Origin of the sequence: Klebsiella indica (assembly GCF_005860775.1) — a bacterium.
In the GTDB taxonomy this organism is placed as follows: domain Bacteria; phylum Pseudomonadota; class Gammaproteobacteria; order Enterobacterales; family Enterobacteriaceae; genus Klebsiella; species Klebsiella indica.
This window is the reverse complement of sequence record NZ_VCHQ01000037.1, coordinates 1-57,671: the sequence shown is the minus strand read 5'-3', so window position 1 is coordinate 57,671 and position 57,671 is coordinate 1. Positions and strand designations below refer to the sequence as shown.

Annotated in this window: 51 protein-coding genes, 5 tRNA genes and 5 pseudogenes (1 of these 61 running past the window's edge); 30 read left to right on the top strand and 31 right to left on the bottom strand. The window is 53.2% G+C overall.

The window, feature by feature from the left end; all coding sequences use genetic code 11:
* Positions 1-2,072 carry the 5' portion of a phosphoenolpyruvate--protein phosphotransferase gene (gene ptsP / locus FE839_RS23140; RefSeq protein WP_138363077.1) on the bottom strand. It extends 430 nt beyond the left edge of the window, so only the first 2,072 of its 2,502 coding nucleotides appear in the window; its start codon is at positions 2,070-2,072; its stop codon lies beyond the left edge, outside the window.
* 310 nt (positions 2,073-2,382) lie between these two features.
* Here ptsP and FE839_RS23135 point away from each other — a divergent pair, with 310 nt between their 5' ends.
* Genes FE839_RS23135 through FE839_RS23115 form a run of 5 tightly spaced genes read left to right on the top strand, consistent with a single transcriptional unit; the run spans position 2,383 to position 7,348 of the window.
* Positions 2,383-3,459: a PTS fructose transporter subunit EIIC gene (locus FE839_RS23135; protein WP_138363076.1), complete on the top strand. Its 1,077-nt coding sequence runs from the start codon at positions 2,383-2,385 to the stop codon at positions 3,457-3,459.
* Positions 3,460-3,479: 20 nt separating this feature from the next.
* Positions 3,480-3,800 (top strand): PTS fructose-like transporter subunit IIB, encoded by a 321-nt coding sequence (locus FE839_RS23130; protein ID WP_138363075.1) that lies wholly within the window; start codon positions 3,480-3,482, stop codon positions 3,798-3,800.
* Between the two features lie 52 nt (positions 3,801-3,852).
* The gene (locus tag FE839_RS23125; protein WP_138363074.1) at positions 3,853-6,150 is read left to right on the top strand and encodes a formate C-acetyltransferase; all 2,298 of its coding nucleotides are present in this window, start codon (positions 3,853-3,855) and stop codon (positions 6,148-6,150) included.
* A complete protein-coding gene (locus FE839_RS23120) occupies positions 6,116-6,991 on the top strand; it encodes a [formate-C-acetyltransferase]-activating enzyme (RefSeq protein ID WP_138363073.1) in 876 nt (291 codons plus the stop codon). Before FE839_RS23125 ends, FE839_RS23120 begins: the two co-directional genes overlap by 35 nt.
* 15 nt (positions 6,992-7,006) lie before the next feature.
* The gene (locus FE839_RS23115; RefSeq protein ID WP_138363072.1) at positions 7,007-7,348 is read left to right on the top strand and encodes a PTS fructose-like transporter subunit IIB; all 342 of its coding nucleotides are present in this window, start codon (positions 7,007-7,009) and stop codon (positions 7,346-7,348) included.
* 775 nt (positions 7,349-8,123) lie between these two features.
* Here the strand turns inward: FE839_RS23115 and FE839_RS23110 are convergent.
* Positions 8,124-8,891: a phytanoyl-CoA dioxygenase family protein gene (locus tag FE839_RS23110; protein ID WP_138363071.1), complete on the bottom strand. Its 768-nt coding sequence runs from the start codon at positions 8,889-8,891 to the stop codon at positions 8,124-8,126.
* A gap of 252 nt (positions 8,892-9,143) precedes the next feature.
* On the opposite strand from FE839_RS23110, the gene FE839_RS23105 reads away from it, so the two are divergent.
* Positions 9,144-9,977, top strand: a complete 834-nt coding sequence (locus tag FE839_RS23105; RefSeq protein ID WP_138363070.1) for an AraC family transcriptional regulator — start codon at positions 9,144-9,146, stop codon at positions 9,975-9,977.
* 11 nt (positions 9,978-9,988) lie between these two features.
* Here FE839_RS23105 and FE839_RS23100 read toward each other — a convergent pair whose 3' ends face one another.
* Positions 9,989-10,891, bottom strand: coding sequence for a GGDEF domain-containing protein (locus FE839_RS23100; RefSeq protein WP_138363069.1), 903 nt, complete (start codon positions 10,889-10,891; stop codon positions 9,989-9,991).
* Positions 10,892-11,686: 795 nt separating this feature from the next.
* Between FE839_RS23100 and FE839_RS23095 the strand changes: the two genes are divergently transcribed.
* Positions 11,687-13,435, top strand: a complete 1,749-nt coding sequence (locus FE839_RS23095; protein ID WP_138363068.1) for an alpha,alpha-trehalase — start codon at positions 11,687-11,689, stop codon at positions 13,433-13,435.
* A 335-nt stretch (positions 13,436-13,770) separates the two neighbouring features.
* Here the strand turns inward: FE839_RS23095 and FE839_RS23090 are convergent.
* From FE839_RS23090 to uvrY, 6 genes are all read right to left on the bottom strand, one after another.
* Positions 13,771-13,857, bottom strand: a tRNA-Leu gene (locus FE839_RS23090).
* Positions 13,858-13,870: 13 nt separating this feature from the next.
* Positions 13,871-13,944 (bottom strand) — tRNA-Cys (locus FE839_RS23085).
* Between the two features lie 38 nt (positions 13,945-13,982).
* Positions 13,983-14,058 (bottom strand) — tRNA-Gly (locus FE839_RS23080).
* A gap of 150 nt (positions 14,059-14,208) precedes the next feature.
* A complete protein-coding gene (pgsA, locus tag FE839_RS23075) occupies positions 14,209-14,757 on the bottom strand; it encodes a CDP-diacylglycerol--glycerol-3-phosphate 3-phosphatidyltransferase (protein ID WP_138363067.1) in 549 nt (182 codons plus the stop codon).
* A gap of 57 nt (positions 14,758-14,814) precedes the next feature.
* Positions 14,815-16,647 (bottom strand): excinuclease ABC subunit UvrC, encoded by a 1,833-nt coding sequence (uvrC, locus tag FE839_RS23070; RefSeq protein ID WP_138363066.1) that lies wholly within the window; start codon positions 16,645-16,647, stop codon positions 14,815-14,817.
* Entirely contained in the window at positions 16,644-17,300 is a 657-nt protein-coding gene (gene uvrY, locus FE839_RS23065) for a UvrY/SirA/GacA family response regulator transcription factor (protein ID WP_138363065.1), read from the bottom strand. The genes uvrC and uvrY overlap by 4 nt, the downstream gene beginning before the upstream one ends.
* A 458-nt stretch (positions 17,301-17,758) precedes the next feature.
* Here uvrY and FE839_RS23060 point away from each other — a divergent pair, with 458 nt between their 5' ends.
* The gene (locus tag FE839_RS23060) at positions 17,759-17,983 is read left to right on the top strand and encodes a DUF2594 family protein (protein ID WP_138363064.1); all 225 of its coding nucleotides are present in this window, start codon (positions 17,759-17,761) and stop codon (positions 17,981-17,983) included.
* A gap of 67 nt (positions 17,984-18,050) precedes the next feature.
* Here the strand turns inward: FE839_RS23060 and sdiA are convergent, their stop codons facing one another.
* The 5 genes from sdiA to tcyJ form a co-directional block, all read right to left on the bottom strand.
* A complete protein-coding gene (gene sdiA, locus FE839_RS23055) occupies positions 18,051-18,773 on the bottom strand; it encodes a quorum-sensing transcriptional regulator SdiA (protein ID WP_138363063.1) in 723 nt (240 codons plus the stop codon).
* 569 nt (positions 18,774-19,342) lie between these two features.
* Positions 19,343-20,095 (bottom strand): L-cystine ABC transporter ATP-binding protein TcyN, encoded by a 753-nt coding sequence (gene tcyN, locus FE839_RS23050; protein WP_138363062.1) that lies wholly within the window; start codon positions 20,093-20,095, stop codon positions 19,343-19,345.
* Entirely contained in the window at positions 20,092-20,760 is a 669-nt protein-coding gene (tcyL, locus tag FE839_RS23045) for a cystine ABC transporter permease (RefSeq protein ID WP_138363061.1), read from the bottom strand. Before tcyL ends, tcyN begins: the two co-directional genes overlap by 4 nt.
* Positions 20,761-20,775: 15 nt before the next feature.
* Positions 20,776-21,762 carry a D-cysteine desulfhydrase gene (gene dcyD / locus FE839_RS23040; protein WP_138363060.1) on the bottom strand — a complete coding sequence of 329 codons (987 nt, stop codon included), beginning with the start codon at positions 21,760-21,762 and terminating at the stop codon, positions 20,776-20,778.
* A 94-nt stretch (positions 21,763-21,856) separates the two neighbouring features.
* A complete protein-coding gene (gene tcyJ / locus FE839_RS23035) occupies positions 21,857-22,657 on the bottom strand; it encodes a cystine ABC transporter substrate-binding protein (RefSeq protein WP_138363059.1) in 801 nt (266 codons plus the stop codon).
* Positions 22,658-22,856: 199 nt separating this feature from the next.
* On the opposite strand from tcyJ, the gene amyA reads away from it, so the two are divergent.
* The gene (gene amyA, locus FE839_RS23030; RefSeq protein ID WP_138363058.1) at positions 22,857-24,344 is read left to right on the top strand and encodes an alpha-amylase; all 1,488 of its coding nucleotides are present in this window, start codon (positions 22,857-22,859) and stop codon (positions 24,342-24,344) included.
* A gap of 32 nt (positions 24,345-24,376) precedes the next feature.
* On the opposite strand, the gene yedD is transcribed toward amyA, so the two are convergent.
* Positions 24,377-24,802: a lipoprotein YedD gene (gene yedD / locus FE839_RS23025; protein ID WP_138363083.1), complete on the bottom strand. Its 426-nt coding sequence runs from the start codon at positions 24,800-24,802 to the stop codon at positions 24,377-24,379.
* A 459-nt stretch (positions 24,803-25,261) separates the two neighbouring features.
* On the opposite strand from yedD, the gene rcsA reads away from it, so the two are divergent.
* Positions 25,262-25,885 (top strand): transcriptional regulator RcsA, encoded by a 624-nt coding sequence (gene rcsA, locus FE839_RS23020; RefSeq protein WP_138363057.1) that lies wholly within the window; start codon positions 25,262-25,264, stop codon positions 25,883-25,885.
* 31 nt (positions 25,886-25,916) lie between these two features.
* Here the strand turns inward: rcsA and dsrB are convergent, their stop codons facing one another.
* Entirely contained in the window at positions 25,917-26,114 is a 198-nt protein-coding gene (gene dsrB / locus FE839_RS23015; RefSeq protein ID WP_138363056.1) for a protein DsrB, read from the bottom strand.
* A gap of 134 nt (positions 26,115-26,248) precedes the next feature.
* Between dsrB and FE839_RS23010 the strand changes: the two genes are divergently transcribed.
* Positions 26,249-26,452 (top strand): YodD family peroxide/acid resistance protein, encoded by a 204-nt coding sequence (locus tag FE839_RS23010; protein WP_138363055.1) that lies wholly within the window; start codon positions 26,249-26,251, stop codon positions 26,450-26,452.
* Between the two features lie 395 nt (positions 26,453-26,847).
* Here FE839_RS23010 and FE839_RS23005 read toward each other — a convergent pair whose 3' ends face one another.
* Positions 26,848-27,027: a YodC family protein gene (locus FE839_RS23005; RefSeq protein WP_138363054.1), complete on the bottom strand. Its 180-nt coding sequence runs from the start codon at positions 27,025-27,027 to the stop codon at positions 26,848-26,850.
* Positions 27,028-27,102: 75 nt separating this feature from the next.
* Positions 27,103-28,014 (bottom strand): DUF808 domain-containing protein, encoded by a 912-nt coding sequence (locus FE839_RS23000; protein ID WP_138363053.1) that lies wholly within the window; start codon positions 28,012-28,014, stop codon positions 27,103-27,105.
* 187 nt (positions 28,015-28,201) lie between these two features.
* On the opposite strand from FE839_RS23000, the gene yedA reads away from it, so the two are divergent.
* Complete coding sequence (gene yedA, locus FE839_RS22995) at positions 28,202-29,113, top strand: drug/metabolite exporter YedA (RefSeq protein WP_138363052.1); 912 nt, start codon at positions 28,202-28,204, stop codon at positions 29,111-29,113.
* Position 29,114: 1 nt separating this feature from the next.
* On the opposite strand, the pseudogene FE839_RS22990 reads toward yedA, so the two are convergent.
* The 4 genes and pseudogenes from FE839_RS22990 to drpB form a co-directional block, all read right to left on the bottom strand.
* A pseudogene (locus FE839_RS22990) lies at positions 29,115-29,582 on the bottom strand (very short patch repair endonuclease); the annotation flags it as partial.
* 7 nt (positions 29,583-29,589) lie between these two features.
* A pseudogene (locus FE839_RS22985) lies at positions 29,590-29,730 on the bottom strand (DNA (cytosine-5-)-methyltransferase); the annotation flags it as partial.
* Between the two features lie 31 nt (positions 29,731-29,761).
* Positions 29,762-30,457 (bottom strand): phosphohydrolase, encoded by a 696-nt coding sequence (locus FE839_RS22980; RefSeq protein ID WP_138363050.1) that lies wholly within the window; start codon positions 30,455-30,457, stop codon positions 29,762-29,764.
* Between the two features lie 42 nt (positions 30,458-30,499).
* Positions 30,500-30,781 carry a cell division protein DrpB gene (gene drpB / locus FE839_RS22975; protein WP_138363049.1) on the bottom strand — a complete coding sequence of 94 codons (282 nt, stop codon included), beginning with the start codon at positions 30,779-30,781 and terminating at the stop codon, positions 30,500-30,502.
* A 769-nt stretch (positions 30,782-31,550) separates the two neighbouring features.
* On the opposite strand from drpB, the gene FE839_RS22970 reads away from it, so the two are divergent.
* The 5 genes and pseudogenes from FE839_RS22970 to FE839_RS22950 all read left to right on the top strand — a co-directional run bounded on the left by FE839_RS22970 (position 31,551) and on the right by FE839_RS22950 (position 36,091).
* Entirely contained in the window at positions 31,551-32,606 is a 1,056-nt protein-coding gene (locus tag FE839_RS22970) for a porin (protein ID WP_138363048.1), read from the top strand.
* Positions 32,607-32,775: 169 nt separating this feature from the next.
* Positions 32,776-33,030, top strand: a pseudogene (locus tag FE839_RS22965) (IS30 family transposase); the annotation flags it as partial.
* Between the two features lie 193 nt (positions 33,031-33,223).
* A complete protein-coding gene (locus FE839_RS22960) occupies positions 33,224-34,204 on the top strand; it encodes a GlxA family transcriptional regulator (protein WP_138363047.1) in 981 nt (326 codons plus the stop codon).
* 78 nt (positions 34,205-34,282) lie between these two features.
* The gene (gene gap / locus FE839_RS22955; protein WP_138363046.1) at positions 34,283-35,293 is read left to right on the top strand and encodes a type I glyceraldehyde-3-phosphate dehydrogenase; all 1,011 of its coding nucleotides are present in this window, start codon (positions 34,283-34,285) and stop codon (positions 35,291-35,293) included.
* 351 nt (positions 35,294-35,644) lie between these two features.
* Complete coding sequence (locus FE839_RS22950; protein WP_179951939.1) at positions 35,645-36,091, top strand: Rossmann-fold NAD(P)-binding domain-containing protein; 447 nt, start codon at positions 35,645-35,647, stop codon at positions 36,089-36,091.
* Positions 36,092-36,270: 179 nt separating this feature from the next.
* Here the strand turns inward: FE839_RS22950 and FE839_RS22945 are convergent.
* Positions 36,271-36,360: transfer RNA gene (locus FE839_RS22945), tRNA-Ser, on the bottom strand.
* A gap of 90 nt (positions 36,361-36,450) precedes the next feature.
* Between FE839_RS22945 and mtfA the strand changes: the two genes are divergently transcribed.
* The 3 genes and pseudogenes from mtfA to FE839_RS22930 form a co-directional block, all read left to right on the top strand.
* Complete coding sequence (gene mtfA, locus FE839_RS22940; RefSeq protein WP_171034950.1) at positions 36,451-37,251, top strand: DgsA anti-repressor MtfA; 801 nt, start codon at positions 36,451-36,453, stop codon at positions 37,249-37,251.
* A gap of 100 nt (positions 37,252-37,351) precedes the next feature.
* Positions 37,352-37,427: transfer RNA gene (locus FE839_RS22935), tRNA-Asn, on the top strand.
* A 161-nt stretch (positions 37,428-37,588) separates the two neighbouring features.
* Positions 37,589-37,879: pseudogene (locus FE839_RS22930) on the top strand (Arm DNA-binding domain-containing protein); the annotation flags it as partial.
* A gap of 208 nt (positions 37,880-38,087) precedes the next feature.
* Here FE839_RS22930 and tnpC read toward each other — a convergent pair.
* The 4 genes from tnpC to FE839_RS22910 all read right to left on the bottom strand — a co-directional run bounded on the left by tnpC (position 38,088) and on the right by FE839_RS22910 (position 40,892).
* A complete protein-coding gene (gene tnpC, locus FE839_RS22925) occupies positions 38,088-39,626 on the bottom strand; it encodes an IS66 family transposase (protein ID WP_138363045.1) in 1,539 nt (512 codons plus the stop codon).
* Between the two features lie 50 nt (positions 39,627-39,676).
* Positions 39,677-40,024 (bottom strand): IS66 family insertion sequence element accessory protein TnpB, encoded by a 348-nt coding sequence (tnpB, locus tag FE839_RS22920; protein ID WP_000609174.1) that lies wholly within the window; start codon positions 40,022-40,024, stop codon positions 39,677-39,679.
* Positions 40,021-40,353 carry a transposase gene (locus tag FE839_RS25165; protein ID WP_421808956.1) on the bottom strand — a complete coding sequence of 111 codons (333 nt, stop codon included), beginning with the start codon at positions 40,351-40,353 and terminating at the stop codon, positions 40,021-40,023. The genes tnpB and FE839_RS25165 overlap by 4 nt, the downstream gene beginning before the upstream one ends.
* A gap of 245 nt (positions 40,354-40,598) precedes the next feature.
* Positions 40,599-40,892, bottom strand: coding sequence for a helix-turn-helix transcriptional regulator (locus FE839_RS22910; RefSeq protein ID WP_138363081.1), 294 nt, complete (start codon positions 40,890-40,892; stop codon positions 40,599-40,601).
* A 591-nt stretch (positions 40,893-41,483) separates the two neighbouring features.
* Here FE839_RS22910 and FE839_RS25160 point away from each other — a divergent pair.
* Positions 41,484-41,573, top strand: a pseudogene (locus tag FE839_RS25160) (hypothetical protein); the annotation flags it as partial.
* A gap of 215 nt (positions 41,574-41,788) precedes the next feature.
* On the opposite strand, the gene FE839_RS22900 reads toward FE839_RS25160, so the two are convergent.
* From FE839_RS22900 to FE839_RS22895, 3 genes are all read right to left on the bottom strand, one after another.
* Positions 41,789-42,220, bottom strand: a complete 432-nt coding sequence (locus FE839_RS22900) for a DUF6515 family protein (RefSeq protein ID WP_308565059.1) — start codon at positions 42,218-42,220, stop codon at positions 41,789-41,791.
* A 285-nt stretch (positions 42,221-42,505) separates the two neighbouring features.
* Positions 42,506-42,670, bottom strand: a complete 165-nt coding sequence (locus tag FE839_RS24730) for a hypothetical protein (RefSeq protein ID WP_171034949.1) — start codon at positions 42,668-42,670, stop codon at positions 42,506-42,508.
* A 223-nt stretch (positions 42,671-42,893) separates the two neighbouring features.
* Entirely contained in the window at positions 42,894-43,817 is a 924-nt protein-coding gene (locus tag FE839_RS22895) for a LysR family transcriptional regulator (protein WP_138363043.1), read from the bottom strand.
* A gap of 165 nt (positions 43,818-43,982) precedes the next feature.
* Between FE839_RS22895 and FE839_RS22890 the strand changes: the two genes are divergently transcribed.
* From FE839_RS22890 to FE839_RS22850, 9 genes are all read left to right on the top strand, one after another.
* A complete protein-coding gene (locus FE839_RS22890) occupies positions 43,983-45,407 on the top strand; it encodes a M20 family metallopeptidase (protein WP_138363042.1) in 1,425 nt (474 codons plus the stop codon).
* Positions 45,404-46,678, top strand: a complete 1,275-nt coding sequence (locus FE839_RS22885) for an MFS transporter (RefSeq protein ID WP_138363041.1) — start codon at positions 45,404-45,406, stop codon at positions 46,676-46,678. The genes FE839_RS22890 and FE839_RS22885 overlap by 4 nt, the downstream gene beginning before the upstream one ends.
* Positions 46,679-46,979: 301 nt before the next feature.
* Positions 46,980-47,675 carry an oligogalacturonate-specific porin KdgM family protein gene (locus tag FE839_RS22880; protein ID WP_138363040.1) on the top strand — a complete coding sequence of 232 codons (696 nt, stop codon included), beginning with the start codon at positions 46,980-46,982 and terminating at the stop codon, positions 47,673-47,675.
* Between the two features lie 18 nt (positions 47,676-47,693).
* On the top strand, positions 47,694-48,998 hold the full coding sequence (locus tag FE839_RS22875) for a histidine-type phosphatase (RefSeq protein WP_138363039.1): 1,305 nt from the start codon (positions 47,694-47,696) through the stop codon (positions 48,996-48,998).
* A gap of 211 nt (positions 48,999-49,209) precedes the next feature.
* The gene (locus tag FE839_RS22870) at positions 49,210-51,030 is read left to right on the top strand and encodes an ABC transporter permease (protein ID WP_138363038.1); all 1,821 of its coding nucleotides are present in this window, start codon (positions 49,210-49,212) and stop codon (positions 51,028-51,030) included.
* A gap of 1 nt (position 51,031) precedes the next feature.
* The gene (locus tag FE839_RS22865; RefSeq protein ID WP_138363037.1) at positions 51,032-52,111 is read left to right on the top strand and encodes an ABC transporter ATP-binding protein; all 1,080 of its coding nucleotides are present in this window, start codon (positions 51,032-51,034) and stop codon (positions 52,109-52,111) included.
* Positions 52,112-52,138: 27 nt separating this feature from the next.
* Positions 52,139-53,242 carry an ABC transporter substrate-binding protein gene (locus tag FE839_RS22860; protein ID WP_138363036.1) on the top strand — a complete coding sequence of 368 codons (1,104 nt, stop codon included), beginning with the start codon at positions 52,139-52,141 and terminating at the stop codon, positions 53,240-53,242.
* A gap of 57 nt (positions 53,243-53,299) precedes the next feature.
* The gene (locus tag FE839_RS22855) at positions 53,300-54,745 is read left to right on the top strand and encodes an inositol monophosphatase family protein (RefSeq protein WP_138363035.1); all 1,446 of its coding nucleotides are present in this window, start codon (positions 53,300-53,302) and stop codon (positions 54,743-54,745) included.
* Positions 54,735-55,775 carry a LacI family DNA-binding transcriptional regulator gene (locus FE839_RS22850; RefSeq protein WP_138363034.1) on the top strand — a complete coding sequence of 347 codons (1,041 nt, stop codon included), beginning with the start codon at positions 54,735-54,737 and terminating at the stop codon, positions 55,773-55,775. The genes FE839_RS22855 and FE839_RS22850 overlap by 11 nt, the downstream gene beginning before the upstream one ends.
* 91 nt (positions 55,776-55,866) lie before the next feature.
* Here the strand turns inward: FE839_RS22850 and FE839_RS22845 are convergent, their stop codons facing one another.
* On the bottom strand, positions 55,867-56,319 hold the full coding sequence (locus tag FE839_RS22845) for a hypothetical protein (RefSeq protein ID WP_138363033.1): 453 nt from the start codon (positions 56,317-56,319) through the stop codon (positions 55,867-55,869).
* Between the last annotated feature and the right edge of the window lie 1,352 nt (positions 56,320-57,671).

Genomic DNA, 57,671 nt, shown 5'->3' with positions numbered 1-57,671 from the left:
GTAATCAGCGGCGCATCCTGCTGCGCCATGCGGAACTGGGCCAGCAGATGCTCCACCTCCAGCGAAGTACGGCACTGCATCGCCTGGTTAAGCAACTGACGACAGGCGCGGCTATCAAGCTGCGCCAGACGCGCTTTTGTCGCCGGAATCGATGGCGCGCTCATGCTCAATTCATCCAGCCCCAGCCCCACCAGCAGCGGCAACACCGACCCTTTCGCCCCCAGTTCGCCGCACAAACCGATCCACTTCCCCTGACGATGCGCCGCCTGAACCGCATAATCCAGCGCCCGCAAAAATGCCGGATTGAGGCTGTTATAGTGACGCGTTACCTTGGCATTATCGCGATCCACCGCCAGCAGATACTGGGTCAGGTCATTGCTGCCGATGCTAAAGAAATCAATCTCTTCGCAGCACTGGTCGATAATAAACATCACCGACGGCACTTCGAGCATAATACCGAGCGGGATTTTCTCATCAAACGGAATATGCTCGCTGCGCAGCGACTGTTTGGCATCCGCCAGTTGCTCTTTTACCCACAGAATCTCTTCCATTGCTGAAATCATCGGGATCATGATTTTCAGCGCACCGTGCGCCGACGCGCGCAAAATCGCCCGTAGCTGGGTGCGGAACAGCGCCTGGTACTCCTCATAAATACGCACCGCGCGGTAACCAAGAAACGGATTGTTTTCCGCCGGAATATTGAGATATGCCACCGGCTTGTCACCGCCGATATCCATGGTGCGAATGATAATGCTGCGCCCGTTGGCCGGCTCCAGCGCCTGACAAAATAGATTGTAAAGCTCGTCTTCCGATGGCGCGTTCGGACGATCCATATAGAGCATTTCGGTGCGGTACAGCCCCACCGACTGCGCCCCCTGGCTAAATGCTGCCGTCGCTTCCACCGAATGGGCAATATTCGCCGCAACTTCCAGGCGAACGCCATCTTCCGTCCGCCCCTCTTTATCCAGCCAGACCTGCTGCTGGCGATGGATTTGCGCCTGTACCCAGGCTTCCTGCTGATAATATCGCGCCACCGCGTCATCCGGCTTCACGACGACCAGACCGGCATTGCCGTCAATCTGCACCGGCTGATCGACCCACGGCAGCAGCGCGTCCATCTCCACGCCGACCAGGGTCGGGATATTGAACGAGCGTGCGAGGATCACCGTATGCGATGTCGTACCGCCGCTACGCAGCAGCAGGCCTTTAAGACGCGTTTTATCCAGTTCGAGAAACTGGCTGGGGGTTAATTCATCGGCCAGACAGACAGATGCTTCCGTCAGTTTTCCCGGCGCCGGAAAGCGTGATTCGCCATAGATATGCTGCAGCAACTGGAAACAGACATCGCGGACATCCAGTACGCGCTCCTGTAAATAGCGATTGCCGGAAGCGCTGAACTGAGCGCAGAAATGTTCGCCGGAGCGAACCACCGCTTCGGCGCAACTCAGGCCGGACAGCAGACCGTCGAGCAGATGCTGGCGCAGCGAGGCGTCGGTCGCCAGCGAGCGATGCGCGTCGAGGATCGCGCTGGCGGTGCCGTCGTTATCCAGCAGACGAAACTCAATATTTTTGACCAGCAGCGTCAGTCCCTCATCCAGCAACGCCTGCTCCTGCTCAATCGAGCCCGCCGCCGGCAGCGGGCCTGAATCACGCAGATCCAATGATTTCAGATGGATGAGCCTGCCGCCCGCGCTCCCGGCGCAGACCGGTACAGCATGAAACAGCGTAGGGTGAAGACGTGAGAGTGATTCAGGCACCGGCTGAATATCCATTTGTTCCACCGCTGGCAACGGCGCATCGCAATGCGGAAACTCATCGGCGATAAATGCCGACAGTGCCTCAAACGCCTGCGGCTCGTCCTCGCCGCTGATGATCAACTGGCAGCAATCACCTTTAATTGTATTGGTGCCGATAATCGCCAGCGCGCTTTTTGCGTTCCCCCGCCCTGCACTACGAATATTGACCCATTCGACCGAAGACGAAAAACGATTACACAGTGTTTCAACCAGGCTCGCCGGACGCGCATGTACGCCATTGGGCAAATCACAGATGAATTCAATTACCAGGGCCATCGCCTTCCTCCTGAGCAATGCATTATTTCTCCAAAAGGTAAAAAAATTATCCGCCCGCCACTACGCGACAAAACTGGTAATTACTGGACAATTGTATGCTTAGCTCTTTTTTATGCGCGTCATCACAAATAGCGCGATTCAACGCCCCAATAACCCGGCATAGCTAAGATTTGAGGTGGATCGCAATTTTCTTCTCGCCTTACAAATATCCAGTAAATGCGCTTTTTCTCTACTATTTTATGCGCCGCCCTTTTTCTAATGTTGAAACATCAACCCAGCCACGGGCCACGCCGCGCCCAGGAGAAAAACAATGAACGAACTGGTGCAAATACTAAAAAATACACGCCAGCACCTGATGACCGGGGTCTCGCATATGATCCCTTTTGTCGTGTCCGGGGGGATCCTGCTGGCGGTCTCCGTCATGTTGTACGGCAAGGGAGCAGTACCCGATGTCGCCACCGATCCTAATCTGAAAAAACTGTTTGATATTGGCGTAGCGGGCCTGACGCTGATGGTGCCGTTTCTGGCGGCCTACATCGGTTACTCCATTGCCGACCGCGCGGCGCTGGCGCCCTGCGCCATCGGCGCCTGGGTCGGCAACAGCTTCGGCGCCGGTTTCTTCGGCGCGCTGATTGCCGGGATGATTGGCGGTCTGGTGGTTTACTACCTGAAGAAGATCCCGGTGCACAAGATACTGCGCTCGGTGATGCCGATCTTTGTTATCCCGATCGCTGGCACCTTTATTACCGCCGCGATCATGATGTGGGGCCTCGGCGAGCCGATTGGCGCGCTGACCGCCAGCTTAACCAGTTGGCTGCAGGGCATGCGCGAGGGCAGCATCGTCGTGTTAGCCATCATTATGGGCCTGATGCTGGCCTTCGATATGGGCGGTCCGGTCAATAAGGTCGCTTATGCCTTTATGCTGATTTGTGTCTCACAGGGGGTTTACACCGTGGTGGCCATCGCTGCCGTCGGCATCGCCGTACCGCCGCTGGGCATGGGGCTGGCAACATTGATTGGTCGGAAATACTTCTCCGCGGAAGAGCGGGAAACGGGTAAAGCCGCGCTGGTCATGGGCTGCGTTGGTGTCACTGAAGGCGCAATCCCTTTCGCCGCCGCCGACCCGTTGCGCGTGATCCCCTCCATTATGGTTGGCGCCGCCGCGGGTTGCGTCACCGCAGCGCTGCTTGGCGCACAATGCTACGCCGGCTGGGGCGGGCTGATTGTCCTGCCAGTGGTACAGGGTAAAGGCGGCTTTATTGCCGGTATCGTGGTAGGTGCAATCGTCAGCGCAGCCTGCGTCATTCTGCTCAAAGCGCTGGCGAAAAAGAACACGCCGGATGCGAAAGCCGATGACGACATGGATCTTGATTTTGAAATTAACTGAAACACGGGAAGGAATATCATATGACCAAAATTATCGCCGTTACCGCATGCCCGTCTGGCGTCGCCCACACCTATATGGCCGCCGAGTCACTGGAAAGCGCCGCCAAAGCCAAAGGCTGGCAGGTGAAAGTCGAGACCCAGGGCTCTATCGGCATTGAGAACGAACTGACGGCGGATGACGTCGCCAGCGCCGATATGGTTATTCTGACCAAAGATATCGGTATCAAGTTCGAAGAACGTTTTGCCGGAAAAACCATTGTGCGCGTCAACATCAGCGATGCCGTGAAGCGCGCCGAAGCCATTATGAACAAAATCGATAGCCACCTTTCACAGAAGGCCTGAATTGCATCGCGGGGCAGGTTCTGCGCCCCGCTAAATTAACATGGAGTTTGTCATGACCAATCGCACTCAACGCCTAAAAGATCGCCTCTTCGCCCAGCCGCGCGAGATCTCCCTTGAACGTGCTCTGCTCTATACCGCCAGCCATAAGCAGACTGAAGGGGAGCCGATGATGATCCGCCGGGCGAAAGCAACCGCATGGATCCTCGATCATGTGCAGATTTCGATTCGTGATGACGAACTGATCGCCGGTAACCGGACGATTAAGCCGCGTGCCGGAATTATCTCTCCGGAGATGGACCCTTACTGGCTGCTCAGGGAGCTGGATCAGTTCCCGACCCGCCCTCAGGATCGCTTCACTATCAGCGAGGAAGACAAACGCATCTACCGCGAAGAACTTTTCCCTTACTGGGAAAATCGCTCAATGAAGGACTTTATTAATCGCCAGATGACGGATGAAGTGAAAAGTGCCGTCAGTACGCAAATTTTTAGCGTTAACCAGACGGATAAGGGCCAGGGGCATATTATTATTGACTACCCTCGCCTGCTGGAAAATGGCCTGGCCGCGCTGGTAACGGAACTTAAAGCGGTGAATAAACAGCATCCGCAAAACCACTTCTATCAGGCGGTGCTGATCCTGCTGGAAGCCTCTCAGCGCCATATCCTGCGCTATGCGGCCCTTGCCGATGAAATGGCCGCCAGTTGCGACGATACGCAGCGGCGCAAGGAGCTAAAGAGCATTGCGGATATTTCCCGCCATAATGCGCGACACCGTCCGGAGGATTTCTGCCAGGCGTGCCAGTTGTTCTGGTATATGAATATTATTTTGCAGTATGAATCCAACGCCAGTTCGATTTCGCTGGGGCGCTTTGATCAATACATGCTGCCTTATTATCAGGCGTCGCTAAATCGCGGTCAGGATCCGCGGTTTCTTCAAGAGCTACTGGAATCGCTGTGGGTGAAGTGTAACGATATTGTCCTGCTGCGCTCGACCAGCAGCGCACGCTACTTTGCCGGCTTTCCCACGGGTTATACCGCCCTGCTCGGCGGCCTGACCGTGACCGGGCGCAGCGCGGTGAACGTTCTGTCGTTTTTATCCCTTGACGCTTATCAGAACGTTCGCCTGCCGCAGCCGAACCTCGGCGTGCGGGTCAATGAGCTTATTGACCGTCCTTTCCTGCGCAAAACCGCAGAAACCATTCGCCTTGGCACCGGTATACCGCAAATCTTTAACGACGAAGTGGTGATCCCGGCGTTTCTCAATCGCGGCGTGTCGCTGGAAGATGCGCGGGATTATTCGGTGGTCGGCTGCGTTGAGCTGTCGATCCCTGGGCGCACCTACGGCCTGCACGATATCGCGATGTTTAATCTGCTGAAGGTGATGGAGATCGTGATGCTGGAAAACGAAGACAATCCCGACATCAGCTGGGATGGGTTGATTAGCCAGATCCGCGACAAAATTCGCTACTACATCAAACTGATGGTCGAAGGCAGTAATATTTGCGATATCGGCCACCGGGACTGGGCGCCGGTTCCCCTGCTTTCATCGTTTATTGAAGACTGCGTGCAGCACGGCAAAGATATTACCGAAGGCGGCGCGCGCTATAACTTCTCCGGCGTTCAGGGCATCGGCATCGCTAATCTGAGCGACTCGCTGCATGCGCTCAAAGGGATGGTGTTTGAGCAGAAACGCCTGAGTTTTGCTGAACTGATGGCGGTGCTGAAAGCCAATTTCCAGACGCCAGAAGGGGAACAAATCCGCGCCCGCCTGATCAATCGCTTTGAGAAATACGGTAACGATATTGACGAGGTGGACAATATCAGCGCCGATTTGCTGCGCTTCTATTGTAAAGAGGTGGAGCGGTACCAGAACCCGCGCGGCGGCCATTTCACACCGGGCTCATATACCGTGTCCGCCCACGTGCCGCTGGGCTCGGTGGTTGGCGCAACCCCTGACGGACGCCTGGCCGGTGAGCAACTGGCGGACGGCGGACTGTCGCCGATGGTCGGTCAGGACGCCCAGGGGCCAACGGCGGTGCTCAAGTCGGTCAGCAAGCTGGATAACTATCTGTTGTCTAACGGTACGCTGCTCAACGTCAAATTCACGCCGGCGACGCTTGCCGGTGACAGCGGCCTCAATAAGCTCGCCGACTTTTTACAGGCTTTCACCCGGCTTAAGCTACAGCACATTCAGTTCAACGTGGTCAACGCCGACACGCTGCGCGAAGCCCAGCGGCGGCCACAGGATTTCGCCGGTCTGGTGGTGCGTGTGGCGGGATACAGCGCCTTTTTCGTCGAGCTGTCGCAGGAGATTCAGGATGACATTATCCGCCGCACCGCGCATCAATTGTGAGGTGATGGAAACGCGCGCCGACAGGGCGCGCATTTTTAACATTCAGCGCTACTCTTTGAATGACGGTCAGGGGATCCGCACCGTCGTTTTTTTTAAAGGCTGCCCGCACGCCTGCCCATGGTGCGCCAATCCGGAATCGATATCGCCGAAAATCCAGACCGTGCGCCGGGAGAGCAAATGCCTGCATTGCGCCCGCTGCCAGCAGGATGTTACCGAGTGCCCTTCCGGCGCATGGGAGCAAATTGGTCGCGACGTGACGCTGGATACGTTGCTTAACGAGGTGCTGAAGGATGACGTATTCTTCCGCGCATCCGGCGGCGGCGTGACCCTGTCGGGGGGCGAAGTATTGATGCAGGCCGAATTCGCCGCGCGTTTTCTGTGCCGCTTACGCCAATGGGGGATCAGGACCGCTATCGAAACGGCAGGCGATAGCGCGTTTAACCGCTTTTTTCCGCTGGCGAAGGCATGTGATGAAGTACTGTTTGATTTGAAAATCATGGATGCAGCCCTGGCCCGGAGACTGCTGCGGATCAATATGCCGCGGGTACTGGATAACTTTACTCGCCTGGTGGAGGCGAATATTCCCGTGATTCCACGGATACCGTTAATTCCGGGTTTTACACTTAATGAAGAGAATTTCCGCCAGATTCTGGCGTTTCTGGCCCCCTTAAAACTAAGCGACATTCATCTTCTGCCATTCCATCAATACGGCGAGCCAAAATATCGCTTACTGGGCAAAACATGGTCGATGTCGATGATTAACGCCCCCACAGAGTCTGAGATTCAACCATTCAAGACGCTGGCCGAACAGGCCGGCTTTAGCGTGACCATTGGCGGATAACGCCTGGAGGATGCTATGGATTTCAATATCGTTGCCGTAACGGCCTGTGTCAGCGGCGTCGCTCACACCTATATGGCGGCTGAGCGCCTGGAAAAGGTCGGTCACCACGAGAAATGGAATATCAAAATAGAAACCCAGGGCGCGCTGGGAGTAGAGAATAAAATAACGGCTGACGATATTGCCCACGCCGATGTCGTTCTGCTGGTAACGGATATTGAGATTGACGACGCCAGACGCTTTAGCGGCATCCGTACCATTAAGACCAGTATCAAAACTTTTTTATTGCAGCCGCAGCAAATTGTCGACGCGGTGAGAGGCATTATGAAAAAACCGGTGGTCTATATTGAGATCCCCTGAGTGCGATGAGATTCTTGCTCTAATGCGGGTCAAGTTAAGGGGTGTCAGTTGTGTTTATGGCTGGCTGAGCGGTTCTGTCGATCGGTGGTTATGGCGAACATGGCGCGTTTTTCGTTTTCGCCCATTCAGATTCCGTGGTCTGTTCCGTTCACGATAAATACGCGGATATTCGTTATATCCACTGCATGTGAACGGGCAGGGGGACGTTTCGCCCGTCCCCCTGCACCCCCGGCATGGCGCTGAAAACCTGCCGCTGCGCGGTCCGCTCCACTCCGGCTTCATCTGGCGGACCGGGCGGGACTCGACGTCCCTGTCTCGACCCGCCCTCTGGCCGCCGTCCTGGCGGCCAGTCCTGGATGCGCGCCTGCGTTCCCGCCAGGTTTCCTTGATGCGCCCAACCCCCATGCGGTGAGTCCGTTATTCGTCAGGGGCTTTTCAGAGGCTGAAAGTCATAAAAAAGTTATATCCTTTATATTTAAGCCCGTATCAGCTCAGTTAGTGAATCAACCGAATCAGATTTTCGTTTAAACCACCGATAATGCGATTGCCGCTGGCAAATAAAACAAAAGACAACACCGATGATTTGCTTAAGTGAACGGCATTGGGCTCTTGCTCCGGTTGTATCGCGCCTCTGAGGCGGCGTGCCCTGAGACGCGACGGCGTTGACCTGGACTGCCATTTCTGATGACGGTCAGGTTTGCGGGCAGGTCAGACATTCTCTGCCAACTGGCGAGAAGCTGGCGTCGCTATCCACACTCGCCCGCGAGCCTTTCCGCTATTCCACATCCAGCAACCATTTTTGCGCTGGCGTCAGACGACTGGCGGTTTCCTGCGTCAGCCAGCGCTGCTGATCCTGCTGCGCCGTGTCTTGCCGGTCGATATACAAGCCGTGCAGCACCCGTCTTCTGCTGCCAATCCGGTTACGCGTTCCGCCGTGCCAGGCATGAGCGTTATAGATCATCACGCTGCCTGCCGGTGCGGCAAACACCACTTCATCAGGATGCGTCTGCTCCGGGTCATCCAGCACCTCTTCCGGCAGCTCTGGCCGCAGATGCGTACCGGGAATAATGCGCGGCGCGCCATTTTCCGCACTTAAATCATCAATTGCCCAAATGGTATTCACCAGATGCACTTTCGGAAAATCAGGTCGCGGTTTTTTCCAGTCCGCATGCAGCGGCTGGTGACCGCCGTTAAACAACGCTTCCCGCGCGTTGAGGCTGGAGACTTTAAAGTCGCCCTGAAAAATATAGTGACAGGCAGAAAGGATCAGCGGATGACACCAGACTTTCTCCCAAATCGCCCCTTTGTTAATCAGATTGGCAATGCGCGTCGCCGTCGCTTCCTGGTGATGCTCAATCGCCAGGTTATCCCCCTCTTTCTCAACGATAGCGTCAATAAGCGTGCGCATCGCCGCCAGCCACTCCGGGTCCACCACGTTATGCACAACGGTATAACCCAGCGTATCCAGCTCCTGCTGCATTTTCGCAGGAAGCGCCATGTCGGCCCCCAGCGCGTTCAGATAAACGGCAGATTGTTGTTCCATATGTATATTCCTTAACTTATCGATAACACAATACCAACTCTAAGCTGCGTCACGACGGAATACATGAGGCTAAAACTACAAAAAACTGGACAAGCGTACACGGGACAGAAAAGTGTGAAGGATATCAAAATCCAGCGTTTTCACCCTTCTCTGCTGAAGGCCCAGGAGAGATTGCTCTGATACAGAACAGATCAATATTCATAAAATAGATTATAATCAACAGGATAATAATTCTCTTCTAAGGCCTACGGAATGATTGACACGCTGGCGGATATTTTAAATCGTTTAGTGAATCAGAAAGATAATCTGCACGTCAGGTTTCCCGATCCAGACATTTCCGAGCCCGCGCTGGCGTTTAAAGTGCCCTTTCCGCGGCTGGAAATTGTACTGGAAGGCGATCTTAAGGAGAGCGGTCTGCCGCTGTCAGAGACGGTTTTATCCGCTTCACAGGTACTCTACGTGCAGGCGGGGAAATGGACGCTGCCGGAATGGACCGGACCGGCAGCAACATTAAGTATTCTGTTTGGCCGTCAGAAGCTCGGTTTTTGCCTTCAGCACTGGGACGGCAAGCAACTCCGAACAGAGAAGCAGAACGTCGCCCGTCTGGGGCCGCGGGTGGGTTCTTATCTGTTGCTGTCACTGAATGAAATTTGCCTGCAGCCGGATCCGGTCACCGCCAGGCTGGTGGTTTCTGCCTTACTGAGCCACTGCCTTGAGCAACTGGTCGGGCTGGAGATGCGCGTCAGCCGCAGCCGCGATCTGTTTATGGCGGTGCAGGATTATCTGGAAGAGCATCTCAGCCAGCCCCTGACCCGTGAATCGGTAGCCAGGCGCTTCCATATTACACCGAATTATCTTTCGCATATCTTCCAGAAATCCGGTTCCGTCGGTTTTAATGAATTTTTGACCAGCGTACGGCTGGAGAAAGCGAAAAAACTGCTGCGCGGCTACGATCTCAAGGTGAAAGAGATCGCCCATAACTGCGGGTTTGTTGACAGTAACTATTTCTGCCGGGTGTTTAAACGCTATACCGAGCGCTCCCCATCTGAATATCGCCGTCACTGCCGCAGCGCCCAGCAGGGATAATTCAGGCCGCGCTAAACGGCCCACTCCACGCGCCCTCGTCCCTTCTTTTTCGCCTTGTAGAGCGCGTTATCAATCTTTTTAATAAACAGGTTCTGCGGCTCGCCTTTACCACGCACCCCAACGCCAATGCTGACCGACAGCGGATTATCATGGTTAATCAGGATCGCACGGGCATTTTGCAAAATAGATTGCGCCAGTTCATCCACTTCCTGCGCCGTCAGACCATCAACAATAATGGCGAACTCTTCTCCCCCGATTCGGGAAGGCAGCACCTTATCGCTGGTGAGCCTGGCCAGCTGTTTACCGAAAGCAAACAGCACTTCATCTCCCACCATGTGACCATAGGTGTCGTTAATGTTCTTAAAGTAGTCGATATCGACAATCATTATCGCTATCGCATGGCCCTCTTTCTCACGGATGGTATCGGTAAAAAAGCGTCGGTTTGGTAGCCGGGTTAATTCATCTTTCAGCGATTGAGAACGCGCATCGACGTAGAGGCGATTAATACGCGCAATGATTTTGTAGATCCCGACCGTGGCCAACAGTATGCCGGACAAACGCAGGAGATCTTCGCAGTAGTACCCCATCCAGCGTGGCTGGAAATAGATTTCATCCATCAGGTCGAAAGTGCCGCCGGCAATCCACAGCAGTAGCCCATAGCGCACCCAGTTTACGGCCACATGGTGCATGCGTACTTTCGTTGAACTCCAGAGCATAAACAGCAAAAAAAGCAGCACCAGAAAATCAATATATATTCCTGGATTAAACAAGATCACGCGCCACGACCCCAGTCGCGGTGATAAAAATGCACATAAAGCGGATACGGAAACAACAACCAATAGCGCGGGAAGAAAATGCATTCGGGAGACAGTGGAGGACGGTTGAATGATAACGTTTTTTTCACGTTCTGGCATAATCAATTCCCTTAACAACGCGGTTCGCCAGTTTTAACAAAACTGGCGGAAAGTATATCAGGTGAAAGTACTGGCGCGAATTTTTAAAGGATGCCAGCCAGTGGCAAATGTCGACCGATGGGGAATGGACTGACTCCGCGGAATTTTTCCAACCAACAACCAATCCCTGGTGACGGAGTCAGTGAAGCGCATGGTATCGGGTTAACGTCGCGGAGATTTACCATTGGGTGCGTGAGGAAACGGGACGCCGTCATCAGAGACACACGAAACATCACTCAGAACTGCCGTTATTGCCATCTGACACGGGCATTATCCTTACATCGAACCTGAATTGTCCAAAAAACGGCCTGCTGACACCAGGTTTCCATCGCCAGACTCTCCCTCTTACAGACATCTAACGTAGCATGTTGCAATATTTTCTCGGCCCCGGAGCATTGCGTAATCTACCCGCCGATGTTAGCCAGCAGAGCATTTGTCGACTGTCCTTGAAGCTACGACCATTGATAGTGGTATTCATGCGAGAGCGGATACCACATGGCCTCGCCTCACGCTGGACGGCTTTTCCTTCCCTTTATTTTTACCTGATCCGGCAATTTTACCTTATCGGCAATACAGGCCAACAAAGGCTATTTTCACCGCCAATATATTGATTTTGTGATGGCAGCAGCAGCCGGTAAATCTGCTGTTTTCACGCAAAATGTTACCTCCCGCACGCGCAGCGGCAAATATTCGTCTAAGGTTTTCTGATAGCCAAATGCAGTGGCACAGAGTCTGCAATGATAAGGAGAACAACCTATGACGCGTTCCGCTTCTCGTCGCCCCGCCCCCCTTCCCTATGCTCTACATCTGGCGCTGGGAGGGGCATTCATCGCCCTGGCGACGCTGACGGCTCAGGCGGCGGAGCCCCGCACCACCCCGCAATCGCCCGATATTCTGCTCGGTCCGCTATTTAATGATGTGCAAAGCGCCAGACTTTTCTCCGATCAGAAAACTTTCGCCGACGCTATCCCGAACAGCGATCCGCTGATGATCCTTGCCGATTACCGCATGCAGAAGAATCAGAGAAGTTTCGATTTACGACACTTCGTCGAACTCAATTTTACGCTTCCGGGAGAGAATGATCGGTACGTTCCGCCAGCAGGACAGACGTTGCGCCAGCATATTGACGGGTTATGGCCGGTACTGACGCGCAGCACCGTCGAGGTGGAAAAATGGGATTCATTGTTGCCGCTGCCAAAACCTTATGTGGTCCCCGGCGGACGCTTTCGCGAAGTCTATTACTGGGACAGCTACTTCACCATGCTCGGTCTGGCAGAGAGTGGGCACTGGGATAAAATCGAAGATATGGTGGCGAATTTCGCTGCTGAAATTGATACCTGGGGCCATATTCCCAACGGCAACCGCACCTACTATCTGAGCCGCTCGCAACCCCCGTTCTTTTCATTTATGGTCGAACTGCTGGCCACGCACGATGGTAACGAGGCGCTCAAAAAATGGCAGCCGCAGATGGAAAAAGAGTACCAGTACTGGATGGCGGGAGCTGAAGCGCTTGAACCCGGCAGCGCCAACCAGCGTGTTGTACGCATGCCTGATGGATCGCTGCTTAATCGCTACTGGGATGACAAAGACACGCCGCGACCAGAATCCTGGCTGGATGATGTCACTACCGCCAAAAGCAACCCAAACCGTCCGGCCACCGAGATCTACCGCGATCTGCGATCCGCTGCAGCTTCCGGCTGGGATTTCAGCTCCCGTTGGATGGATAATCCGCAGCAGCTCGCGACCATCCGTACGACCACAATTATTCCGGTTGATTTGAACGCGCTGATGTTTCATATGGAAAAAACGCTCTCCCGCGCCAGTACAGCGGCGGGAGACAGTGCGAAAGCCGCACAGTATGAGGCCTTAGCCAGCGCCAGACAGAAAGCGCTGGAGAAATACCTGTGGAATGATAAAGAAGGCTGGTACGCCGATTACGATCTGAAGAATCACAAAGTACGTAATCAGTTGACCGCCGCGGCGTTGTTCCCTCTGTACGTCAATGCCGCCTCCAGCGAACGCGCGGCAAAAGTCGCCGCCGCCACCGAATCTCGATTACTTAAACCCGGCGGACTGACCACCACGACGGTGGATAGCGGCCAGCAATGGGATGCGCCAAACGGCTGGGCGCCGCTACAGTGGGTTGCTGCTGAAGGTCTGCAAAAATATGGTCAAAAGAAAATCGCCATGGAGGTAAGCTGGCGCTTCCTGCGTAACGTCCAGCACACTTACGATAAGGAGCAGAAGCTGGTTGAAAAATACAATGTCAGCTCTACGGGCACCGGTGGTGGTGGCGGAGAGTACCCGTTGCAGGATGGTTTTGGCTGGACTAATGGCGTGACGTTGAAAATGCTGGTTCTGATTTGTCCGCAGGAGAAACCGTGCGATTCCGTTCCGGCTACGCGCCCGGCAACGAATGACGCGCCCGACAAGGTGTCTAACAGCCTCCCCGAGCCTGCAGCCAACGATCCTGTCGCCACGGAAAATAAACAAACTGCGCAGTGACCTTTTGCGCGGCGGATATCCGTCGCGCACTCTCTTCAGGGGATGTCTGCTATTTTATTTTCATGATCAATTAAATTAACTCTTTTTATCCGCGACTCAAATACAAAAAACATTCAGGCTTCGGGGAAGGATTTTCCGGGGAAAACATAGTTCACGGTACGATCGGCAAATGTACCTTGTTCTGATTGTGGGGAAATTATGGGGAAATAGAAAAGTCATTTTTATGCCGGGAGGCAAAATCATCGTCAGAAAGGTGAATGGCAGGCACAAAAAAACCACCCGGAGGTGGTTTTACGACACTGCTTATTGCTTTGATTATTCTGCTTTTATCCCAATGGTACCCGGAGCGGGACTTGAACCCGCACAGCGCGAACGCCGAGGGATTTTAAATCCCTTGTGTCTACCGATTCCACCATCCGGGCTCGGGATTGAAATTGGAGGCGCGTTCCGGAGTCGAACCGGACTAGACGGATTTGCAATCCGCTACATAACCGCTTTGCTAACGCGCCTTAATACATTAACACCCGCATTTGCCGATGCTTTTAACTGGAGCGGGAAACGAGACTCGAACTCGCGACCCCGACCTTGGCAAGGTCGTGCTCTACCAACTGAGCTATTCCCGCAGTGTCAAGCTAATTGCTAATCACTTGATTTCGTTATCGTCTGTCAGACTGTGCTGCCGTTCGATGCGTTGCATTCTACTTACCTGGCGCAATGAGTCAACGTTATTTTTTAAAACCCCGTATTGTTTGCTGAAAATTGCGCCGAAACGATCACTGTTCAAGCAAATCCCCACGTGCCGCGTTCAAATATTGCAGCATAGACCACAGCGTCAGTACTGCCGCGACAAAAAACAGACCGATTCCCGCCCATTCAACCCAAATATATGGCCGCCACAGCATCCACACCAACGCCGTCATCTGAGCGGTGGTTTTCACTTTACCTATCCACGATACCGCCACGCTGCTGCGCTTGCCCAGTTCGGCCATCCACTCACGTAGCGCGGAAATAATGATTTCACGGGCGATCATCGTTGCGGCCGGTAACGTCACCCACCAGGTGTGGTAGTGTTCAGCAACCAGCACCATCGCAATCGCCACCATCACTTTATCCGCTACCGGGTCAAGGAAAGCACCGAAACGGGTGCTCTGGTTCCAGCGGCGCGCCAGGTAGCCATCAAACCAGTCGGTCACTGCGGCAATAAAGAAAATCAGCGCGCAGGCAAATGGCGCCCAGGTAAATGGCAGGTAAAACGCCAGTACAAAGAACGGGATAAGAATGACGCGAAACAGAGTAAGCAACGTAGGGATATTAAATCGCATAATAACGGGTAACTATCTGTTGTAAGTAAAAATTAGCCCTATGTTGCTACAGAGCCCCTAATGTTTCAACGAGTAGAAGATCTTTTCTGCCAGACCGTGAGATATACCCGGTACTTTAGCAATCTCTTCGACGCTGGCTTTCTGCAGCCCTTGCAGACCCCCCATATATTTCAGCAGCATTTGTCGGCGTTTTGGCCCCACTCCTTCAATCGTTTCTAACGTGCTGGTGCTTTTCACCTTCGCCCGTTTTTTGCGATGACCGGAAATAGCATGATCGTGTGATTCATCACGTATATGCTGGATAACATGCAGCGCCGGTGAATCCGGCGGCAAGCTAAAACCGTCACCTTCCGCGTCGAAAAATAGCGTCTCCAGACCCGCTTTACGGTCACTGCCTTTTGCCACGCCCAACAGCAAAGGATGATTTTTATCCCACGGAACATCCAGCCCGGCAAAAACCGTTTTCGCCTGTCCAAGCTGACCTTTACCGCCATCAATCAGGATAACATCAGGAATTTTACTCTCTTCTATCGCCTTGCCATAGCGACGACGCAGAACCTGATTCATCGCCGCATAATCATCTCCCGGCGTGATGCCGGTAATGTTATAACGGCGATATTCCGCGCGCAGCGGCCCGTTATTGTCAAAAACCACGCACGAGGCGACCGTCTGCTCACCCATAGTGTGACTGATATCGAAACACTCCATCCTATTCACCGTCGGCAGCTTAAGCAATGTTGCCAGCGCCTGCAGGCGTTGCGTAATCGTCGCGTGTTGAGAAAGTTTAGCCGTCAACGCCGTCGCAGCATTGGTCCGCGCCAGCTTCAAATAACGTGCACGATCGCCACGCGGCTTCGTCTGTACATTAACCCGACGCCCCGCCAGCTCAGAGAGCGAATCGGACAGCAGCGTTTTATCACCCAGATTAAAATCCAGTAAGATCTCGCCAGGTAAAGTACGCATCTGGCTGCCCTGTAAATAGAATTGACCGACAAAGGTTTCCACAACTTCCCCCAGTTCGGTTCCATTGGGGACTCTGGGGAAATAGCTGCGGCTACCCAGCACTTTACCCTGACGAATAAATAGCACGTGGACACAGGCCATTCCGGCCTCAAACGCCACGCCAATCACATCCAGATCGTCCCCGGTATTAGAAACAAACTGCTTTTCGGTGACCCGACGCACGGCCTGAATCTGATCGCGGATCCGCGCCGCCTCTTCAAACGCCAGCGACCGGCTGGCCTTCTCCATGCGGGCAATCAACTGCGTGAGCACCTGATCGTCCTTACCCGTAAGGAACAGGCGGACATAATCAACCTGCTGTGCATACTCTTCTTCACTCACCAGCCCGGCGACACACGGCCCCAGACAGCGACCAATTTGATATTGCAGGCAGGGCCGGGAGCGATTGCGGTACACACTGTTTTCACACTGCCGGATGGGGAAGATTTTTTGCAGCAGAGCTAAAGTTTCGCGAACCGCATAACCATTCGGAAACGGGCCAAAATACTCACCTTTCGCATGCTTTGCCCCGCGATGCATGGCCAGACGAGGATGGGTATCGCCGCTAAGAAAAATAAAAGGGTAGGATTTATCATCGCGCAGCAGCACGTTGTAACGCGGCTGATACAGCTTGATATAATTGTGCTCAAGCAGCAGCGCTTCCGTTTCGGTGTGGGTAACGGTCACGTCTATCTGCGCGATGAGCGCCACCAGCGCCTCCGTTTTGCGCGAAGCCAGATTGCTGCGAAAATAGCTGCTGAGGCGCTTTTTTAAATCTTTGGCTTTACCTACATAAATGACAGTACCGCCAGCATCATACATACGATAGACGCCCGGTTGGCTGGTAACTGTCTTCAGGAAAGCTTTGGCGTCAAAAACATCACTCACTGACTTGCTAACGACTCCGTATTGCACAGGCCATGGCGAATTGCCAGGTGCGTCAGCTCCACATCGCCATGAATGTTAAGTTTACTGAACATACGATAACGATAGCTGTTCACCGTCTTAGGACTCAGATTTAACTGCTCTGAGATCTCATTGACCTTCTGACCTCGGGTGATCATCAGCATAATCTGCAATTCTCGCTCGGACAAACTGGCAAACGGCGATTCTGCCTTTTCAGGTTCAATCTGGCTGAGGGCCATTTGTTGGGCGATATCCGAGGCGATATAACGCTGGCCGGACGCCACGCAACGAATCGCATTGACGACTTCCTTCGGCGCTGCGCCTTTACTGAGATACCCCGCCGCGCCGGCTTGCATAACCCTGGCCGGCAGTGGGTTTTCAGTATGCACCGTCAGCATAATCACTTTGGCATCGGCAACAGAGCGGACAATCTTACGCGTCGCTTCAAGTCCGCCGATACCCGGCATATTCATATCCATCAGGACGACATCAACGGGATGTGCGCGGCACCATTTCACGGCATCCTCGCCGCAGCAGGCTTCGCCGGCAACTTTAATCCCTTTTATATCTTCCAGAATGCGTCGTATCCCTGCGCGCACTAGTTCGTGGTCATCAACAAGAAGGACGTTGATCAAAGGAATAATCTCCAGAATTGAGGGATAACGCTACTGATAGCTTATCTTTTACATATTACCGGGTTTTATCGTAACTTTAAAAGCCCAAAAATGTGCTACGAAAACTTTCTTACGCCATAGTGAAAATTTGTCAGCGTATCTTATGGAATTCCATAGATAACATAGCGTTATACAACACCATTTTTTTAACATTGATCATACAGATTACGCAAAAACACAACACTTTATGTAGAAGCGAAATACAGCGCTGATATGTAACAATTATTAACGAAAAAATAGCATCACGCAAAATTATCCCGCTCAGGCCCCATAATTACGTATTACGCAACAAATAGAACCATTCACCATTCAAATGAGAGAACAGAAATCAGGCACTCTTTTTTCCCTTGCTTGTGGTATACTGCGCCGCCTTTACTTTTAGTCATGCGCATTTGCGCAGAAAGCAAACGAGGATATCGATGAGTACACCAGATTTTTCCACTGCAGAAAATAATCAAGAGCTGGCGCAAGAAGTTTGCTGCCTGAAAGCGATGCTGACGTTGATGCTTCAGGCCATGGGCCAGGCAGATGCAGGCCGCGTGATTATTAAAATGGAAAAGCAAATCGCGCAGATGGAAGATAAGGCTCAGGCTGCCGTATTCTCCAGTACGGTCAAGCAAATTAAACAGGCGTACCGTCAGTAATCATTCACCGGCTGAAAGTATGACTGACAGCCGGTTTTGCGTCTGACACGCAGAACAACGAATTAACTCAAATTAATCCCGTCGCCACCGCATAGCAGGCAATTTGCGTTTTGTTTGGTGCATTGAATTTTCGCTGCATATTCTTCTGATGGAAATTGACGGTATTTTCAGAGATAGAGAGAATCATCGCCACTTCTGCCGACGTTTTCCCTTCCGCCGTCCATTTGAGAATCTCCAGTTCGCGTCGGCTAAATTTCATTTCCGGCGGCATAACCATCCCATCTTCCAGTCGCAACAGCGTGAATAAACTTAATTCTGTTAGCATACTTAAACGCATTTCCAGTTCATCTTCCGCAAAAGGGCCCGGACCCGGCTTGTTACCTGAAACGGATAGGAATCCCTGGGCATGATTCGGCAATATCCGGCACTGAGTCACACCTTTGCGTAAACCATGATCGCGCGCGCCATTCCATAATTCCGGCGTATCACGAAATAACGTGTCGTTCCACTGCAGATGCCCGCGAATGAAATTCTCGTTGCGTAGTACCGGATCAATAGCGAAATAATTTTCGGCTTGATAGTGCGACATCCAGGCCTGCGGATAGGTTGATTGCAGGGTCAACCTGGGGCGCGTAAACGGTACAGGATGCCGAACACAAAGCGCGAAGTAATCATATTCCAGTCCCTGCACCTGCTGCTGTAGCAGTTTATAAACCCCTTCCCCCGAAGCGATTGACTGAAATTGTTGCAGCATATCCCGCCGCCAGCTGAAAAAATCATTGTCCCTCATAACTGACCAAATAACCCCTAAGTAATAATCATTCTTATAAACATATAAAGCTAACACATAAATCTTTTTTATATGTATACCCGTCATACTTCAAGTTGCATGTGCGTTGGCTTTCCTCGTTCACCCCAGTCACGTACTGGAGTACGCTCCCGGGGATTCACTGCGTCGCCGCCTTCCTGCAACTCGAATAATTTAGGGTATATAAAATATCTATAGCCTGAATAATTAGAATTGCAGAACAAAACGACTATCCGTTTTGAACAACGCTTGCACGGCTCCCGAAAGGCCGTGCCTCATAGATGAAACGCATCACACCGCAGCCAACACATCTGCAGCCTGAAGTCTGACGGCTAAAAAGCCCCCCATTTATTAGACTGCCGCGGGCAACATCACCTGATTTAATAAATAAAGTATACCTCCGGCACGCCTGAATTGATGAAATACACAACCAGATTGCTCATAACCTGCGGCAGAATAAGCAACATTTGATAGCCGCAATCAGTACAAACATGGGCCCTCAGAGTGCGTTCGCCAGAACATTACCCCGGGAACGCAACCGGAGGAAAATGTTACTGCATCAGGAATTTTTCAAGGAACTGGCGAGTACGCGGCTGCCGGGGATTAGCAAACAGTGATTTCGCTTCGCCCTGTTCAACAATACGCCCCTGATCCATAAAAATCGCACGATCCGCCACGTCACGGGCGAAACTCATCTCGTGGGTCACTATCACCATAGTACGCTTCTCCTGCGCCAGCTGACGAATGGTGTTAAGCACCTCACCCACCAGTTCAGGATCTAACGCCGATGTGGGTTCGTCAAACAGGATCACATCGGGGCGCATAGCCAGCGCACGCGCTATCGCCACGCGCTGCTGCTGCCCGCCGGACAAGCGCCGCGGATAGCTGTTTTCTTTACCGGCAAGGCCAACCTTCGCCAACAGTTCACGGGCCCGAATAATGGCGGCGTTTTTATCCTCGCCTTTAACGATTACCGGCCCTTCAATGATATTTTCTAAAACCGTCCGATGTGGAAAAAGATTGAAGTTCTGAAACACAAAGCCCACATGCTGACGCAGGCGGCGAATGGCCGCTTTTTGCTGACTGATGCTGCGTGCTATATCTATCGTGACCTCACCAACCCGAATCGTCCCGCTTTCCGGCTGTTCCAGCAGATTAATACTGCGCAACAATGTGGTTTTGCCGGAGCCGCTGGGACCGATGATTGCAACAACCTCGCCTTCCTGTACTTCAAGGTCGATACCATGCAGAACCGTTTGCCCATGGAATTTTTTCACCAGGTTTTTGACTTCAATGGCACTCATTTCGGCTCACGCTCCTGGCGGTTAAGTTGATGTTCAAAATAGTTTTGCAGCGTCGACAGTACCGTCGCCATCACCCAATAGATCAGTGACGCAGCCAGATACATGGTGAACACCTCCAGAGTACGCGAGGTGATCAGTTGCGCCTGACGAAACAGTTCCGGTACCTGGATAGTCGCGGCCAGCGAGGTATCTTTCACCAGGCTGATAAAACTGTTAGAAAGCGGCGGCAGCGCCACCCGCGCGGCCTGCGGAAGAATAGCCCGACGCATCGCCTGCCAGCGCGTCATACCGATACTTGCCGCCGCTTCCCACTGCCCTTTGTCAATGGAGGCAATGGCTGCGCGCAGCGTCTCGGCTGCGTAAGCCGCAGTATTGAGCGACAAACCGATCATTGCCGCGGGAACAGGATCCAGTTCAATACCAAACTGCGGCAAACCGTAATAGATCATAAACAGTTGCGCGATCAGCGGTGTACCGCGAAAAATGGAAATATACATCCGTGCCAGCCATTTTACTGGCCAGACCGACGACATACGCATCAGGGCCAGAATGAACCCTAGCACCAGACCAAATAACATACCGCCGATGCTGAGCTGTAGCGTGAAAATCGCTCCTTTTAGCAGAAAAGGCGCCGAATCGATAACCAGTTGGATACTCTCTTGCATTCTATTCGCTCTGTATTAGATATGAGGATGATAGGCGAACAGCGCAGGTGCACCGCCAGTGTGGACAAACAATATCGGCCCTTCATCTTTAAAACGATTCTGGTTGATGCCATCAATCAGTCCAGCCATCGCTTTTCCGGTATAAACCGGATCCAGCAGGATGCCCTCCAGCTGTGCCAGCAGCTTCACCGCCGCCATCCCCTCATCGTTCGGCGTACCATAACCCGGCGCAAAGTAGTCATCCCATAGCTGAATATCGGCCTTCGCCTCCAGCGCCAGGCTGTTTGCCACCGCCTGTTGCAGCGCAACCACCTTTGGCAACTGGTCCGCAACTGTGCGCGACACGGTTACACCAATCAATTCAGTCTCTGGCATCAATTGTTCAAGACCCACGGCGAGACCTGCATGGGTGCCTGCGCTCCCGGATGCCACCACAATTGACGAAAGGCCAACCGCACCTTCACACTGCTGAGCAATTTCCAGCGCACTTTCTACATAACCCAGGGCGCCCAGGGCATTAGAACCGCCAACCGGGATCACATACGGACGGTAGCCCTGAGCTTCAATACGTGTCGCCAGTTCCTCCAGTTGCGCATTGGGATCGGTCAGCGCATCACACATTTCAACCTGAGTATTAAACAAGTCGAGGAGCAGGCGGTTACCGTTAGTCAGGTAGTTCTCCGCCCGGGTACCTATCGGATTCTCCAGCAACGCCACGCAATGCAGACCCAGTTTCGCCGCGACTGCCGCCGTCTGACGGACATGGTTAGACTGGATAGCCCCTGCGGTGATGAGCGTATCCGCGCCCTCGCGCAGCGCATCGGCCGCCAGAAATTCCAGTTTGCGCAGCTTATTTCCCCCCATTGCCAGGGGAGTGACGTCATCACGTTTAATGAAAATTTCGCGACCAAGGTGATCGGATAAACGCGGCAGATATTCAAGCGGCGTCGGCGCGCCAATCAGTTCCAGACGCGGGAAAAGCGTTAAATTTTGCAGTGACATAAGACCTCCTGACTCAATTATCCTTAATTATGCACGCTGTTACAGGCGAAATAAAAAAGGCGCTATCGAAAGCGCCTTTTTTCACCACCTGTGGTTACTTCGTGACGTCAGCACCAAACCATTTTTCCGATAGTGCCTTCAGGCTGCCATCTTTTTGCATATCCGCAATGGCGCCATCGATCGCGTTCAGCAGGTCCTCATTGCCTTTACGCAGCGCCACGCCGGATTCCTGCCGGGAGAAGGGTTCTCCGGCGAGCGCAAGGGTGTCGCCCGTTTTCTTCACCAGATCGAGCGCCGCCAGGCGGTCAACCAGGATGGCGTCGATACGGCCAACGCGCAGATCCTGATACTTGGTCGGATCATCGTCGTAAGTACGAATATCAACCCCTTGCACGTTCTGGCGCAGCCAGGCTTCATAATTCGTGCCCAGGCCGACACCAACTTTCTTACCTTTCAGGTCAGCGGCGGTTTTAATCGTTCCTGCATTACCTTTTTTCACCAGCGCCTGAATCCCGGAGATGGTGTATGGCGTCGAGAAGTCATACTTCTTCTTACGCTCAGGGGAGATGGTTACCTGGTTGATAACCACGTCGATACGTTTGGATTCCAGTGACGCAAGCATGCCGTCCCATTTCGTCGGTTTAAGGTCAGCTTTTACGCCTAAGTGCTTCGCCAGATCGTTGGCGAAATCCACCTCAAAACCGGTCAGCTTGCCGTCATCGCCCTGATAACTGAATGGCGGGTAGGTGCCTTCCAGGCCAACACGTAAGGTGCCGCGCTCTTTAATCTGATTAAGTAAATTTTCAGCGGCAAAGGTTTTTACGCTGACGCCCGCCAACAAAACAACAGCCATAACGCCCATCAGCGCCTGACGACCCCGAAATGCTAATTTCATAGAGACTCCTGGCAGAGAGATATTTTTGTAGTGTAAAGGGTTTAGCCCCTGTCACCAACATCGATACGCTACATCTTATACCAAATAATTATATATGATGCCTTTTATCACATAGTGAAAATACAACAAAAATGCCACCGTTTTGGTGGATATCTCTCATACTGCAATGGTCAGCTTGATGACGTCTGGAGCACGGAAGATGAAAAACCCCACGTTATTGCAGTGCTTTCACTGGTACTACCCCACCGGCGGCGAATTATGGCGTGAAATCGAAGCCCTGGCACCAAACCTGAATGAAATCGGTATCAATATGATTTGGTTGCCTCCCGCCTACAAAGGCGCTTCTGGCGGATATTCCGTCGGTTATGACAGCTACGATCTTTTTGACCTCGGTGAGTTCGATCAAAAAGGCTCGGTCGCCACCAAATATGGCGATAAAGCCCAACTACTCGCCGCCATCTCCGCGCTCCGCCAGCATGATATCGCCGTGCTGCTTGATGTCGTGATCAATCACAAAATGGGTGCTGATGAAAAAGAGGCCGTACGTATACAGCGTGTTGATGAACAAGACCGGACGCAAATCGACGATGAGATTATTGAGTGTGAAGCCTGGACGCGCTACACCTTCCCCGCCAGGCGCGGACAATATTCAGCGTTTATATGGGATTACAAATGCTTTAGCGGCATCGATCATATTGAAAACCCTGATGAAGATGGCGTGTTTAAAATCGTCAACGACTATACCGGCGAGGGATGGAACGATCAGGTCGATGATGAAATGGGTAATTTCGACTACCTGATGGGCGAAAATATTGATTTTCGCAATCGGGCCGTTGCCGAGGAGATTAAATACTGGGCGCGCTGGATAATGGAGCAAACCGGCTGCGATGGCTTCCGTCTTGATGCAGTTAAACACATCCCCGCCTGGTTTTATAAAGAATGGATCAACCACGTCCAGGACGTCGCGACAAAACCACTGTTTATCGTCGCGGAATACTGGTCGCACGAAGTCGACAAACTTCAGCAATATATCGCCATGGTAGATGGAAAGACACTGCTATTTGATGCCCCTTTGCAAATGAAATTCCATGAAGCCTCCCGACAGGGACGCGAATACGATATGCGTCAGATTTTTAGCGGTACGCTGGTTGAAGCCGATCCATTCCACGCAGTGACGCTGGTCACCAACCATGATACGCAGCCGCTGCAGGCGCTGGAAGCACCGGTTGAGGCATGGTTTAAGCCGCTGGCCTATGCGCTGATTCTGCTACGTGAAAATGGCGTGCCGTCGGTCTTTTATGCCGATCTTTTCGGCGCCCGCTATGAAGACGCCGGCAGCGATGGACAACGCTATGCAATTGAGATGCCAGTTATCGAACAGTTACATGAGCTGATCGATGCCCGCCAGCGTTTTGCCCACGGTGTACAAACGCTATGGTTCGATCATCCTAACTGTATCGCCTTTAGCCGTAGCGGCACCGATGAAGATCCAGGTTGTGTGGTGGTGCTGTCAAACGGCGATGACGGAGAAAAATCGCTTCCTCTGGGGGAAAACTACGGCAACAAACGCTGGCGGGATTTTCTCGGCAACCGTGAAGAAGTGATTACCACCGATGCTAAAGGTAACGGTATTTTTACCTGTAACGGTGGTAGCGTCAGCGTTTGGGTGATTGAAGAGACGCTATAAAACATACCGGTCCCGCGCGGGCTGAAAATGACTCATTCCGCGTGGGCGTTCGTGCTCTCCGTTGAAGACGCTTCCCACGCCTGTTCACACTCCGGAGTAAGACGCGCCACCCGTTTGAACGTCATGCGATCGTAGTGCAGCGTATCACCTTCACGCTCAACGGGATAAACATTCAGCGCAGCGGTAACGTTATAGATAACTGCGTCACGTTTCATTAATTTCCCCGGTACGACGATCACCCTTTGCCACTGTCGACAGTCAAACGTATCGCCATCTTTAGTCACAATCAGGCTGGCAATCGCCTGTGGGCTCATCATCTCTTTCTGCGGTCCCGCCGATTGCCAGTAGCCATCCAGACCGTCCGGGGCTGGCGCTTTAATTACATCGCTGTAGTTATCAACCTGAGCGCAGCCAGATAAAACCAACAGCAATCCCAAAAATACGATCTTGTTCTTCATCATCATCCATCCCGCAAACCGATAAAAAATTATTGTGGCATTAAAGCGTTACGCCCGCTACTCTTCTCGAATTGAGGGAAAACATCCGCATCGTGCCTGCCACCTCCGGCGCGGCAAAAAATTGCCTGTACCGAATAAATTATTTTTCTCTATTGAATAATCCTATCTTTTTGTGAGGTGATATTTTAATCGCTCAATATAAGGATAATCCTATTTTAAAATACGATGAAAAATGACAACCTTATATCACACGGGAGTTTTTGGTTTTTATTTCCTCCACGTAGCAATTCGTCACCTTTACTTTAAGAATATTCCTGGCAAATTATGGGATTATTACAGAATGGTTCATGCTGCCTGATAGTTACTGAGCGGTAGCAGTTTTTATGACTAACAAAATGGACTTCATCGCACTTACCGGCGAGGAATAAATTATCGTTAGGTGTTGATTGAGGATGAGTCATGTCAACGATTATCATGGATTTATGCAGCTTCACCCGGCTGGGATTAACCGGGTACCTGACAAGCCGGGGGATAAAGAAGCGCGATATCACTGAAGTACACAGCCTCACCAGCCTGCAATCAGGCTGCGAGAGTAACCGCCCAACGGTGGTGTTTATCAATGAAGATTGCTTTATTCACCATAAAGAGAGCAACCAGCTTGTCCGGCAGATCATCAAAGCGCACCCGGCGACGCTATTTGTTGTCTTTATGTCGCTAACCAATATTCATTTTGATCACTATCTGTTGGTGCGCAAAAACTTACTTATTTGCTCAAAGTCACTGACGGCAAAAGACCTTGATGATATTCTGGCCAATCGTCTGAAATATGAGAATCATCGCACTACGCGCATTACTATCCCGACGCTGGCGTTAAGCCAGACTGAATCAAATATGCTCCGGATGTGGATGGCCGGGCACGGCACCACGCATATATCCGCCCAGATGAACATTAAGGCCAAAACGGTCTCATCGCATAAAGGCAATATTAAAAAGAAAATCCAGACTCACAATAAACAAGTGATTTATCACATTGTACGATTGACGGAAAACATCACGTCCGGGATTTATGTCAACGCTCGTTGAAAACGCTGGCGGCATCGGCCGCCAGTTTGCTTCATACAGGTGACTCTTCTTTCTCAACAAAAATGCCGTCCGGATGCCCTTTCTCGTTGAAAAACCAAATTCCCAGCGGATAATCTTCCAGCGAAACCAGATACATGACCCCTTCACTAAACGACTCTATGGCCAGCACAACCCCCGATCGACGTGGGCCACCATCGGTCTTGACCGTGACACGATCGTTTACCTGCATAACTCATCTCCTCTCTATTTTGAGCCAGTGTAGAACAAAAGAGCCGATCGCGCAGCGCTCTCCCTGATAACAGGTGTTTTTGTAAACAGTCTATACTTAAAAGCGCCATCCCCGAGTTAAGCGAGGTCGCTGCGATGAAAACCGCCAAAGAAAATAACGTCGGAGAAAGAGTCGATGTTGACGCCCTGCTGGCGGCAATTAATGAAATCAGCGCAACTGAGGCGCACCGCATACGAGAGGTAAGTAGTGATGATGGCGATTATCATGCCTGGCGTGAACTCGCTGAAGCTTTTGAGCTGGATATTCATGACGTTAGCATAACGGAGATTAATCGCTGATACGCACGCAAAAAAATCCCGACTCGCAGGAGTCGGGAAGAAACTTGCTAATGCAAGAAGCACTTAAAATTCGTTACACCGGGAAATCCGATGTACTAAAGACATTATCCTCAATTATTTTGCATGACAAGGTCTATTCATGAGGCAAATTATTGAAAAAATGTGACTTATAAAAGGCGTAACGCTGGCAAGGCACGCCAGACAAGGACTTTACCAGTTTGTTCTGCTACGAACATTTGTTCGCAGGCGTATTTTTTTTAAGATAAATCCCATTATAGCGATCGTAACAAATAGATTATGGATTTATTCATTGGTTAAACGAATAAATAATTATCCCTCGCAATGACAAACCCGCCCCGTTCGCACAAATGAAGCCGGAGCAACAGTATACAAACTCAGGAATGATTGAGCTTCTCCTCCCCTCCGCGGATCAGCTCATCCTCACGAAATGACTCACGCTTAACGCCATGCCCGTCATACCAGCGACACTCAACCATACCGCTGGCAAACCCGGTGACAATCATCCGCGGTCCTCCGTTTTTACGCCTCACTTCATCGCTAATCAACAAGCCCATCTTCGCCTCCGCTTTCAGGAAGAAACAACGTTACCTTAGACGAAGATGGGCGATGTTGCCTGGTCTGGCGGGCATTTAGTCTGCAGAACACCGAAGCGCAGCAATCGCTTTCACCCCTGCCAGCACAATAGCGCCAATGATAAAGCCCAGCAGCAGATTCGCCGCCATGGGCAGCAATGACGCAATTATGCCATTCTGCTCATGGGCAATCTCCTCAATAGCATGGTGCAACGGCGTAATACCGTGAACGACAATTCCTCCGCCGACCAGAAACATCGCCAGCGTTCCGACCACCGATAACGCTTTCATCAAGCGAGGAGCAATCGCTAATAAGGCCTTACCTGACCATTGCGCCAGCGAACTGGTTTTCTCCACCAGCCAGTACCCCATATCATCAAGCTTGACGATGATCCCCACCAGACCATACACGCCTATCGTGACCAGCAGCGCAATGCCAGACAAGATCAGAATCTGGTTTAACAGCGGCGCTTCGGCGACTATGCCGAGCGTGATGGCGACAATTTCAGCGGAGAGGATAAAATCGGTGCGTATCGCCCCTTTCACCTTATCGCGTTCAAAAGCCATAGGATCCTGATTTGCCAGCGCCTCAAGCCGCTGCTGGCGAACCTGCGGATCCTCTTTATGTTTACGCGCCTGCAGGCTGTGCAGAACTTTCTCCACCCCTTCAAAGCACAAAAACGCCCCACCCAACATCAGTAACGGCGTAATTGCCCACGGAATAAAAGCGCTAATCAACAACGCCAGCGGCACCAGAATCACTTTATTAATAAACGAACCTTTAGCCACGCCCCAAACCACCGGCAGCTCGCGGTTAGCCCGTACGCCAGTCACCTGTTGCGCATTAAGCGATAAATCATCGCCCAATACGCCCGCTGTTTTTTTTGCCGCCAGTTTCCCCATGACCGAAATATCGTCAAGCAGAGTGGCAATATCATCCAATAAGGTTAAAAGACTACTTCCTGCCAAAATTACATTCCTTCATTGATGGTTGTTCAGCGTAAAGTATGAAGCAAAAGCCCTTTTTCGCCCACAACAGTCTGCATATAGTCAACAAAAATTTAACAGTAGCAAATGTGTGAAAGGACTCGCCAGCGCGATAGTTTTCACGTTTACTATGTGCCTCCTTTCTATCTCTGCACCGTCGTGAGGAAATATGTCTACCCGTCAGTTGTTACCGCTTATCGGGGCATTATTTGCGTTATATATCATCTGGGGTTCCACCTATTTTGCCATCGCCATTGGCGTCGCCAGCTGGCCGCCGCTCATGATGGCTGGCGTTCGTTTTCTTTCTGCCGGCGCGGTGCTCACAGCCTGGTTACTGGCAACCGGACATAAACTTCCCGCCCGCAGGCCGCTGCTCAACGCCGCGCTGATTGGTATTTTACTGCTGGCTGTCGGTAACGGTTTCGTCACCCTCGCGGAACACCAGCATGTTCCCTCCGGCATTGCGGCGGTAATGGTGGCGACGGTGCCTCTGTTTACCCTGTGCTTTAGCCGCTTTTTCGGCATTGCTACCCGTAAGCTTGAGTGGCTGGGTATCGTCATCGGTCTGGCGGGGATTGTCCTGCTCAATAGCGGCGGTAACCTCAACGGTAATCCGTGGGGAGCATTGCTGATTCTGCTTGGTTCGATGAGTTGGGCCTTTGGTTCCGTCTACGGGTCGCGAATTGCGCTACCGACAGGCATGATGGCGGGGGCCATTGAGATGCTGGCTGCGGGCCTCGTGCTGATAATTGCCTCGGCGTTAACCGGAGAAACGTTAACCCGAATGCCTTCATGGTCCGGCATACTTGCCGTTGCTTACCTGGCCATATTCGGCTCACTTATCGCTATCAATGCCTACATGTATCTGATTCGTAACGTAACTCCTGCTGTTGCCACCAGCTATGCCTACGTTAATCCGGTAGTCGCCGTTCTGTTGGGTACCGGACTGGCGGGTGAAAATCTGTCGCCGATCGAGTGGCTGGCACTGGGAGTGATTATTTTTGCGGTGGTGCTGGTGACGCTTGGAAAATATCTGCTCCCTCCCCAGAGCAAAGTGACTTCCTGTCAGGCTGAGAAGTGATCGCCAGCGGACCTATGCCTTGAGTGTCGATCTGCGCGCAGTCCCCACCGCCGCAGATCCACTCTTCCAGGCGTTCGCCAAGCGCTTCATCACTGAGTTTCTTTCTCCCGCGCAACGCACACTCCCAGACCACCAGCACCCGCCATCCCAGTTCCGTCAGTCGCCCGAGATCCCGGCCATCACGCGCCACGTTTTTGGCTATCTTAGCTAACCAAAATTCGGTTCTCGTGGCTGGGATTTTAAACAGATAGCAATGGTGATGATGCCAGAAACAGCCGTGAGTAAAAATCACGCACTGATAGTCGGCCACCACAAAATCAGGCCGTCCCGGCAAGGCGGCGTCCTGCACCGTAAAAGAAAATCCTGTACGCGTCAGCAATGCCGCCAGCCGTTTTTCGATCGCCGTATCGCGCGTGCCAATCGCCTGCATGTTTTTACTGCGGGTGGCTTTATCGTGAACGTCCGCCATGATGAATCCCTCGTTCCTGATGTTTATGCGCATAACGGTAGAGATATTTCCATAGCACCTTCGTGAGAATAAACTTAGGATCGACTTCGGCTTCAAGTAACTCACCGAATGTTGGCCGTTTTGCCGGATAAAGGGCCGTAATATCTCTGCGGAAATTACCATCAATAGCGCTGGCAGTTTTAAGTCAACGGGGTAAAGCGCTGTAAAACAGCCTCATCAAAGGTCACAGGATCGCCGCGAAGTTCCGCGCTGAGTTTAGCCATAAACTGCACCAGAAAGTGCGCGTTATGCATCGCCATTACCCTGCCCTTTTCTGTCTGCATCGTTTCCGGTAAACGCAATAGCTTGCACTGAAAGTGGTCCAGGGCATACTTCTTGTCATTTAATTCCCGCCGTTCGGCGAAAGGATCGTCGGCATCAAACAAGAGATTATTCAACGAACCGGAGACCGCAAACACACGAGCCAGCCCAATCGCGCCTAAAGCTTCCAGACGATCGGCGTCCTGGACAATTTTCGCTTCTTCACTTTGCGGGGCAATTGCGGCGCTAAAGCTGTGCGCTTCAATGGCGTGCAGAACCGCCGGATAGCGGTCTGCGGGGAAGTCCGGGAAAGAAGACTGCAGAATGGCCAGCGTCCTCTCTGCCGCCATTACCGAAGACCGGCTACGCTCTGGATGATTTTTCGCCAGACTAATAATGTCATGAAAATAGCAGGCGGTCAGGATCACCAGACGATCAGCATCGATGCCTTCCGCCAGTCTCTGTGCCGTTGACCATACCCGACGAAAGTGTGAAATATCGTGTGCGGAATCCTCTTGCGAATGGCATCCGCTTAACCAGTTTTCAAATCGTTGCTGCCAGTCAACCAGTTCCATGCTCGTTCCTTTAAGATAACGCCAGCAATCAGCATAGCAACATTAATCGTGGTGTTCATAACGCTGTGGAAGCGGGCGCGTGTACCAGGCAATTGCGCCGAGAATTCCGCCCACGGCACCCAGAACCAAAAAACCCAACAATGCACCGATCCATTTCCCCGCCGTTGAGCCAAGTTCACCTGCGATTGTCGCACCAGGCACACTTTGAATCTGTCCGACAACCCACCAGTAGCGCACCATCGCCCAACAGAAATAACAACAAAAAGCATAAAATGCCCATAACGCCAGTTTACCTCCCGGGCTCCGTTTCGCTTTTTCTGCCATTTATTTTTCTCCCTTTACTTAACAGCCATATGCAGTCTGGTTGCACAAAATTGTGATAAGCATCACATTATATACTTAAAATTGTTCAATATGCATTGCGGCGCCAGGCAGGTGACAGACCTGAACAGTCAGGAGCAGACGCAGGAGAAAAATGCATGGCAGGCGACCGCGCATCCATCCTCATGATCAGAGGTAATGATGGACTGACGAGAACGACAGGACCCCCGGTGCCAGTTTGAATGCAGCCACGGCAATGGGAGCGGATAGTATTCAAAGATAAACGGGTAACCGTCACCGATGCATCAGCAATCCGATAGGTAATATTGAGAATACTCATTATATTTAAATAATCGAATCTGACAGCGATAAACAATAGCCCCTCTCCTCTTCGCCACTGACATCATCACTGAATTCCTATTTTATACAAAACCCTCAGTTATCTTTTTAAAAGAGCCCCACAAAGAACCCAACATCCACCTAAAAACGGAAAACAGCAATACCTGGTACACCCGGAAGAAATTCATGACATCAATCACACCAAAAAAAACATAACAACATGTTATCTTTAAATATTATTGCAATGAATATATTGCATCTTAATTATATAATTAAAACATAAAGAGAGCACTAGAAACAATTAGAAATATTTTATATATTTTGTTTACATAATTTAATTTAAAGAAAAATAAACTTAATCGCTAGTATCACACCGTCACTTCGGAGTGAGGTGGCACAATTCATATTAATTATGATTAAAAGGGAATATATAATGAAAAGAAAAGTACTGGCAATTTTGATTCCAGCGTTATTCACTGTGGGTAGCGCTAATGCGGCTGAAATCTATAATAAGAACGGTAACAAACTGGATTTCTACGGTAAAATGGTCGGCAAGCACATCATGACCCATGATGGCGGCAACAATAATGCCAACGATGCCTCCTATGCCCGCTTTGGTATCAAAGGGGAAACGCAGATTAACAACACGCTGACCGGTTATGGCCGGTTTGAGTACAACATCAAAGCGGACAAACCTGAAGGGCAGCAGACTCATGCCACGCGTCTGGCTTTCGCTGGCCTGAAATTCAGTGACTATGGTTCATTCGATTATGGGCGTAACTATGGCGTGGTTTACGACGCAGCCGGTTACACCGATATGTTGGTTGAATGGGGAGGCGATGGTCTGGTTCACACCGACAACTTCATGACCGGCCGTACCACTGGCGTTGCAACCTACCGTAATACCGACTTTTTCGGATTGGTTAATGGCCTGAACTTTGCGCTCCAGTATCAGGGTAAAAACAACCAGAGCTCAGCTAAAAAATCGAACGGTGACGGTTTCGGCTTCTCCGTAAACTACAACATTAACGACTTCGGTTTCGTTGGCGCATACAGCAATTCTGACCGTACGCACGAACAAACAGCAGACAACAAAGGCGAAAAGGCGGAAGCCTGGAGCATCGCCGCGAAGTATAGTGCGAATAACATCTATACAGCCGCCATGTATGCGGAATCCCGCAACTTGAGCCCTATGGAAAATGGTTCTTTTGCAAATAAAACCCAGAACATCGAAGCCGTTGTTCAATATCAGTTTGACTTTGGTCTGCGTCCGTCCCTGGGCTATGTCTACGCGAAAGGCAAAGATCTGAATAACCGCCGCGATGCGGATATCATGAACTATGTTGAGCTGGGTACCTGGTACTACTTCAACAAGAACCTCAACGTTTTCACTGCATACAAATTCAACCTGTTGGATGACGACGATGCCGTTGTGACTGGCGCGTCGACTGACGATCAGTTCGCGGTCGGTATCACCTACCAGTTCTAAGGTTGTTCAACACATCCAGATCCGCCTCGTAAACCATGTCATTCCTTTAAGCGAAGCGGCATGTTTATTCACCGGATAACAGGTTTTACCCTTGAAAAACGGCCCTGGTCTTGATGACCGGGGCATTTTATAATGAAGATTCAGGATGATTCCCGGACGCCTCTGCGCCAGCTACACCCGATTTACTGTAGCGGCAAACATTCAGATTTATTTCTGTGATCCTCAATCTCCCTGGCAACGCGGCTCAAATGAAAATACAAACAGATTACTCAGACAGTATTTTCCAAAAGGAACTGACTTATCAGTTCACAGCCAACAAAGACTAAACAATGTTGCCAGACGGCTCAACGAAAGGCCCAGAAAAACGCCAGACTATGAATCACCCGCAGAGCGCTTCAATCAATGTGTTGCATCCATCAGTTGAACTCACAGCGCATAGCGGAACACCGGGCCATATGCCCGATCCACTGTGTGTCAGAATCGCACATTAGCAGGCAACTCCGGTCAGTCAAAATCAAACCATCATCCAGAGATGGCCCTGTCACTTCGGTAGAGAGAATTTTTCCGTCCACAGAGGTTCTGTTGACTTATTCTGTAAAAAGTCTACTTTTCAGGACATGAAGAAGATACTTATCATTGTACCCGATGGCGGCATGCTGTTTGAATCCGCCGGTATTGCCGACATTCTGATGCAGGCCAACCGCCTGCACGCGAAAGGCGCTACGGACATCTGTTACCAGGTTCAGTTAGCGACAACTCAGCCGCATCAGGTGATCCATGGTCAGTCCGGTTTAAATCTACTGGCAGATCATCGCCTGCATGAGATGAACCCTCGTGAACCTCTCGATACCATTATTATCACCGGCAGGGGGCAAAATCCGCAGGAAGGGATTGCAGTCGTTGACTGGCTGCGCCTTGCCGCTCCCCATTCCCGTCGCATTGCATCCATTTGCGGTGGCGCGATGCTGCTGGCGCAAACCGGGTTGCTGGACGGCAGACGAGCCACCACCCACTGGAAACTGCTGGAGACCATGCAGGCAGAATTTCCTCAGGTTCGCGTCGAAGGTGGTCCACTCTACATTCAGGACGAACACATCTGGACATCCGGCGGGGTCAGTTCCGGCTTTGACCTGACGCTGGCGCTGGTCGAAGAGGACTACGGCTTCAGTCTGGCGCGCGACATCGCCCAGGACTTCGTCATGTACCTGCGCCGTCCCGGAGGCCAGTTGCAGTTTAGCCGCTACAACCTTCAGCAGACCAGCCCCCAGAGCCCTCTTAACGATCTGCAGGCCTGGTTGCTCGAGAACCTCACTGCCGACCTCAGCGTGGATAAACTGGCAGAAAAAGTCGCCATGAGTCCACGTAATTTCACCCGCGTATTTACCCGTGAAACCGGCCTTTCCCCAGCGCGCTACGTCGCAGAAGCCCGGCTGGCCGCTGCCCGGCAGCGTCTGGAGCAGACCAACGAGACACTGGATCGTATAGCCGAGCAAACGGGATTTGGCAACAGCGTTAATCTGCGGCGGCTATTTGAAAAACAACTTCAGCTCACACCTGGTGAATATCGCCAGCGCTTTCACTGCCGTAAAATGGCGTAAAGTGATCCTTTTTTGTCATTTACGCCAACTCGTCACCGACCTACATTACCTTCAGAGACAACAGACAAGGAGTTGATCATGGTAAAGGTCGGTATTAACGGTTTTGGCCGTATCGGACGCAACGTACTGCGTGCTGCGCTGGGTAACCCGGATATTCAGGTCGTAGCAATCAACGATCTGACAGATAGTCAAACGCTGGCGCATCTGCTGAAATACGACTCGCTGCTCGGTAAACTCAATGCCGACGTCACTGCCGGCGAGGGGCAGCTTGTGGTTGACGGTAAACCCATCACCGTGTTCAGCGAACGCGACCCAGCCAATATCCCGTGGCGTCAGCGTGAAGTCGATATCGTCATTGAAGCAACGGGGCTCTTTACTGAGCGTGACAAGGCGGCGGTGCATATCCACCGCGGTGGCGCAAAGCGAGTGATTATCTCCGCCCCCGGGAAAAACGATGATTTAACCATCGTGATGGGCGTTAATGATGGCCTCTACTCCCCGGATAAACACTACGTGGTCAGCAATGGGAGCTGCACTACCAACGCTCTGGCACCTGCCGCACAGGTTCTGCACCAACATTTTGGTATTAAGCATGGTCTGATGAACACCACCCACGCCTACACCAACAGCCAGGCGCTGCACGACCAGCCGGAAAAAGACCTTCGTGGCGCCCGCGCCGCCGCGCTGTCGATTGTGCCTTACTCCAGCGGTGCTGCGAAGGCGCTTGGCAAAGTCATCCCCGGGCTGGATGGCCGCTTAACCGGTTACTCGCTGCGCGTCCCCGTTCCGGTGGTATCTATTGTCGACCTGACCGTAACGCTTGCGCGGGATGTGACAGTAGACGAGATCAATAATGCGTTTCGTGATGCCGCTGCGACGGGGCCACTGAAAGGGATCCTCGGCTATAGTGATGAACCGCTCGTCTCAAGCGACTACCAGGGTGACCCGCGTTCTTCCATTATCGACGGTCTGTCAACACGGGTGATTGGCGGCAATATGGTTAAAATTCTGGCGTGGTACGACAATGAATGGGGATTCTCTAATCGCCTCGTCGACCTGGCGCTGTTGATAGCCCGGTGCGAACACTAACCCGCTGCTCCCGCACGTGCTCTAAAATCCATGCCTGGCGTGGATTTTTTATATCTGTCGCTTGTAAGTCGTCGCATGCCAGCGTATTGAAAGTGAGTTCTAGGGTGGAATAAGCGATCCCAACTCAACGCCTCCTTAAGGGCAAAACCGGAATCAAAGCCCACACCAGACCGCATCAACAATTAATAGATTGAAGACATGCGCTATATTTAGAAGTCATCTAATGATGCTGCCTGAATGAATAACCCATCACACGTTTAAAGGCATTACGCTAATCCCGAACATCCTAAGCCGCGACGGGCGGCGGAATTAGCCGGACTGACCGTTGCACAACGCGGTGTTAACGTTTCTGTGGTACGCCTGTCGCAAGTTCATGACACAAATAAACAAGGATTAGTCACTCTACTGATCGAACTTGCCCGCCAGAAAAGCGTATCCGGGTATGTTGAAGAAGGTCAAAACCGATGGTCAGCCGCGCACATCAGCGATGTGGCTGATGTCTATTTACGCGCGCTGGAGAAAAATAGCCCCAATAGCCGTTATCACGCGGTAACGGAAGAAGGAATTCCTATGTGCACTCTTGCTGAAGTTATCGGTTATATTCTGAACGTATCCGTTAAACGTATCGCAACTCAAGATGCAAAAGAACATTTTGGCTGGATGAGTTTGCTGATTGATCATGATATGTCAGCCTCAAGTACTCTCACCCGAGAACGCCTGGCGTGGCAACCTACTGGCCCAGCGTTGATTGCGGATCTTTTAAAGATTAGCTCTGTTAGTAATAACTCAGCAGTATAATAAAACACCGCCGCGTCAATGGTCAGTTTGTTAAGTCGACAGTTTCGCCGACAAGAGATCTTCCGATTCCGGAAAAACCAGGAGATGATGATTGAAGAAAATATACCAATTGAATATACCAACACTATACCAAGTGTGATGGGAGTCGTTGAAAGGAAATCACGTAAGTGTTTGAATAGTGGCGGAGAGAGGGGGATTTGAACCCCCGGTAGAGTTGCCCCTACTCCGGTTTTCGAGACCGGTCCGTTCAGCCGCTCCGGCATCTCTCCGTTATTGAAGTTGCTATAATGCCAGGTTCTTTGGCATTTTAATAGTTCCTGTCTCTTTAATTCAGTTCAAGTGACGACTTTGCGAGCAAAATGATGTTTAAATGGCCCTGGAAAGTAGGTGAAGAGTCCGGCAACGCAGAAATCCCCTGGGAAAAGGCGCTTGCCATCCCTGTTTTAGCCAATCTCTCCGATCAGGAGCAGCAGAAGCTGCAGCAAATGGCAGCCCGTTTTTTACAACAAAAGCGTCTTGTTGCGTTGCAAGGGCTTGAACTCACTCCCCTGCAGAACGCGCGTATTGCACTCCTGTTTTGCCTGCCAGTTCTCGAACTGGGGCTTGAGTGGTTAGACGGTTTTCACGAAGTGCTTATCTACCCCGCAGAGTTCGTCGTTGATGACGAATGGGAAGACGACATCGGCCTGGTACATAATCAGCGCGTCATACAATCGGGTCAAAGCTGGCAACAGGGTCCCGTTGTTCTCAATTGGCTGGATATTCAGGATTCCTTTGACGCATCAGGTTTTAACCTCATAGTCCATGAAGTAGCGCATAAATTAGATGTCCGTAATGGCGATCGTGCGAGTGGCGTGCCTTTCATCGCTTTACGTGACGTCGCTGGCTGGGAACACGATCTCCATGCCGCAATGAATAACATCCAGGATGAAATTGATCTGGTTGGAGAAAGCGCGGCCAGTATTGACGCCTATGCCGCGACCGATCCTGCCGAATGTTTTGCCGTGCTCTCTGAATATTTCTTTAGCGCGCCAGCACTGTTTGCCCCACGCTTTCCCTCTCTTTGGCAACGCTTTTGTCATTTTTATCGCCAGAATCCCCTGGAGAGATTGGGCGACACTAACTCGCAAAGCGAGGACAATGACCCGACGGTACACTAAAACAACGGACTGTGTTAAATTTAACCATTTGAATCAGTAAGTTAAATTTAGTATTGACACAAAAAACGGTGGACAGTAGTATGCGCCCCGTTCACACGATTCCTCTGTAGTTCAGTCGGTAGAACGGCGGACTGTTAATCCGTATGTCACTGGTTCGAGTCCAGTCAGAGGAGCCAATTTCCTGTTTTCATGCATCTTTGCGAATCCTTATCTGATGTTGATTCAACAGGTTAGCGTGAAAACTCTTCCCGGTGCATTTTGATTTTACCCTCCGCATCGGGAAAACCTGGTGGTCAGATTTGGGGTCAAGTTGGTTCGATGACGGAGTGACCCCCAAATGTCTCTTAACGACTCAAAAATCCGCAACTTAAAACCATCCGCAAAACCCTTTAAAGTCTCCGATTCCCACGGTCTGTATCTGCTGGTCAAGCCTGGCGGTTCCCGTCTCTGGGATCTCAAGTACCGAATTAACGGTAAAGAATCCCGCATTGCACTGGGAGCCTGGCCTGTCGTCTCCCTGTCTGATGCCCGCCAGCAGCGTGAAGGTATCCGTAAACTGCTGGCACTGAACATCAACCCGGCGCAGCAACGGGCTGCTGAACGTGACTCACGGTCGCCTGAGATGGTGCTCGGTGAATCGGGCTTTGCGCATGGCGATCTCCTCAGGAGGACATAATCAGTATGCCGGAAGATCTCTAAAAGTGTATGGTCCGGTTTAGCGGGATTCTTACACGCCGTCAGCCTGATATTTTCGTAATGGCGATGACAGAGGCCTTCCCAGTTCGTCAGCACTCCATTCGTAAGCGTCCAGCGAGAACCGTATTGACGGGGATGTGTTATTCAGTTGGCAGTGCCACGCGCCAGGGGAGCAGTTCACTCACCCGATTGACCGGCCAGTCTGCTATAATATCAAGGACATGGCGAAGGTAGCTTTCTGGTTCCACGCCGTTCAGTTTGCACGTCCCGATCAGACTGTACAGCAACGCTCCACGCTCACCACCGTGGTCTGAGCCGAAGAACAGCCAGTTCTTTCTTCCCAGACTGACCATCCGCAGCGCATTTTCAGCGATGTTATTGTSTGCCTCAGCCCAGCCATCATCTGCATAGTACCTCAGTGCCGGCCACTGGTTTAGCGCATATGTGAACGCCTTCGCCAGCTCCGAGTGGCGCGACAGCGTTTTCATCTTTTCTCGCAGCCAGCTTTCCAGCGCTTTCAGCTGTGGTTTAGATTTTTGCTGACGTTCAGTAAGGCGCTGTTCTGCCGGCATTCCCCTTATTTCTGCCTCAACGGTATACAGCTCGCCGATACGTTTCAGGGCTTCCTCCGTCAGCGCTGACGGGGTGCGGACGTGTACGTCGTGGATCTTGCGGCGGGCGTGAGCCCAGCACGCGGCTTCCGTTATTTTTCCATTGCGGTACAGCTCGTTGAACCCGGCGTACGCGTCCGCCTGTAGCACGCCGCTGAAGCCGGCAAGATGGCTCTGCGGGTGGATGCCTTTTCTGTCCGGACTGTAAGCGAACCACACCGCTGGCGCGACTGCTGACCCGGCGTTGCGGTCATCACGAACGTACGTCCACAACCGCCCGGTCTTCGTCTTCTTATTACCCGGCAGCAGCACCTGGACGGGGGTATCATCGGCATGGAGTTTGCCGTCGGTCAGGACATAGTTCTGAAGCGCCTCTTCCAGCGGGGACAGCAGCCGGCAGCATGCATCCACCCAGCCCGACAGCAGTGAACGGCTCAGTTCCACACCCTGACGGTTGTATATTTCTGACTGGCGGTAAAGCGGGGTATGTTCTGCATACTTTGATGTGAGTACCCGGGCCAGCAGCCCCGGTCCGGCGATACCCCGCTCGATGGGACGTGAAGGCACGGGGGCCTGCACGATAGCGTCGCATTTTGTGCAGGCGTGTTTTTCCCGCACGGTCCGGATAACCCGGAAGGCGCTGCGCATCAGCTCCAGCTGTTCGGCGGCATCTTCACCCAGGTAGCTCAACGCACCGCCGCAGTCCGGGCAGCACGGCTCCACCGGCAGCAGTCGTTTTTCGTTACGGGGGAGTGATTCAGGGAACGGTTTGCGGGTGCGGGTCTGGCGTAACGGGCGTTGCACGGCCGGGTCATCCACCCGGCCAGTCAGCGTATCACTTTCTGTCTGTAGCCGGTTCAGGTCCGCTTCCATCTGTGCGATACGGCGGGAGACCTTTTCGGAACGACTGCCGAAGTTCATCCGGCGAAGCTTATCCAGCTGCGCCTGCAGATGGTCTATTTCGCGCTCCCGGTCGGCCAGCTTTTCCAGCAGGGCACGGTTCAGCGCTTCCTGTTCGGCAAGGCGCTGTTTCAGCAGAAGGATGTTGTCAGATGAGGTGTCGTTCATAAGCCCGTATTTTACCAGGCTTATTCTGCGACAACCAGGGTTAAAGAGGCCTACAGCATAGTCAGGGAGGTCAGCAACCGTTTCGGCTGTCGCCAGTCGATACCTTCCATCAGCATCGCCAGCTGTGCCGGCGTCAGGAACACTTTGCCATCACGGGCAGAGGGCCAGGCGAAGCGCCCACGCTCCAGCCGTTTGGTCAGCAGACACAGCCCGTCACCGGTGGACCACAGCAGTTTAACCTGACTGCCGCTGCGGCCCCGGAAGATGAAGACATGGCCGGACATCGGATCGTCTTTCAGTGCCGTCTGCACTTTTGCCGCCAGGCCGTTGAAGCCGTTGCGCATGTCGGTGATACCGGCAACCAGCCAGATTTTAGTGCCTGCAGGAAGATTTATCATACAGGCCCCCGCATCAGTTCGCGCAGGACTGTGGTGATGAGTTCAGTTGAGGGATGAGTCAGTGTTATATCTCCGCCCCGACATTTTATGTGACAGGCAGTCTGAGGTGAACAGGATGGCGGTTTGGACGTTGGGAGAGATGGCTCAGCCCGAAGCTGCACGGGTATGAGAGCAGGAAGCGACGATGCGTTTTTCCGTGGGTGGCAGACACGTCCTTCACGTTGCCAGAGCCTTATCCATTTAAAGAGCAGGTTGTCATTGACATCATGTTGTCGGGCCAGCGCAGCAACACTTCCTTCTTTTTCAAGTGCCAGCCTGACCAGTTCCATTTTAAACTCAGGGGAATATCGTTTTCGGGGAAGTCTTTCTTTGGCGCGCATTAGGTGTCCACCTGCAAAATAAGTGGGGACTTAAGTTACAGGATCGTAGTTTCAGAGCCAGACGGTATTGAGACGACGCTTACCTCCATTCTGGAAGGTAGTGTAAGCTGTCCACCCCTTTACTTTTTTCCCAGTACCCAACCCTGATGCCGTTCATCCAGATTGCCAGACGCTGCTGTTTCCGGCTCATATCGTTACCAATTCTCCTGTCGTGCAGGTGAGCTTAATTTAAGTATTTCTTCCGTCTGCTTCTTTTCTGAAGAGGTGGTTGCCGAGGAGAAGCTGATTTTTACACCCAGGACGGAAAACACCTTAAACAGCCGTTCAATGCTCGCACTGGCAGGGTTGGCTTCCAGACGTGCGTATGTCTGTTGAGTGACACCTAACCTTTCGGACAGGTCTTTTTGCGTAAGACCATTCGCCTTGCGAAAACCAATGAGCAAGGGACGCAGCTGGTTGAGCGTGTTTAACGGGTAATCATTATTGATCATAAACTGGCCTCAGTAGTTTCCTCTGATACAACTTGCAGGCTGTTTTCTAAACATACACCCTAAAGGCTGTTATATCAATTTTACAGCCTAAAAGCTGTTAAATAAGGAATACAGCCTTTAGGGTGTTACTAAGCGGCAGCATTGATCCAATCTGCCATTTGCCTCCACAAGGAGGCAGGCAAAGTATTAAAAGCATTGGGCAGGCTTTTAGAAGCTGGTGGGCTATGGTACCCCGGAGGAGCTCCGGTGAATGTTACTTGACCTGATGGTACTGAATACTCTCTACAAGCCTGATCCTTTGCGTAACGTAAACTGAGCATAATCAGAAATATAGCTGATGCGTTGGCGTTCAAGCCAGCCTCACGGTTATGTCCTCAAGAGCTTTCACAAAAACAGAAGGTGACTTGCACAAATAACCTTCACACAATAAGTGCAGAAACATTCATTTCTGCACCAACGTAACGCACCCTCATGTCTACAAGGCGTCAAACCTGGCACCCACAGGTGATATACCTCTCACCCCGTAAACCTTATTTATCACGCTGTGACGTCTGTCTGCTCTTGAAGTGGCTTAAACAAAGCCAGAGAATGACGGTTTCGTCAGTCAGACGGCATTATCCTGCCCTGCCTCTGAAACAGTTGCCTGAGTTGCTCGAACGCATTGAAGACTATCATCAACTATCCGTGACATTCTGTTTCTTCAATAAATCCTCGCGCTTAATAGCGTGTCCACTAATAGCGAGTAAGATCAGACTCAGCCTCCCGTTGCCGAAATTTCCCATGTATGCCGCATCCATAAAATCAAGATTCTGAGCTCAACGTATGACCGTAAAGCAACCCGATTCTCTTACCGCGCCAGTCTGATAAAGACTGGCGCATCATACATCGTGGAGTTATAAACCTGGCGGGCGAGGCACTTCAGTATAATGACCATTAATATCTCGTTCATAATAATGGCCGTCCTCAACGTAATAACGCTTTCCGTTATAATCCAGCGGGTGAAGGCTGCTGCTGACAGTGTCTGGCGCATCAACAACAATATAATGATCCGCCTGACGTTGATAATAAATACCATTGACAATGTAATAGGTTATTCCGCCGAGTAATAATGTTGTGGCAAGCCCCGGCAATATATTCACGCGGTATCCAGGGTGAGGATATGGCCCACCATGGGGAAATGGTCCCGGCCCTCTGTGGAAAAGAACCGGTCCATGCCAGCCGGGGTGATGCCCGAAGGGGCCAGGACCGACCGGAGGCATGGCAAAACTGCTAAATGGTATGGAGAATACCAGCAGTGATGCCAGTGTTTTAGTGGCGATGTTCACGTGGGGCTCCTTTCCGCAATCTGCATACGCAGGGTTTATTAAAATGAGAATGACAGATAGCTAATCCCAGGTCACTGACCTGGGCCAGTGCCGTGGCAAACCTGCAAGCAACTTGAAATATGACGGGTATATTCATTTAATTGGCTCTACCACTGAGATTCAAGACAATTTACACGGCCCGACATTATTCCATGTTTTATCCATAATATTCATGAATTATCATATTTCGCTGCCTGCCGACAATTTTTATATTTATTTCGATGTGTAAACAAATATTTAACCAGATTAAAAAAGCACGAATAGAAGCACCAGCACGGTGTCGGTGAGTATGCCACCGATGATGCCGGTTTCAATAACGATGCGACTATTGGCACCAGCGAGAATACGCCGACAATAAAGGCCAGCGCTGTCATCTGGCAACCGGAAAGTTTTAATGCCGATGCACTCCATGAACGGCGCACACCATTAACCAACCTGACTGGACAAACACAACTGGCCTTATCCCGGCTCCGCAGCCTTGGTGAGTAGCAGGAGCTGCTGGAAAACAGCGCGCGATATGCTTACCCGACGACATGCGTGATAGTGGCATTATCCTGGCGGGATGTCATAGCGTGCGTGGCGATCACTAACGACGCGGATCTGATAGCACCGGAGCAAAATGATAAACGCGATGTCAGAATAGTTGCGCCATCCATTGTTTATGTTCGTTGTCCAGCAACTGCGCTGCCATCTCCAGAAAGGTATTGACCACCGTCGGTCGGTGTTTGCTACCCGGAACCTGGATTTGCAGAGTGCGCTGGCTGAGCGCGGTGTTATTGATGGCCTTAAGCGTCATGCCATCCTGTTTCGCCCGCCACAGTACGCTGAAATGGCTGCAAACAATAGCAGCCCCCTGCGTATGGCGGGTAAACCCGTATAACGCCGAGAAGTTATTGCTGCTAAAGGCCGGTTCAAGGAAGGTGCCCGCCATGCGACAAGAGAGATCGAATAGCTGACGCAGTGTGGTGCCCGCCTCGGGCAATGCCAGCGGATAGTGGTGCAAATCTTCCATCGCCACGCCCGGTTGCTTCACCAGCGGATGTGCATTATCCAGCAGCAACAGAACCGGGGCGGGCCAGGCGGCAATAATTTCCACGTCCCGTTCAGGCGCGAGGCTAAACTGAAATGCCACATCACAATTGTTGCAGCGAATCCACTCGGCGACTTGCATGGCGGTGCCAACCTGCAGATCAAAGCTGACGCCAGGATACTGCAGGCGAAACTGCGCCAGCAGGCCTGGCAATAAGTCAAACGCCATACCATCCGTACAGGCGAGACGCACCAACGCTTTGCGCACTGCTTTTAGCCCCTGAATCTCGGCCATTGCAAACTCCATGTCGCGCATACTTTTGCGGACATGATTCGCCAGAATCTGCCCGGCGTCAGTGAGGATCATTCCCCGCGAATGGCGCTCGAAAAGCGTCACGCCAAGCCGCATCTCCAGTTTCTGGATCTGCCGGCTAATTGCCGAGCCAGCGACATACAATTGCGCGCTGGCCGTGCTTAACGATCCGGTAGTGGCTACGGCAAAAAAGTAGCGCAACTCATGACTCATCATAGGGGATTCCTCTCTCTCGCCCTGGAATTGTGCAGTGTACCCTTATCAAAAAGGCAACGCCAAATTGCAATTATTATTATTGTGGCAAGGCTCTGTTCTGGTTTAGAACGAAAAGACAATAACAGCGATCTGCCCCATCGGGAGCAGACAGACAGGGCAAACAACATGACAACACAACAAATCATTGCGCAGGCGCTGGCGTGGTTCGACAGCGGCCATTTTAAAACCACGCTTGCCGACAGGGTGGCCATTCCCAGCGAAAGCCAGCGCAGCGACCGGGATGAACAACTGCGCCGTTATTATGATGAAGCGTTTATTCCGGCTTTTCATGAAATGGGCTTTACCACTGAGGTTATCGCGAACCCTGTTAACGCCGCTCGCCCCTTTTTACTCGCCAGCCGAGTGGAAGATGACAGCTTGCCAACCGTCATGTCTTACGGGCACGGCGATGTGGTATTTGGCGACGATGCCCGCTGGGCGGAAGGGTTGTCGCCGTGGACGCTGACCGAGCGCGACGGTAACTGGTACGGGCGCGGTGCGGCGGACAACAAAGGCCAGCACACCGTGAACCTGGCGGCGCTGGAGCAGGTGTTCCATGCACGCAGCGGGCGCCTGGGCTTTAACTGCGTCTGGCTGTGCGAAATGGGCGAAGAGATCAGCTCGCCGGGGCTGGCAGCCGTATGCGAACAGTTGAAAACACGCATCAAGGCCGATCTGTTGATCGCCTCCGACGGCCCGCGTCTGAATGCACAGCGCCCGACGCTGTTCCTCGGTTCTCGTGGCTGCGTTAACTTCCGTCTGACCATCAATGCCCGCGCCAAAGATTACCACTCTGGTAACTGGGGGGGACTGCTGAGTAATCCCGGCACGCAACTGGCCAACGCCATTGCCAGCCTGGTGGATGGCAAAGGGGAGATTCAGCTTGCGGCCCTGAAGCCCCCAGCCCTGACGCCCACATTAAAAACCATTCTGGCGGACATCGCGCCAGCGCGCGGTAAGCACGATCCGGCAACCGACCCGAACTGGGGGGAGCCGGGTCTGACGGCGGCGGAAAAACTGTTCGGCTGGAACACGCTGGAGGTGCTCTCTTTTCTTACCGGCAACCCGGCGCAGCCGATGAATGCGATTCCTGGTCAGGCGACCGCAGTCTGCCAGCTACGTTTTGTGGTCGGAACTGACTGGGCGCATCTGGAGCGGGCGGTTCGCGACCATCTGGACGCCCACGGTTTTTCCATGGTCGCCATTAGCGATATACGCGGGACTCCCGCAACGCGTTTCGACCCGACCGACCCGCTGGTCAGCTGGGCGCTGACGGCGATGGAGGAAACCACCGGTATCAAACCGGCACTGTTGCCTAACCTTGGCGGTTCGTTGCCAAACGATGTGTTTGCCGGGATTTTAGGGTTACCGACGTTGTGGGTGCCCCACTCATATCCCGCCTGCGGACAACATGCGCCGGATGAACATTTACCGATCGCCATTGCCCGTGAGGGCCTTGCCATCATGACTCGTCTGTTCTGGGATTTGGGCGAGCAAGGCGCAACACTGCTTGCCAGTCACCTTGCGCATCAAAACGGAGGTGCACAATGACAGCGCTCGTTCGAGAATCAGACCAGGCCAGCCCACGCCCGAATCTGGTGAAAACGCTCTTCGCCACCTGTATTGGCAATGCGCTGGAGTGGTTTGATATTGCAGTCTACGGTTTCTTTGCCAGCTATATCGCACAGGTCTTTTTCCCGACCACCAACCCAACGGTGTCATTGCTACTGGCATTCGGCAGTTTTGGTATCGCCTTCCTGATCCGCCCGCTGGGCGCGGTGATACTGGGGTCGTATGCTGATAAACATGGCCGTAAAGCGTCTCTGTTACTCTCTATCAACCTGATGATGCTGGGCGGCGCGATGATCACCTTTATGCCGGGCTATGCCACATTAGGGGTCGCGGCGCCGCTGCTTATTCTGCTTGCCCGCCTGATTCAGGGCTTCTCCGCTGGCGGGGAATTCGGCAGCTCGACGGCATTCCTTGTGGAGCACTTCCCGGAGCGTAAAACCTTTATCGCCAGTTGGCAGTTCGCGACACAGGGGGCGAGTACCCTGATGGCCTCGGCCTTCGGCCTGGGTCTGGCGCACTGGTTGACGCCGGAACAGTTGCTTGACTGGGGATGGCGCGTGCCGTTCGCCTTTGGCCTGTTGATTGGCCCGGTAGGTTTGTGGATCCGCCGCCATGTGCATGAACCCACGGCTTATGCCAGAACAGCGAAAACTCGCCATCCGGTGAAACTGCTGTTTGGTTCGCAAAAACGGCTGCTGGCGCTGGCGATCGGTCTGATGGTCGTCTCAACAGCAATTAACTACATGCTCAACTATGTGCCAACCTGGGCGACCAAAACGCTGGGGCTACCAGCCTCATCGGCGTACAGCGCCACCTTGCTGGCCGGGGTGATCCTCACGGTGGTAACCCCTGTTAGTGGTCTGCTGGCGGAGCGCGTTGGACGCGAACGTTTACTGTGGACGGCGCTGGGGATGCTGGCCTTTACGCTGCTCCCGGCCTTCTGGCTGACCAGCCTGAACGTCACGCCGCTGTCGCTTTGCCTGCTGGTGGGCTGGATGGCCCTGCTGAAATCTATCTACTTCTCCACCATTCCGTCAGTAATGGCGGATATCTTTCCGGTCGCCACGCGCGCCAGTGGGATGTCCATCAGTTACAACATTGCGGTCACGGTATTCGGTGGGTTCGCCCCGTTTATCTGTACGCTACTCATCAGCGCCACAGGCAGCCATTTTGCCCCTGGTCTCTATCTGGTGTTGACGGTTTTCTTAAGTGTTACGGCTTTGTGGCAAACACAACGGCTGTTTCGCTAGTTTTACCCGCCATTCTCCTTCGGGAGAATGGCCTGACTTTTTGCGCCAGAAACACATTTTTCCTGCGCCATTCGCATCCGTAATAATCTTTTGCGGGTCAGATTCCGAACCCTGGTGTGCAAGATATTTCACCATCCGCAAAAGGTGCATAAATATCATCATCTGATTTTCTCTATTTCACTCGCCACTCGTCATTCAGACAAAATAGCACATTCATAAAATTGAATTATTTCTTAAATTTAAATGAAATATTTCATCCGTAAATTCCAGTTCCTCCTGATTAACCAAGATAAGAATCAACATGATTAAGAAAATTGTATTTCCAATGATGGCAGGAACTGGCTTTATTTTACTCTCACACTCCGCGTTGGCGCTGGAATTAAATTACGCGCACAAATACGAGGATATCTCCAGACAACACACTGATGAACTGGAAATCTCTCACGATTTCGAATCAGGCGTTGGCCTCGGGGTAAAACTGAAATTTCATCCGCAAGAAAAAGCCAATGGCGATGCCGGTGACGCCTTCGATCGGCGGAAGATTAATGAAAAAGAATTTAAGCTTAATTATACCCGGGACCTTACCGATAAGCTCAGTATTGAGCCGGGCATGGTCTTCGCCCTTAAAAGCAATGAGCAAAAATATAAGCCATCGATTAAATTTAAGTATCGCCTGTTTGATAAAACGCAACTCTCACTGCGTTATCGCAAAGAGATAAGTGACCGGGATGCAAAACCGACTAAGCGCGTTGATAAAGTTGAAGGAAAAATATCTCAAAAAATAAACAATTTTAAATTCAGTTACACCCTCATCTGGTATCACGGTAATGAGAATTTATATAATAATAAACGCCAGGATGTTGAGCATAAGGTTGAAGTGGCATATCAGCTCACGCAACATTTTTCACCCTATATCGGCGTAAAAAATGAGGCCGTCTCAAAAAGCGATTCCGCACGACAGACGGAATTCATCACCGGCATAACCTACGAATTTTAATCGCCCTCGGGAGTCGAAATGAAGAAATTACTGACGTTAAATCTGCTGCTGGTCTGCCTGAGCGCCAGCCTGATACCCGCGTCCCATGCGGCTCCGGCCGAAGCCTCACGCTATGAGCTGGAAAAAGTGGTGATGCTCTCCCGCCACGGCGTTCGCCCGCAAACGGATACCGCTGCGCTGGAAGCCGCTACCGGGAAAAAATGGCCGGAATGGAGCGTGCCGGATGGTTTTTTAACCGGTCATGGCTATGCGGGGATGCTGACGCAGGGAGCGTATCAGCTGGCCGCGTGGCGCGCTCAGGGGCTGCCTGTCGGGAAGCCCACATCCTGCCCGAAGCCCGGGAGCGTATGGCTATGGGCGGCCCCCGATCAGCGGACCAGAGCAACCGGAGAGGCGTTACTGGATGGCATGTTCCCCGGCTGCGGTCTGGCCATTCACGTCACGAAGAATCAGCACGACCCGCTCTTTGATACGATTGAAATGGGGATCGCCAGACCGAATGAAGATGCCGTGTATCAGCAGGTGAAAGAAAGAATCGGTTCTTCCGCCCTGGCGCAAAAAAAATACGCCGCGGCCGTCGCGGATTTACGCCACGCAGTGTGCGCCGACGATCGCAAAAGCTGTGCGTTTCTGGATAACGAATGGAACGTTAAAATAAATGAAAAAGGTAAAGTTAAATTAAGCGGCCCGGTATCTAAAGGCGCTTCGATTGGCGAAACCATTCGTCTGCAGTATAGCGAAAACTTGCCGTTATCCGAGGTCGCATTCGGCCAGGTGAAAAATGCCCAGGATGTGAACCGTTTAATGGCGCTGCATGCGGCAAAATATGACCTGATCAGCGATACGCCGGAATATGCCCGCCACGGCGGCTCGCTATTAATGCGTCAATTAATCGCGGCACTATCTTCCGGTACAAAAGCATCTGACAATGCATCGCAAAATACCCATCTGCAAAGCCCGCTGGTTATTTTTGTTGGCCATGATAGTAATATTGCACAGATCCAGACGATGCTCGGCTTTAACTGGCAACTGCCGGTCTATCCCCGCAATGATATTCCGCCCGGAGGCAGTCTGATTATGGCGCGCTACCTGGATAAAAAAACCGGAGAGAGATTCGTTCGCCTCACTTTCAGCGCCAGAACATTAGACCAATGGCGTCAACTTTCGCCGCTGAATGAACACAACCCGCTGCCGGTGGCTGAATTTACCTATCCCGGATGCCGTGAAACCACGCTGGGCGAGCTGTGCCCGCTGAATACGTTTGTCCGGCTGGCGGAAAAAAATCTGGTCGATGATGGCAAAGATTTAACAGTATTTCAGTGACGGGATATTTTGCAGCAACGTTAAATAGCGCCCTCTCTTGCCGAACGCCGCCAGTGGCTGCTCGCTGACGCCAGAACTGATTCCCCCCCCATCGCGATATGGGGGGATAAAATAAATCCGTCAAAATTTGCACGTACGTGCAAAGAATTCGTAAAACTGTCACATTGCGCCGATATATTCCCGTCTGTCTTTCACCGCCAGGGGGAACCCCGTGTCTTACCAATCCGAAATCCGTCTCCACACCCTGTGGCCTAAATTGCGCCACCGGCTGTCGATCATCAGCCAGGAACCCGCAAATCTGCTGGGCGCGCTACTGCTGCTGTTGTTCAGTTGGATCATCCTCGCGCCGGTTGTTTCCGTGCTGTTAAACGCGATCCTGGTACAAAGCGGCGACGAGAGCCGAACCGGGACAGCAGAAGGCGCGTTTACCGCCTGGTACCTGCTGCGCACGCTGACTTCGCGGATGTCAGACCTGCTGCTGTGGACGCCGCTGCTCAATACCCTGAGCGTGGCCCTGAGCACCGTGACGATCGCGCTTATCGTCGGCGTCTCGCTGGCATGGCTGATCAACCGTACTGATATCGTCGGCAGAAAGGGGTTTGCCACCCTGCTGATCGTCCCGTTTATGCTGCCTTCCTGGACCTTTGCGCTGGCGTGGAACACGATTTTCAAAAATAACGCGATCGGCGGCCAGCCGGGATGGCTTGAGGCGATGGGGATCCAGACCCCGGACTGGGTGGCCTATGGTTACTTCCCGATCGTCGTCATCATGGTACTGCACTACGCGCCGCTGGTGATTCTGATCGTCGGCAACGCGCTGAAACGCATGGATAGCCAGATGGAAGAGTCCGCGCGGGTGCTCGGCGCCTCGCGCATGGTTATCGCCTTTAAAGTTATTATCCCGCTGGTGCGCCCGGCGCTATTCTCCGCCGCGCTGTTAATCTTCGCCGACTGCATCGGCGAATTCGCCCTCCCCTATATTCTTGGCCTGCCGGTACATTTTGATACCCTCTCCACCGGACTGTACCGGGCAATCGGCACGCGTCAGTCCGGCGTCGCGGCGGTGATGGCCACGGTGATTATGCTGATGGGGATGCTGACCCTGATGCTGGATATGAAGATGCTACGCGAGGCAAAACGTTTTGTGACCGTGGGCGGTAAAGGCGTGATGGAACGTCGCCGCAGCCTGGGACGCTGGCGCGCAGCCGCCGCCGCGCTGCCGCTGTTATTCGTCTTGTTGGGGATGGTGATTCCTCTGCTGACGCTGTTTCTGTCGACGATAATGATGCTGCCTGGCCGCTTCACCGCCGATAACTTCACTCTTGCTTACTGGATTGGGCACAATCTCGATACCGTTGCCCTGCGCAACGGGATTCTGCTGACGCCGGAGTTCTGGCGCACGGTCTGGAATACCTTGCTGATTGTCGGTTCGGCATCCGTCGCCTGCGGCGTGCTGGGTCTGCTGGTCGGCTATGTGGTGATGCGCTGCCACTTTCGCTGGGTGGCCGCCTGCCTGCGCCAGCTCACCTTCCTGCCTTATCTGGTGCCGGGTATCGCCTTTGCCGCCGCGTTTCTCTCGCTGTTTGCCGTAGCCCGGGGGCCGGTTCCGGCGCTCTACGGCACACCGTCGATTCTGATCCTGGCGCTGATTGCGGAAAAAATGCCGTATGCCAGCCGCGCGGGTATTGCCGCAATGACTCAGTTAGGTAAAGAAGCCGAAGAAGCGGCGCGGATCGCCGGAGCAGGCTGGATCGCCCGCATTCGCCGTATCGTCATCCCTATTCAGGCGGCCCCTCTGGCAGCCGGCATACTGCTGCCGTTTATCTCCGGCATCAAAGGCGTCAGCCTGTTCGTCATCCTTGCCACTCCGGCAACGGACGTGCTGACCACCTGGTCCCTGCGCCTGATTGATTACAACTACCAGCAGGCGGCCAATGCCGTGGTGCTGATGATTGCGCTGATTTCATGGGCCGGCACGGTGATGATCCAGAAGATCACGGGTACCGGTCTGGCTGATAGTCTGGAGAAATAACATGCCCGCGATTTATTTAAACAATCTGACGAAAACCTATCCGGGCAGCGATGCTCCGGCGGTTAACGCCCTCAACCTGACGGTGAAAGATGGCGAATTTATGTGCCTGCTGGGGCCATCCGGTTGCGGCAAAACCACCATTCTGCGGATGATTGCCGGAATTGAGCACACCAGCGGCGGGGAGATCGCCATCGGCGATAAGATCGTCGATTCGGTGGATCGCGGTATTTACGTACCGCCGGAAAAACGCGGAATTGGCCTGGTCTTTCAAAGCTATGCTCTCTGGCCGCATATGACCGTGGAGCAAAACGTTGATTTTGGCCTCCGCCTGCAAAAAATCCCCGCGAAAGAGCGTATTGCCCGCCGCCAGGATGTCATGGAAAAACTGCGAATTGCCGATTACGCCAGGCGCTATCCGGCTCAGCTCTCCGGCGGCCAACAGCAGCGCGTTGCCCTCGCCCGGATGCTGGCGGTCAATCCCGGCGTACTGCTGCTGGACGAACCGCTCTCCAATCTCGACGCCACGCTGCGCCTGGAGATGCGCGCCGAGCTGCGCCGCCTGCATGAAACCTTTGGCACCACCATCGTATTTGTCAGCCACGACCAGTGGGAAGCCATGACCCTGGCCACCACGATTGCGGTGATGAGCGCCGGACAAATGCAGCAGGTGGGAACGCCGGATGAGATCTACACTACCCCGGCAAACCGCTTTGTTGCCGAGTTTATCGGCACGCCGCGCCTGAATATGATCCCGCTTCACCAGCCAGACAGCGGGCTGGCGCAGCACCTGCAACGGCGCTTCGCGCTGTCCGGGCAGGCCCGACACTGCGGCATCCGCCCGGAAGAAATCGTCCTCAGCGACGCTTCAGACAACCACAGTATCCCGATGATTATCGATAACATTATGCCCACCGGCGGCAGTTGGGTGATTGAGCTGGTTGCCGGCGAGGACCGGCTGTTTCACTCCACGCAGATTCGACCTCGCTGGCAGGCTCGCCAGCAGGTGCATTGCCTGCTACCGACCGCGTCCCTGCACTTCTTTAATCACAACGGGCTACGTCACGACGTTGGCACGAATTAACCGGATACTGACTCCTGAGGAACCACTATGAAGCGTAATTTTACCGCCGTGTTGATCGCCAGCGCTCTACTGAGCGCGCCCTGTGTCCGGGCTGAAACCTTTAACCTTCAGGCACTGATCGCCGCCGCGAAGAAAGAGCCGCCGCTTACCGTGTATGCTTCCACCGGTAAAATCGTGCAACAGGCGAAAGCCTTCAGCGCGAAATATGGGCTACAGGCCAGCGGCGTAAAAGCCGATGCGCCGCAGATTATCGAGATTATGAGCCGGGAAGCCCAGGCGAAGAATGTGCGGGCCGATGTCGCCATTGTTGAGGATGCGCCTGCGGGGATGATTCAGCTACTGAATAAAGGCTATGTGCAGAGCTGGGTGCCGGACGATCTGAAAGGCCGCATCGCCGCCCGCTATCAGAAGCCGCTGACCGTGGTTCTGGCCCCGAACGTGTTCGCCTATAATACCGCGCATCACGCCACCTGCCCGATTAACAATATCTGGCAGCTAACCGAATCCCAGTGGCACGGTCGGGTGGCCATGCAGGACCCCACCGGCAAACCGGCCTATACCGACTGGTTCAGCCAGATGGAAACCCACTACGACCAGCAGGTTCGCGACGCGTATCAGCAGGCATTCGGCAAACCGCTGAAAACCGATGAGAAATCGGCCACCGCGGCATGGGTGAAAGCGCTGGCGGGCAATGGCGTACTGCTGACCCATTCGGATAATGATGCCGCCTCCGCCATCGGCGCGCCGGATAGCAAAACCGACTTTGTCGGCCTGGTTTCCACCGCCAAATTCCGCGACAACAAGCTGGGAATGAAGCTTGGACTGTGCAGCGGATTAAAGCCGTTTATCGGCTGGAATTACCCGAGCCTCGGCGTAATCGCCACCGGCAGTAAAAGCCCCAATAGCGCGAAGTTATTTATTCACTATCTGTTGACCGCCGAAGGCATCGCGCCGCAGGGCATAGACGGCAAAATGTCCACCAACCAGACGGTCTCACTCCCGGCCGATGAGGAGTCCGGCATTGAACAATATCGCGGCGAATTAATGGAATACCACACCGCTACGGTACAAAAGGACTGGCAAAGCCGCCAGAACTGGCAGGACTTCTGGAGCCTGAACGATAAAAAATAACGTTCCGGTACGGCGACAAAACAAAATATCTTTCATTCAGAACAGGCGGCACATACCTTGACCACTATCGATATTGAACAGCATGAAACGGCGCTCAAACGCATTATTGTCGCCGCCGGGGATACCGCCCTGCGCTTCTTCGTCTCCCGCAAAGCGGGCGAATATGCGCTTAAAGGCCCTCAGGATTTTCTGACCGAGGCCGATACGTTCGTTGAAGGCGAGGTTGTCGGCGCGATTCGCGAGGCTTTTCCGGACGATCTGATTCTCGGCGAAGAGAGCGCCAGCCAGCCCGCCAGCGCGGAGAGCCTGTGGGTGGTGGACCCGATTGACGGTACCGCCAACTTTGCCCGCGGCATTGCCCATTTTTGCGTCTGCATCGCCTGGGTGTGTCGCGGCGTCACCGAACTGGGGGCAATTTATAACCCGGTAAGCCAGGAACTTTATCAGGCTCGTCGCGGCCGCTACGCGCTGAAAAACGGCCAGCCTCTGCGCTGTACCGCGATTACCGACCCGCAGCGCGCCGCCGTGGAACTGGGGTGGTCGGCGCGTCACAGCCAGCGCCGCTACCTGGACGTCATGGCGTCCCTCCTCACGCTGGGCGCCAGCGTACGTCGCGGCGGCTCCGGGGCGCTGGCGCTGGCCTGGGTGGCGGAAGGCCGCACCGACGGATATATCGAGATGCATATGAACGCCTGGGATTGCCTGGCCGGACTGTTGCTGGTGCGTGAAGCGGGCGGGCGGACCGGCATCATACCCGATAGCGCCGAAGGTATCTTCAATGGCTTGCCGGTACTGGCCGTCGCGCCGGGCATCGCCGTCGCGCTGGCTCGCGCATCGGGCATTCCGCTGGCGCTCGATGCGCAGTCCTCCACCTCCGCTGCCGCGCAACCGCCGGGCGTGCGCTATCCTCGCCCGGCAATCAGTCTGATAGAGGAAGATTTTCCCGGCTGGGGGATGAATATTTACATCGGCGATTCCTGCGGGGTGAGCGATACAGCGTTGCTGGCGGAACATGATATCGGCATCGTCATTAACTGCGCGGTCAACCTTGATATTGACTGGGTGATCCTGCCGGAAGCGGCCACTGCGGCGCATCTGCTTTGCCACGGCGCAGGGCCGGTGCGCTACTATAAGCTGGGGCTTGTTGATGGTGAGGGCAACGCGCCGGAGATGCTGCATGCGGGCTATCACCTGATGCGTTCGGCGCTGCTGCAACAGATCCCGAACAAAGCCTCCTACCGCAATCGTAAACGGGGCAACATCCTCGTCAACTGCCGCGGCGGTCGCAGCCGTTCCGTGGCGCTTGTCGCGCTGTTTATGCACCTGGAGTGCCCGGAACGCTTCCCGACTCTCGACGACGCCATCGCCCGGGTCCGCGACCGGCGTCAGCTCCATCCCGATGAATGGTTTGAAACGCCGAAACCGTCGCTGACTCGCCTGGCCGAACATGCCGTTATGCGCGAACGGGCAATTGCCGCCGTGGAGCAAGGCCATGAGCAATAACGCGCAGAACAACAATCCCGGCTTCGCCAGCGCCAGCGAGGTGGCGCGCCTGGCGGGCGTTTCCCGCTCGGCGGTGTCGCGCACCTTTACCCCGGGGAGAAGCGTTTCCGCCGAAACCCGACGCAAAGTGCTTGCTGCCGCAGAGGCGCTGAATTATCACGTCAACCACCTGGCGCGCGGCCTTTCCAAAGAAGCCAGCCGCCCGGTCTGTATTCTTGGCGGCAACCTGTCATCGCCTTATCAGTCCCGCCTGCTTGAGCACCTGACCCGCCGCCTGCACAAAGCCGGACGGGCGGTTATGGTGATTAACACCGATGACGGTGAAGCGAATGTCAGGGCGGCATTGCAGCAGACGCTGAACTATCGTTCGACCGCCACTATCGTGCTGTCGGGTAAACCGCCTGCGTCTCTGATCGAACAGTGCCTGCAAAGCGGACAGCAGGTGATCCTGATCAACCGCCAGGGGGAGTTCCCCAACGCAGAGAATATCGATATCGATTACAGCGCGACAATGAACGCGGCATTTGACCATCTGATTGCCGCGGGATGCCGGAATCTGGCCATCGTCTCTTCCGCCGCCCGTTCACCAAGTATGGTGATCCGTGAAACCCGCTTTCTGGCGGCCGCCGCCGCAGCCAATACCGATGTGGCGCTTATCCGCCCCGGCAGCGCCAGCTACCAGACCGGCGTGCTCGCCGCACGGGAACTGTTAAACCAGAATACGCCTCCCGACGGTATATTCTGCGTCACCGACCTTATCGCCTGCGGCTTTATTGATGCCGCTCGTTACGAATTTGGCCTTCGCATTCCGCAAGATCTCTGTGTGATCGGCTTCGATGATATTGAGCAGGCCAGCTGGCTGGGCTACCAGCTCACCACCTTCTCGCAGCCGCTGGCGGAGATGGCGGAAGCCGCATGTGAACGGCTTCTCTCTCCCTGCGCGGACGCAGCGGGCAGCCAGTTGTTTGATGCGCGTCTGGTAAGACGCGGCACGCTGCGCCCGGCGGTAAATACGAAGGAGATGGTTTGAAATAGACGCCGGGCGGAAATATAGATTGCCTCCGTTTCGGCGACGACCACAACGGGCACGTTTTTTTGCGACCAGGCCCGCTGGAATACCATCAATGGGATGCCCTGCGCTCACTCTCAGGCAGGTAAATATTTTGAATATTCAGATGGTGCGACAGCTCGCGGAGAATGATCAGGTAGCTGATAAAATGCGGGTCATCCGGGAATGCCTCCTCCCGCCACGGACTGCCGGAAACCACATCGGCAACCCTGTTGAACAGATCTTCAATATCGCCCTGGGTCAGGGGGTTAAGCTCACCCGCAATCCGCGAAATCGCTTTCAGATAATCGTCAGAACAGCGGAATGTCCCGGCAACGGCGTGTAACCCGGTCTCAGCCTGAATACAGTCTTCGATGGTTGCGATCGCCATCTCGACATCATAAGGCGAAGGGATCCTGTGACGGAAAAACCGCCCGGCCACGGAGGCATACCCGACTGGCAGGGAAATGGCTGGCGACGAGAATGTCACCTGGTCCGGGTGAATCGACAAAAATGCATTATTCATTGCTATCCTTCCTGAAGAAACTCGCTCGCTGTAACCGTATAGCGTAAATCCAGAGACCAGGCGTCGTCCAGCCTGATGCGTGCCGATTTGCGCCAACCGAAAGCCATATTGCCGACGCCACCTGTCGTAATGCTGGTCAGTTGCGTTTATGGCTGGCTGAGCGGTTCTGTCAATCGGTGGTTTAAACGAAAATCTGATTCAGTTGATTCGCTTACTGAGCTGATACAGGCTGAAATATAAAGGATATAACCTTTTTATAATTTTCAGCCTCTGAAAAGCCCCTGACGAATAACGGACTCACCGCATGGGGGTTGGGCGCATCAAGGAAACCTGGCGGGAACGCAGGCGCGCATCCAGGACTGGCCGCCAGGACGGCGACCAGAGGGCGGGTCGAGACAGGGACGTCGAGTCCCGCCCGGTCCGCCAGATGAAGCCGGAGTGGAGCGGACCGCGGAGCGGCAGGTTTTCAGCGCCATGCCGGGGGTGCAGGGGGACGGGCGAAACGTCCCCCTGCCCGTTCACACGCTGCGGAGATAACGAATATCCTCGTACTGACGGTGAACGGAACAACCCACTGAACCAGAATATGAGGCCCCAGAGCAGCGCCACCGGAGGATAACAGGCCGGGTTTCGCTACCATGCCCGCATTCCTGTCAGGTGGCGGCTGACGCCTTACCTGACCTGGAAAACCATAAATACAGGCCCTGCGCCACGGGTTCCGTTCACCGTAATCCCGCAGAAAATGAACTACCGTCGCCCGTGAACGGGTAAAGGGGGAGAAAACCGTCCCCCCCTTTACAATCCCCGCGGTCCCGCAAAGAAACCGGTGCTGCGCACTGCGCTCACCTCCCGGCCCTCAGCCTGCGGTCGGCTCAACTCGGCGTCATGCCTCGATTCGCCTCTGGCCGCCATCCCTGGCGTCCAGCCCTTGTCTTCGGGTCTCCGGTTCGCCGGTTTCAGCGGGCACCAGGGCATCGCTGTGGGTTTTGTGGTTTCAGCAGCGTATTCGTCGCTGCTTAAAGAAACAGTTTTTTATCACTTTCAGCGGTCAGGCAGTTGCAGGTTTACTGCGGGCTCACCGCCGGGGGGGTTGGGCGCATCAAGGAAACCTGGCGGGAACGCAGGCGCGCATCCAGGACTGGCCGCCAGGACGGCGGCCAGAGGGCGGGTCGAGACAGGGACGTCGAGTCCCGCCCGGTCCGCCAGATGAAGCCGGAGTGGAGCGGACCGCGCAGCGGCAGGTTTTCAGCGCAATGCCGGGGGTGCAGGGGGACGGGCGAAACGTCCCCCTGCCCGTTCACACGCTGTGGATATAACGAATATCCGCGAATTTATAGTGAACGGAACTGACC

Excerpts from the sequence above, each read along its gene's own strand:
- FE839_RS23135 (WP_138363076.1), top strand. The coding sequence starts at position 2,383 with ATGAACGAACTGGTGCAAATACTAAAAAATACACGCCAGCACCTGATG.
- FE839_RS23130 (WP_138363075.1), top strand. The coding sequence starts at position 3,480 with ATGACCAAAATTATCGCCGTTACCGCATGCCCGTCTGGCGTCGCCCAC.
- FE839_RS23125 (WP_138363074.1), top strand. The coding sequence starts at position 3,853 with ATGACCAATCGCACTCAACGCCTAAAAGATCGCCTCTTCGCCCAGCCG.
- FE839_RS23120 (WP_138363073.1), top strand. The coding sequence starts at position 6,116 with ATGACATTATCCGCCGCACCGCGCATCAATTGTGAGGTGATGGAAACG.
- FE839_RS23115 (WP_138363072.1), top strand. The coding sequence starts at position 7,007 with ATGGATTTCAATATCGTTGCCGTAACGGCCTGTGTCAGCGGCGTCGCT.
- FE839_RS23110 (WP_138363071.1), bottom strand. The coding sequence starts at position 8,891 with ATGGAACAACAATCTGCCGTTTATCTGAACGCGCTGGGGGCCGACATG.
- FE839_RS23105 (WP_138363070.1), top strand. The coding sequence starts at position 9,144 with ATGATTGACACGCTGGCGGATATTTTAAATCGTTTAGTGAATCAGAAA.
- FE839_RS23100 (WP_138363069.1), bottom strand. The coding sequence starts at position 10,891 with ATGCCAGAACGTGAAAAAAACGTTATCATTCAACCGTCCTCCACTGTC.
- FE839_RS23095 (WP_138363068.1), top strand. The coding sequence starts at position 11,687 with ATGACGCGTTCCGCTTCTCGTCGCCCCGCCCCCCTTCCCTATGCTCTA.
- pgsA (WP_138363067.1), bottom strand. The coding sequence starts at position 14,757 with ATGCGATTTAATATCCCTACGTTGCTTACTCTGTTTCGCGTCATTCTT.
- FE839_RS23060 (WP_138363064.1), top strand. The coding sequence starts at position 17,759 with ATGAGTACACCAGATTTTTCCACTGCAGAAAATAATCAAGAGCTGGCG.
- sdiA (WP_138363063.1), bottom strand. The coding sequence starts at position 18,773 with ATGAGGGACAATGATTTTTTCAGCTGGCGGCGGGATATGCTGCAACAA.
- tcyN (WP_138363062.1), bottom strand. The coding sequence starts at position 20,095 with ATGAGTGCCATTGAAGTCAAAAACCTGGTGAAAAAATTCCATGGGCAA.
- tcyL (WP_138363061.1), bottom strand. The coding sequence starts at position 20,760 with ATGCAAGAGAGTATCCAACTGGTTATCGATTCGGCGCCTTTTCTGCTA.
- dcyD (WP_138363060.1), bottom strand. The coding sequence starts at position 21,762 with ATGTCACTGCAAAATTTAACGCTTTTCCCGCGTCTGGAACTGATTGGC.
- tcyJ (WP_138363059.1), bottom strand. The coding sequence starts at position 22,657 with ATGAAATTAGCATTTCGGGGTCGTCAGGCGCTGATGGGCGTTATGGCT.
- amyA (WP_138363058.1), top strand. The coding sequence starts at position 22,857 with ATGAAAAACCCCACGTTATTGCAGTGCTTTCACTGGTACTACCCCACC.
- yedD (WP_138363083.1), bottom strand. The coding sequence starts at position 24,802 with ATGAAGAACAAGATCGTATTTTTGGGATTGCTGTTGGTTTTATCTGGC.
- rcsA (WP_138363057.1), top strand. The coding sequence starts at position 25,262 with ATGTCAACGATTATCATGGATTTATGCAGCTTCACCCGGCTGGGATTA.
- dsrB (WP_138363056.1), bottom strand. The coding sequence starts at position 26,114 with ATGCAGGTAAACGATCGTGTCACGGTCAAGACCGATGGTGGCCCACGT.
- FE839_RS23010 (WP_138363055.1), top strand. The coding sequence starts at position 26,249 with ATGAAAACCGCCAAAGAAAATAACGTCGGAGAAAGAGTCGATGTTGAC.
- FE839_RS23005 (WP_138363054.1), bottom strand. The coding sequence starts at position 27,027 with ATGGGCTTGTTGATTAGCGATGAAGTGAGGCGTAAAAACGGAGGACCG.
- yedA (WP_138363052.1), top strand. The coding sequence starts at position 28,202 with ATGTCTACCCGTCAGTTGTTACCGCTTATCGGGGCATTATTTGCGTTA.
- FE839_RS22980 (WP_138363050.1), bottom strand. The coding sequence starts at position 30,457 with ATGGAACTGGTTGACTGGCAGCAACGATTTGAAAACTGGTTAAGCGGA.
- drpB (WP_138363049.1), bottom strand. The coding sequence starts at position 30,781 with ATGGCAGAAAAAGCGAAACGGAGCCCGGGAGGTAAACTGGCGTTATGG.
- FE839_RS22970 (WP_138363048.1), top strand. The coding sequence starts at position 31,551 with ATGAAAAGAAAAGTACTGGCAATTTTGATTCCAGCGTTATTCACTGTG.
- FE839_RS22960 (WP_138363047.1), top strand. The coding sequence starts at position 33,224 with ATGAAGAAGATACTTATCATTGTACCCGATGGCGGCATGCTGTTTGAA.
- gap (WP_138363046.1), top strand. The coding sequence starts at position 34,283 with ATGGTAAAGGTCGGTATTAACGGTTTTGGCCGTATCGGACGCAACGTA.
- mtfA (WP_171034950.1), top strand. The coding sequence starts at position 36,451 with ATGATGTTTAAATGGCCCTGGAAAGTAGGTGAAGAGTCCGGCAACGCA.
- tnpB (WP_000609174.1), bottom strand. The coding sequence starts at position 40,024 with ATGATAAATCTTCCTGCAGGCACTAAAATCTGGCTGGTTGCCGGTATC.
- FE839_RS25165 (WP_421808956.1), bottom strand. The coding sequence starts at position 40,353 with ATGGAACTGGTCAGGCTGGCACTTGAAAAAGAAGGAAGTGTTGCTGCG.
- FE839_RS24730 (WP_171034949.1), bottom strand. The coding sequence starts at position 42,670 with ATGGAGTGCATCGGCATTAAAACTTTCCGGTTGCCAGATGACAGCGCT.
- FE839_RS22895 (WP_138363043.1), bottom strand. The coding sequence starts at position 43,817 with ATGATGAGTCATGAGTTGCGCTACTTTTTTGCCGTAGCCACTACCGGA.
- FE839_RS22890 (WP_138363042.1), top strand. The coding sequence starts at position 43,983 with ATGACAACACAACAAATCATTGCGCAGGCGCTGGCGTGGTTCGACAGC.
- FE839_RS22885 (WP_138363041.1), top strand. The coding sequence starts at position 45,404 with ATGACAGCGCTCGTTCGAGAATCAGACCAGGCCAGCCCACGCCCGAAT.
- FE839_RS22880 (WP_138363040.1), top strand. The coding sequence starts at position 46,980 with ATGATTAAGAAAATTGTATTTCCAATGATGGCAGGAACTGGCTTTATT.
- FE839_RS22875 (WP_138363039.1), top strand. The coding sequence starts at position 47,694 with ATGAAGAAATTACTGACGTTAAATCTGCTGCTGGTCTGCCTGAGCGCC.
- FE839_RS22865 (WP_138363037.1), top strand. The coding sequence starts at position 51,032 with ATGCCCGCGATTTATTTAAACAATCTGACGAAAACCTATCCGGGCAGC.
- FE839_RS22860 (WP_138363036.1), top strand. The coding sequence starts at position 52,139 with ATGAAGCGTAATTTTACCGCCGTGTTGATCGCCAGCGCTCTACTGAGC.
- FE839_RS22850 (WP_138363034.1), top strand. The coding sequence starts at position 54,735 with ATGAGCAATAACGCGCAGAACAACAATCCCGGCTTCGCCAGCGCCAGC.
- FE839_RS22845 (WP_138363033.1), bottom strand. The coding sequence starts at position 56,319 with ATGAATAATGCATTTTTGTCGATTCACCCGGACCAGGTGACATTCTCG.